The 57,671-nt window shown below is 59.2% G+C and carries 47 protein-coding genes and 1 tRNA gene (2 of these 48 cut by a window edge); 18 read left to right on the forward strand and 30 right to left on the reverse strand.

Annotated elements, in window-relative coordinates:
* Positions 1-7 carry the 5' portion of a ComF family protein gene (locus D882_RS0130250; RefSeq protein WP_027926692.1) on the reverse strand. Its footprint begins 734 nt before the window's first position, so the window shows 7 of its 741 coding nt (coding positions 1-7); its start codon is at positions 5-7; its stop codon lies beyond the left edge, outside the window.
* Positions 8-99: 92 nt separating this feature from the next.
* Here D882_RS0130250 and bioB point away from each other — a divergent pair, with 92 nt between their 5' ends.
* The 11 genes from bioB to D882_RS0130305 all read left to right on the forward strand — a co-directional run bounded on the left by bioB (position 100) and on the right by D882_RS0130305 (position 15,110).
* A complete protein-coding gene (gene bioB / locus D882_RS0130255) occupies positions 100-1,155 on the forward strand; it encodes a biotin synthase BioB (protein ID WP_027926693.1) in 1,056 nt (351 codons plus the stop codon).
* 174 nt (positions 1,156-1,329) lie between these two features.
* Positions 1,330-2,508, forward strand: a complete 1,179-nt coding sequence (gene bioF / locus D882_RS0130260) for an 8-amino-7-oxononanoate synthase (RefSeq protein ID WP_027926694.1) — start codon at positions 1,330-1,332, stop codon at positions 2,506-2,508.
* A complete protein-coding gene (locus D882_RS0130265; RefSeq protein WP_027926695.1) occupies positions 2,501-3,232 on the forward strand; it encodes an alpha/beta fold hydrolase in 732 nt (243 codons plus the stop codon). The genes bioF and D882_RS0130265 overlap by 8 nt, the downstream gene beginning before the upstream one ends.
* Positions 3,225-4,037: a malonyl-ACP O-methyltransferase BioC gene (gene bioC, locus D882_RS0130270; protein ID WP_027926696.1), complete on the forward strand. Its 813-nt coding sequence runs from the start codon at positions 3,225-3,227 to the stop codon at positions 4,035-4,037. Before D882_RS0130265 ends, bioC begins: the two co-directional genes overlap by 8 nt.
* Positions 4,034-4,714 carry a dethiobiotin synthase gene (bioD, locus tag D882_RS0130275; protein WP_027926697.1) on the forward strand — a complete coding sequence of 227 codons (681 nt, stop codon included), beginning with the start codon at positions 4,034-4,036 and terminating at the stop codon, positions 4,712-4,714. The genes bioC and bioD overlap by 4 nt, the downstream gene beginning before the upstream one ends.
* Before the next feature lie 107 nt (positions 4,715-4,821).
* Positions 4,822-5,118: a hypothetical protein gene (locus tag D882_RS0130280; RefSeq protein WP_027926698.1), complete on the forward strand. Its 297-nt coding sequence runs from the start codon at positions 4,822-4,824 to the stop codon at positions 5,116-5,118.
* A 278-nt stretch (positions 5,119-5,396) separates the two neighbouring features.
* Positions 5,397-7,202 carry a phenylacyl-CoA dehydrogenase gene (locus tag D882_RS0130285; protein WP_027926699.1) on the forward strand — a complete coding sequence of 602 codons (1,806 nt, stop codon included), beginning with the start codon at positions 5,397-5,399 and terminating at the stop codon, positions 7,200-7,202.
* A 470-nt stretch (positions 7,203-7,672) separates the two neighbouring features.
* Positions 7,673-9,814: a cytochrome c peroxidase gene (locus D882_RS0130290; protein WP_081744034.1), complete on the forward strand. Its 2,142-nt coding sequence runs from the start codon at positions 7,673-7,675 to the stop codon at positions 9,812-9,814.
* A 146-nt stretch (positions 9,815-9,960) separates the two neighbouring features.
* The gene (locus tag D882_RS0130295; RefSeq protein WP_027926701.1) at positions 9,961-11,250 is read left to right on the forward strand and encodes a GGDEF domain-containing protein; all 1,290 of its coding nucleotides are present in this window, start codon (positions 9,961-9,963) and stop codon (positions 11,248-11,250) included.
* A gap of 90 nt (positions 11,251-11,340) precedes the next feature.
* A complete protein-coding gene (locus tag D882_RS0130300) occupies positions 11,341-13,137 on the forward strand; it encodes an acyl-CoA dehydrogenase C-terminal domain-containing protein (protein WP_027926702.1) in 1,797 nt (598 codons plus the stop codon).
* A 188-nt stretch (positions 13,138-13,325) separates the two neighbouring features.
* Complete coding sequence (locus tag D882_RS0130305; RefSeq protein WP_027926703.1) at positions 13,326-15,110, forward strand: acyl-CoA dehydrogenase C-terminal domain-containing protein; 1,785 nt, start codon at positions 13,326-13,328, stop codon at positions 15,108-15,110.
* Positions 15,111-15,338: 228 nt separating this feature from the next.
* Here the strand turns inward: D882_RS0130305 and D882_RS0130310 are convergent, their stop codons facing one another.
* Entirely contained in the window at positions 15,339-16,268 is a 930-nt protein-coding gene (locus D882_RS0130310; RefSeq protein ID WP_027926704.1) for a LysR family transcriptional regulator, read from the reverse strand.
* Between the two features lie 169 nt (positions 16,269-16,437).
* Here D882_RS0130310 and D882_RS0130315 point away from each other — a divergent pair, with 169 nt between their 5' ends.
* Positions 16,438-17,673, forward strand: a complete 1,236-nt coding sequence (locus D882_RS0130315; protein WP_027926705.1) for an aspartate aminotransferase family protein — start codon at positions 16,438-16,440, stop codon at positions 17,671-17,673.
* A gap of 205 nt (positions 17,674-17,878) precedes the next feature.
* Positions 17,879-18,037 carry a YqaE/Pmp3 family membrane protein gene (locus D882_RS1000000132515; RefSeq protein WP_007904205.1) on the forward strand — a complete coding sequence of 53 codons (159 nt, stop codon included), beginning with the start codon at positions 17,879-17,881 and terminating at the stop codon, positions 18,035-18,037.
* Between the two features lie 104 nt (positions 18,038-18,141).
* On the opposite strand, the gene D882_RS0130325 is transcribed toward D882_RS1000000132515, so the two are convergent.
* The 16 genes from D882_RS0130325 to rpsU form a co-directional block, all read right to left on the reverse strand.
* Positions 18,142-19,974 carry a S9 family peptidase gene (locus tag D882_RS0130325; RefSeq protein ID WP_027926706.1) on the reverse strand — a complete coding sequence of 611 codons (1,833 nt, stop codon included), beginning with the start codon at positions 19,972-19,974 and terminating at the stop codon, positions 18,142-18,144.
* Positions 19,940-21,094, reverse strand: a complete 1,155-nt coding sequence (gene pqqE, locus D882_RS0130330) for a pyrroloquinoline quinone biosynthesis protein PqqE (protein WP_177327636.1) — start codon at positions 21,092-21,094, stop codon at positions 19,940-19,942. Before pqqE ends, D882_RS0130325 begins: the two co-directional genes overlap by 35 nt.
* A complete protein-coding gene (pqqD, locus tag D882_RS0130335; RefSeq protein ID WP_027926708.1) occupies positions 21,087-21,362 on the reverse strand; it encodes a pyrroloquinoline quinone biosynthesis peptide chaperone PqqD in 276 nt (91 codons plus the stop codon). The genes pqqE and pqqD overlap by 8 nt, the downstream gene beginning before the upstream one ends.
* The gene (gene pqqC, locus D882_RS0130340) at positions 21,359-22,111 is read right to left on the reverse strand and encodes a pyrroloquinoline-quinone synthase PqqC (protein WP_027926709.1); all 753 of its coding nucleotides are present in this window, start codon (positions 22,109-22,111) and stop codon (positions 21,359-21,361) included. Before pqqC ends, pqqD begins: the two co-directional genes overlap by 4 nt.
* A 136-nt stretch (positions 22,112-22,247) precedes the next feature.
* Entirely contained in the window at positions 22,248-23,159 is a 912-nt protein-coding gene (gene pqqB / locus D882_RS0130345) for a pyrroloquinoline quinone biosynthesis protein PqqB (RefSeq protein WP_027926710.1), read from the reverse strand.
* A 76-nt stretch (positions 23,160-23,235) separates the two neighbouring features.
* Positions 23,236-23,310 (reverse strand): pyrroloquinoline quinone precursor peptide PqqA, encoded by a 75-nt coding sequence (gene pqqA / locus D882_RS1000000132520; protein WP_009045898.1) that lies wholly within the window; start codon positions 23,308-23,310, stop codon positions 23,236-23,238.
* Positions 23,311-23,465: 155 nt separating this feature from the next.
* Positions 23,466-25,889, reverse strand: a complete 2,424-nt coding sequence (gene pqqF, locus D882_RS0130350; protein ID WP_027926711.1) for a pyrroloquinoline quinone biosynthesis protein PqqF — start codon at positions 25,887-25,889, stop codon at positions 23,466-23,468.
* Between the two features lie 48 nt (positions 25,890-25,937).
* A complete protein-coding gene (locus tag D882_RS0130355) occupies positions 25,938-26,732 on the reverse strand; it encodes a carbon-nitrogen hydrolase family protein (RefSeq protein WP_027926712.1) in 795 nt (264 codons plus the stop codon).
* A 12-nt stretch (positions 26,733-26,744) separates the two neighbouring features.
* A complete protein-coding gene (locus tag D882_RS0130360; protein WP_027926713.1) occupies positions 26,745-28,427 on the reverse strand; it encodes an NAD(P)/FAD-dependent oxidoreductase in 1,683 nt (560 codons plus the stop codon).
* A gap of 221 nt (positions 28,428-28,648) precedes the next feature.
* Positions 28,649-29,110: an Lrp/AsnC family transcriptional regulator gene (locus tag D882_RS0130365; protein ID WP_027926714.1), complete on the reverse strand. Its 462-nt coding sequence runs from the start codon at positions 29,108-29,110 to the stop codon at positions 28,649-28,651.
* A gap of 176 nt (positions 29,111-29,286) precedes the next feature.
* Positions 29,287-29,955, reverse strand: coding sequence for a hypothetical protein (locus D882_RS0130370; protein WP_027926715.1), 669 nt, complete (start codon positions 29,953-29,955; stop codon positions 29,287-29,289).
* A gap of 546 nt (positions 29,956-30,501) precedes the next feature.
* Positions 30,502-30,578: transfer RNA gene (locus D882_RS0130375), tRNA-Ile, on the reverse strand.
* 15 nt (positions 30,579-30,593) lie between these two features.
* The gene (locus D882_RS0130380; RefSeq protein ID WP_027926716.1) at positions 30,594-34,340 is read right to left on the reverse strand and encodes a bifunctional diguanylate cyclase/phosphodiesterase; all 3,747 of its coding nucleotides are present in this window, start codon (positions 34,338-34,340) and stop codon (positions 30,594-30,596) included.
* 122 nt (positions 34,341-34,462) lie between these two features.
* Complete coding sequence (rpoD, locus tag D882_RS0130385) at positions 34,463-36,310, reverse strand: RNA polymerase sigma factor RpoD (RefSeq protein WP_027926717.1); 1,848 nt, start codon at positions 36,308-36,310, stop codon at positions 34,463-34,465.
* A gap of 67 nt (positions 36,311-36,377) precedes the next feature.
* Positions 36,378-38,354 (reverse strand): DNA primase, encoded by a 1,977-nt coding sequence (gene dnaG / locus D882_RS0130390; protein WP_027926718.1) that lies wholly within the window; start codon positions 38,352-38,354, stop codon positions 36,378-36,380.
* A 482-nt stretch (positions 38,355-38,836) separates the two neighbouring features.
* The gene (gene rpsU / locus D882_RS1000000132525) at positions 38,837-39,052 is read right to left on the reverse strand and encodes a 30S ribosomal protein S21 (RefSeq protein ID WP_002551877.1); all 216 of its coding nucleotides are present in this window, start codon (positions 39,050-39,052) and stop codon (positions 38,837-38,839) included.
* Positions 39,053-39,251: 199 nt separating this feature from the next.
* Here rpsU and tsaD point away from each other — a divergent pair, with 199 nt between their 5' ends.
* Positions 39,252-40,277, forward strand: a complete 1,026-nt coding sequence (gene tsaD / locus D882_RS0130400) for a tRNA (adenosine(37)-N6)-threonylcarbamoyltransferase complex transferase subunit TsaD (protein WP_027926719.1) — start codon at positions 39,252-39,254, stop codon at positions 40,275-40,277.
* Positions 40,278-40,300: 23 nt separating this feature from the next.
* Here tsaD and plsY read toward each other — a convergent pair whose 3' ends face one another.
* Complete coding sequence (plsY, locus tag D882_RS0130405) at positions 40,301-40,870, reverse strand: glycerol-3-phosphate 1-O-acyltransferase PlsY (protein WP_027926720.1); 570 nt, start codon at positions 40,868-40,870, stop codon at positions 40,301-40,303.
* Between the two features lie 74 nt (positions 40,871-40,944).
* Here plsY and folB point away from each other — a divergent pair, with 74 nt between their 5' ends.
* Complete coding sequence (gene folB, locus D882_RS0130410) at positions 40,945-41,301, forward strand: dihydroneopterin aldolase (RefSeq protein ID WP_027926721.1); 357 nt, start codon at positions 40,945-40,947, stop codon at positions 41,299-41,301.
* Positions 41,292-41,810, forward strand: a complete 519-nt coding sequence (gene folK, locus D882_RS0130415) for a 2-amino-4-hydroxy-6-hydroxymethyldihydropteridine diphosphokinase (RefSeq protein WP_027926722.1) — start codon at positions 41,292-41,294, stop codon at positions 41,808-41,810. The genes folB and folK overlap by 10 nt, the downstream gene beginning before the upstream one ends.
* A gap of 83 nt (positions 41,811-41,893) precedes the next feature.
* Here folK and D882_RS0130420 read toward each other — a convergent pair whose 3' ends face one another.
* From D882_RS0130420 to D882_RS0130470, 11 genes are all read right to left on the reverse strand, one after another.
* A complete protein-coding gene (locus D882_RS0130420) occupies positions 41,894-43,123 on the reverse strand; it encodes a multifunctional CCA addition/repair protein (protein ID WP_027926723.1) in 1,230 nt (409 codons plus the stop codon).
* Positions 43,124-43,186: 63 nt separating this feature from the next.
* Positions 43,187-44,749: a SpoVR family protein gene (locus D882_RS0130425; protein ID WP_027926724.1), complete on the reverse strand. Its 1,563-nt coding sequence runs from the start codon at positions 44,747-44,749 to the stop codon at positions 43,187-43,189.
* On the reverse strand, positions 44,746-46,017 hold the full coding sequence (locus D882_RS0130430) for a YeaH/YhbH family protein (protein ID WP_007947798.1): 1,272 nt from the start codon (positions 46,015-46,017) through the stop codon (positions 44,746-44,748). Before D882_RS0130430 ends, D882_RS0130425 begins: the two co-directional genes overlap by 4 nt.
* A gap of 114 nt (positions 46,018-46,131) precedes the next feature.
* Positions 46,132-48,054, reverse strand: coding sequence for a PrkA family serine protein kinase (locus D882_RS0130435; protein ID WP_010467160.1), 1,923 nt, complete (start codon positions 48,052-48,054; stop codon positions 46,132-46,134).
* A gap of 297 nt (positions 48,055-48,351) precedes the next feature.
* Positions 48,352-48,681: a thiosulfate sulfurtransferase GlpE gene (gene glpE, locus D882_RS0130440; RefSeq protein WP_027926725.1), complete on the reverse strand. Its 330-nt coding sequence runs from the start codon at positions 48,679-48,681 to the stop codon at positions 48,352-48,354.
* 33 nt (positions 48,682-48,714) lie between these two features.
* On the reverse strand, positions 48,715-49,596 hold the full coding sequence (locus tag D882_RS0130445) for a symmetrical bis(5'-nucleosyl)-tetraphosphatase (RefSeq protein WP_027926726.1): 882 nt from the start codon (positions 49,594-49,596) through the stop codon (positions 48,715-48,717).
* The gene (gene apaG / locus D882_RS0130450; RefSeq protein ID WP_027926727.1) at positions 49,596-49,976 is read right to left on the reverse strand and encodes a Co2+/Mg2+ efflux protein ApaG; all 381 of its coding nucleotides are present in this window, start codon (positions 49,974-49,976) and stop codon (positions 49,596-49,598) included. The genes D882_RS0130445 and apaG overlap by 1 nt, the downstream gene beginning before the upstream one ends.
* 123 nt (positions 49,977-50,099) lie before the next feature.
* Positions 50,100-50,918 (reverse strand): 16S rRNA (adenine(1518)-N(6)/adenine(1519)-N(6))-dimethyltransferase RsmA, encoded by an 819-nt coding sequence (rsmA, locus tag D882_RS0130455; RefSeq protein WP_027926728.1) that lies wholly within the window; start codon positions 50,916-50,918, stop codon positions 50,100-50,102.
* Positions 50,915-51,904, reverse strand: a complete 990-nt coding sequence (gene pdxA, locus D882_RS0130460) for a 4-hydroxythreonine-4-phosphate dehydrogenase PdxA (protein ID WP_027926729.1) — start codon at positions 51,902-51,904, stop codon at positions 50,915-50,917. Before pdxA ends, rsmA begins: the two co-directional genes overlap by 4 nt.
* Positions 51,901-53,223, reverse strand: a complete 1,323-nt coding sequence (gene surA, locus D882_RS0130465; protein ID WP_027926730.1) for a peptidylprolyl isomerase SurA — start codon at positions 53,221-53,223, stop codon at positions 51,901-51,903. The genes pdxA and surA overlap by 4 nt, the downstream gene beginning before the upstream one ends.
* Entirely contained in the window at positions 53,198-56,008 is a 2,811-nt protein-coding gene (locus tag D882_RS0130470) for an LPS-assembly protein LptD (protein ID WP_027926731.1), read from the reverse strand. Before D882_RS0130470 ends, surA begins: the two co-directional genes overlap by 26 nt.
* A gap of 130 nt (positions 56,009-56,138) precedes the next feature.
* Here D882_RS0130470 and D882_RS0130475 point away from each other — a divergent pair, with 130 nt between their 5' ends.
* Both D882_RS0130475 and murU read left to right on the forward strand, forming a co-directional pair.
* A complete protein-coding gene (locus tag D882_RS0130475; protein WP_027926732.1) occupies positions 56,139-57,158 on the forward strand; it encodes an aminoglycoside phosphotransferase family protein in 1,020 nt (339 codons plus the stop codon).
* A protein-coding gene (gene murU / locus D882_RS0130480; protein ID WP_027926733.1) for an N-acetylmuramate alpha-1-phosphate uridylyltransferase MurU crosses the window boundary here: on the forward strand, positions 57,155-57,671 show its 5' portion. Its footprint extends 155 nt past the window's final position; 517 of the gene's 672 nt are visible here — the first part of the coding sequence; it begins with the start codon at positions 57,155-57,157; the stop codon falls past the right edge of the window. Before D882_RS0130475 ends, murU begins: the two co-directional genes overlap by 4 nt.

Genomic DNA, 57,671 nt, shown 5'->3' on the forward strand with positions numbered 1-57,671 from the left:
AGCGCATGAGTCTTCCTTAAATATGCCGAACATCCGTGTCGCGTCTGTGGGTATTCCATCCCCCAGCCGCTTGCCAAGCATAAAACAAAGGAAACGCCCATGAGCGCCAGCACCTCTGCAACCCTGCGTCATGACTGGTCTTTGGCCGAAGTCAAAGCACTCTTCGTTCAGCCATTCAACGACCTGTTGTTCCAGGCACAGACGGTGCACCGCGCGCATTTCGACGCCAATCGCGTCCAGGTTTCCACGCTGCTCTCGATCAAGACCGGCGCCTGCCCGGAAGATTGCAAATATTGCCCACAGTCCGGTCACTACAACACCGGCCTGGAAAAAGAAAAACTGATGGAAGTGCAGAAAGTCCTCGAAGAGGCTGCTCGCGCCAAGGCCATCGGCTCGACCCGTTTCTGCATGGGCGCGGCGTGGAAACACCCGTCGGCCAAAGACATGCCGTACGTGCTGGAAATGGTCAAAGGCGTGAAGGCCATGGGCCTGGAAACCTGCATGACCCTTGGTCGCCTGGATCAGGACCAGACCGTTGCGCTGGCCGGCGCCGGCCTCGACTACTACAACCACAACCTCGATACGTCGCCTGAGTTCTACGGCAGCATCATCACCACCCGCACCTACAGCGAGCGCCTGCAAACCCTGGCTTACGTGCGTGAATCGGGGATGAAGATCTGCTCCGGCGGCATCCTCGGCATGGGCGAGTCCCTCGATGACCGCGCCAACCTGCTGATCCAGTTGGCCAACCTGCCGGAGCATCCGGAATCGGTGCCGATCAACATGCTGGTGAAAGTTGCTGGCACGCCGCTGGAAAATGCCGAAGACATCGATCCGTTCGACTTCATCCGCATGCTCGCCGTTGCCCGCATCCTGATGCCGCAATCCCACGTACGCCTGTCCGCCGGCCGCGAAGCGATGAACGAACAGATGCAGGCCCTGGCGTTCTTCGCTGGCGCGAATTCGATTTTCTACGGCGAAAAACTGCTGACCACCGCCAACCCGCAGGCTGACAAGGACATGCAACTGTTCTCGCGCCTGGGGATTCTGCCGGAAGCGCGCGAAGAGCACGCGGACGAGGTGCATCAGGCTGCGATTGAGCAGGCGCTGGTTGAGCAGAAGAGCAGCGAGCAGTTCTATAACGCGGCTGTTTGAAGCCTCCACCGATTCCTCTGAAGGAATGCAAAACACTGTGGGAGCGAGCTTGCTCGCAATGGCGCCAGGTCAGTCGACATCAATGTTGAATGCGGCACCGCAATTGCGAGCAAGCTTGCTCCCACAGGGACCGCATTCACTTTTATACATGTGAACTGACCGCCCGAGGCCTGCATGTCTTTCGATCTCGCCGCACGCCTTGCTGCCCGTCGTGCCGAAAATCTCTACCGCCAGCGCCCGCTGCTCGACAGCCCTCAAGGCCCTGAAGTGGTGGTCGATGGCCAACCATTGCTCGCGTTCTGCAACAACGATTACCTGGGCCTGGCCAATCACCCGCAAGTGATCGAAGCCTGGCGCGCCGGTGCGGCTCGCTGGGGTGTGGGTGGCGGGGCGTCGCACTTGGTCATCGGTCACAGCACCCCGCACCATGAACTGGAAGAAGCCCTGGCTGATCTGACCGGACGCCCGCGTGCGTTGCTGTTCACCACCGGTTACATGGCCAATCTCGGCGCGGTCACCGCGCTGGTCGGGCAGGGCGATACGGTGCTCGAAGACCGGCTCAATCATGCTTCGTTACTGGATGCCGGTCTGCTGTCCGGCGCGCGCTTCAACCGCTACCTGCACAACGACGCGGACAGCCTGGCCAAACGCCTGGAGAAAGCCACCGGCAATACGCTGGTGGTCACCGACGGCGTGTTCAGCATGGACGGCGACATTGCCGACCTGCCGGCACTGGCGCGCGAAGCCAAGGCCAAAGGCGCCTGGCTGATGGTCGATGACGCTCACGGGTTTGGTCCGTTGGGTGCCAATGGCGGAGGGATCGTCGAGCATTTCGGTCTCAGTCAGGAAGACGTACCGGTGTTGGTCGGTACGCTGGGCAAGGCGTTCGGTACCGCTGGGGCTTTTGTCGCGGGCAGCGAAGAGTTGATCGAAAGCCTGATCCAGTTCGCCCGACCCTACATTTACACCACCAGCCAGCCACCGGCGCTGGCTTGCGCGACACTGAAAAGCCTCGAACTGCTGCGCACCGAACATTGGCGACGTGAGCATCTGAAGACGTTGATCCGCCAGTTCCGCCAAGGCGCCGAGCAAATCGGCCTGGAGCTGATGGACAGTTTCACGCCGATCCAGCCGATCATGATCGGCGATGCCGGGCGTGCGGTTCGACTGTCGCAGATGTTGCGTGAGCGCGGCTTGATGGTGACCGCGATCCGTCCGCCGACCGTGCCCACCGGCAGCGCCCGCTTGCGGGTGACGCTGACCGCCGCGCATAGCGAAGACCAGGTGCAACTATTGTTAGATGGACTGGCCGATTGTTTTGCCCAGCTGAAACCGGAGCCAAGCCATGCGTGATCGATTGATTCTGTTGCCCGGTTGGGGCCTCGGGATTTCGCCATTGGAACCGTTGGCGGCGGCCTTGCAGGGGTTGGATGAACACCTGCGCGTCGAGATCGAGCCGCTGCCGGAACTGGAGTCGAGCGATCTGGAAGAGTGGCTCGATGAACTCGATGCGACAGTGCCCCAGGATGCCTGGCTCGGCGGCTGGTCCTTGGGCGGCATGCTGGCGGCCGAATTGGCGGCACGTCGTGGTGATCGTTGCTGCGGCTTGCTGACCCTGGCGAGTAATCCTTCGTTTGTCGCCCATGAGCAATGGCCGAGCGCGATGCCCGGCGAGACGTTCGATGCCTTCCTGGCTGGCTGCAAGGCTGATCCGCGCATGACGTTGAAACGGTTTTCGTTGCTGTGCGCACAAGGCGCCGAAGACTCGCGTGGCCTGTCGCGGTTATTGCTCGCTGGCGCGCCAAACGCTTCTGCATCGATATTGATGAGGGGGCTGGAAGTCCTCGCACAACTGGATACCCGTCAAGCTTTGCAGGCGTTTCGCGGCCCTCAACTGCACTTGTTCGCCGGCCTCGACGGCCTGGTCCCGGCCGAAGCGGCGGGGGACTTGCTGGCGCTGCTGCCGGATGTCGAAATCGGTCTGATTGAACAGGCCGGCCACGCGTTTCTTCTGGAAGACCCTCACGGTGTGGCGGGGGCGATTCAGGCCTTTTTGCATGAGTCCGGTGATGACTGATTTATCCCTTCACAACCTGTCCGGCGGATTGCCCGACAAGCGCCAGGTGGCGGCCTCTTTTTCCCGTGCCGCGGCGAGTTATGACAGCGTGGCCGAGTTGCAACGTGATGTCGGCAGCCAGTTGTTGAGTCGCTTGCCCGCGGATTTTGTCCCGGGTCGCTGGCTCGACCTGGGCTGCGGCACCGGCTATTTCAGTCGGGCGCTGGGTGAGCGTTTTCCGGCCAGTCACGGCGTCGCACTCGACATCGCCGAAGGCATGCTCAATCACGCCCGGCCGTTGGGGGGGGCCTCCCACTTCATCGCAGGTGATGCGGAACGCTTGCCGCTGCAGGATTCGACCTGTGACCTGATCTTCTCCAGTCTTGCCGTGCAGTGGTGCGCGGACTTCGGCTCGGTGCTGAGCGAAGCGCAGCGTGTGCTGAAACCGGGCGGGATTTTCGCGTTTGCTAGTCTTTGTGTAGGGACGTTGTTTGAGCTGCGTGACAGTTGGCGTCAGGTCGATGGCATGGTCCACGTCAATCGGTTCCGCGAGTTGGGTGTTTATCAGCAACTGTGTGCGGCCAGCGGCTTGAAAACCGTCAGCCTGCAAACCCGTCCTCATGTGTTGCATTACCCGGATGTGCGCAGCCTGACCCATGAACTCAAGGCATTGGGTGCGCACAACCTGAACCCTGGGCGGCCGGGTGGTTTGACTGGCCGGGCGCGGATCCTCGGTTTGATCGAGGCGTATGAGCAGTTTCGTCAGGCCGAAGGTTTGCCGGCGACTTATCAGGTGGTCTATGCCGTGTTGGAGAAGCCTTTATGAGCGCAGCCTATTTCATCACCGGCACTGACACCGATGTCGGCAAGACCACCGTGGCCGCCGGCTTGTTGCATGCCGCACGGTCGGCAGGCTTGAGCACGGCGGCTGGCAAGCCGGTTGCCTCGGGCTGCGACGTGACGTCCAAGGGGTTACGCAACGCCGATGCGCTGGCGCTGTTGGCCGAGTGCTCGTTGCCGTTGACGTATGCACAGGTCAACCCGGTGGCGTTCGAGCCAGCCATCGCGCCGCACCTGGCCGCGCGCGAAGCTGGCGTGGCGCTGACGGTGCAATCGCTGTTGACGCCCATGCGCGCGATTCTCGACATGCAGGCGGATTTCACCCTGATTGAAGGGGCGGGCGGCTGGCGTGTGCCGTTGGCGGATCAGGACAATTTGTCTGACCTGGCGATGGCGCTGGGTTTGCCGGTCATTCTGGTGGTCGGTGTGCGCCTGGGTTGCATCAATCATGCGCTGTTGACGGCCGAGGCGATTGCCCAGGATGGATTGCAGCTGGCGGGTTGGGTGGCCAATATCATTGATCCCAAAACCTCGCGGCTGGAGGAGAACCTCGCGACACTCGCCGAGCGAATCCCCGCGCCGTGCCTTGGGCGGGTGCCGAAACTCAAGGCGGTCACCGCTGAATCCGTGGCGGAGCATTTGCAACTGGATTTGCTGGACTAGGTTTTAGCTATCACAAGGCACAGTGCTATTAGTGTTTTTGTCGGGCGTTTTGCCATCATGTCTGATTCAATGCCCGCTATAGATCCTCTTGCCGGACGAGTTCTCCCATGCAGATTTCAGGTAACACTGCTTTTTATGCGGGTCTGAGCACCATTCAGACAGGGCAGAACCGCGTCGATCAAGCGGCCGGACAGATCGCCAGCAATACCATCGAACGGTCGGTGACCAGCCAGTCTTCCGACGTTCAGGTGGATCGCCTGCGTTCGGTTGATCGCAGTCAGCGATCCGACCTGACCAGTAATGTCGTCGAGATGACCCAAGGCAAATTTCAGGTGGAAGCGGGCGCTAAAGTCGCCAAGGCTTCAGACGAAATGCTCGGAACGTTGATCGATACATTCGCGTGATCCCTCGCTGAATCCGCTTTCTGAACGCCGCGATTTTTCGCGGCGTTTTTCTGCGTAAGTCCTTCTCCCTCAACTAATCTTTTCTACACGGCACCTTTGCTTGAGCATCGGTGGTGCGCTGCTGCGTGTCCGGCAGATCGATGAGTCGATGACAAACGGCCAAAGATCGACGCTTGACAAGATTTGGGCGTAAACGTATGTTTCAAACAACTGTTTGACCGCCACAACAAATCAACGCGGTCGTTCATTCCCGGTTACATCAGCAGAGGTTTATCGCTATGCCTGACTACAAGGCCCCCTTGCGTGATATTCGCTTCGTTCGTGACGAACTGCTCGGCTACGAAGCGCACTATCAGAGCCTTCCGGCTTGTGCGGACGCAACTCCGGACATGGTTGACGCCATTCTCGAGGAAGGCGCCAAGTTTTGTGAGCAGGTACTGGCTCCGCTGAACCGCGTGGGTGACACCGAAGGCTGCACCTGGAGCGAGTCCGGCGTTAAAACCCCGACAGGTTTCAAAGAAGCCTACAAGCAATTCGTCGAAGGCGGCTGGCCTAGTCTGGCGCACGATGTAGAGCACGGTGGCCAAGGCCTGCCGGAGTCTCTGGGTCTGGCTGTCAGCGAAATGGTTGGCGAGGCCAACTGGTCGTGGGGCATGTACCCTGGCCTGTCCCATGGCGCAATGAACACCATTTCCGAACACGGCACGCCTGAGCAACAAGACGCGTACCTGACCAAACTGGTATCCGGCGAGTGGACCGGCACCATGTGCCTGACCGAACCGCACTGCGGCACCGACCTGGGCATGCTGCGCACCAAGGCCGAACCTCAGGCCGACGGTTCCTACAAAGTCTCCGGCACCAAGATCTTCATCTCGGCCGGTGAACACGACATGGCCGATAACATCGTCCACATCGTACTGGCCCGCCTGCCGGACGCACCGGCTGGCACCAAAGGCATTTCGCTGTTCATCGTGCCGAAGTTCATGCCGAACGCAGACGGTTCGATCGGCGCACGCAATGCGGTGAGCTGTGGTTCCCTGGAACACAAAATGGGCATCCACGGTAACGCGACTTGCGTGATGAACTTCGACGCGGCCACCGGTTTCCTGATCGGCCCGGCGAACAAAGGCCTGAACTGCATGTTCACCTTTATGAACACCGCACGTCTGGGCACCGCGCTGCAAGGTCTGGCTCACGCCGAGATCGGCTTCCAGGGCGGCCTGAAATACGCGCGTGATCGCCTGCAAATGCGTTCGCTGACTGGCCCGAAAGCGCCGGAAAAGGCCGCCGACCCGATCATCGTTCACCCAGACGTACGTCGCATGCTGTTGACCATGAAGGCATTCGCCGAAGGCAACCGTGCAATGGTTTACTTCACCGCCAAGCAAGTCGACATCGTCAAGTACGGCGTGGATGAAGAAGAGAAGAAGAAAGCCGACGCACTGCTGGCCTTCATGACGCCAATCGCCAAAGCCTTCATGACTGAAGTCGGTTTCGAATCGGCCAACCACGGCGTACAAATCTACGGCGGCCACGGCTTCATCGCCGAGTGGGGCATGGAGCAGAACGTTCGTGACAGCCGCATTTCGATGCTGTACGAAGGCACCACCGGTATCCAGGCCCTCGACCTGCTGGGCCGTAAAGTGCTGATGACCCAAGGCGAGGCCCTGAAAGGCTTCACCAAGATCGTCCACAAGTTCTGCCAGACCAACGAAGGCAACGAAGCCGTTCAGGAATTCGTCGCACCGCTGGCTGCACTGAACAAAGAATGGGGCGAGCTGACCATGAAGGTCGGTATGGCTGCCATGAAGGATCGCGAAGAAGTGGGCGCGGCCTCCGTGGACTACCTGATGTACTCCGGTTACGCCTGCCTGGCCTACTTCTGGGCTGACATGGCGCGTCTGGCTGCCGAGAAACTGGCTACCGGCACTTCCGAAGAGGCGTTCTACACCGCCAAGCTGCAGACTGCGCGCTTCTACTTCCAGCGCATCCTGCCGCGTACCCGCACTCACGTTGCAACCATGCTGTCGGGCGCCAACAACCTGATGGACATGAAAGAAGAGAACTTCGACCTGGGCTACTAAGCCTTAACGCAGTTGCTTCAAAAAAAACCGCTGCTCCTTCGGGAGTGGCGGTTTTTTTTTGCGTTGTGTAAACAGTAGGCGCTCGCGAGTAGTGCAACTAAACCTTTGTGTCTAGTTAACTAACTGGGTGCAATTGTTTTCGGTGTCAAATAAGTAAAATAACTTTGTTTGCAATTACGGGGCCAAGGTTCAAGGTCTCGCAGGTACGTGGGCTTTGGCGGTGAGGCCCACTGTGGCTGGGGGATTGCCCCCCGGTAATGGGGGATTTTCACCAAAGTTGAGGCTTGTATAAAAGCTCAGAATTAATTCGTGTTTTTGCTGTTGAAATCTTTTGTAACAGCTACAGTTCGATTAAGCGCCTGCTACGGTGCCTCCCATAGCGTTTCAACTTCGGCGACGACAAAGTCTAACTTTGCCAGTTGAGTGACGCCTCATGCCCGGCAACTCCATCACTGAATCGGGGTGTCATCATGGTGAACTTGAGTCTTTTTGTTCGAACTGTCCGTCTGCCCTGCGTGATCGTCTGCGGGCTGCTCGTTATCAGTCTGTCCGCCAAAAATGCTTTCGCGGCGACGGCGGCGGAAGTTGATCTGCCCGTGCCGGAAGTCCCTTCCCTGCAGACGCTGCACGGCATGACACCCCCTGACCCTTCCGGCACCGAAGGCGGGCGCAAAGTCGACCTCATGACTGATTACGTGCTCAATCGCTCGGCGGCGATTCTCCTGGGCAAGGCGCTGTTCTGGGACATGGAGATCGGCAGTGACGGTTCGACGGCGTGTGCCTCCTGCCACTTTCATGCGGGTGTCGATCACCGGATCACCAATCAGATCAACCCAGGCCAGGCCAGCACCCATGCCAACGTTTCGTCGATCTTCAACAAACCGTTTGTAGCCTCCGATATTCCTGGCGACGTCCCTTCTTATGCGACCCTGTCCGCCGGCAAGGGCGGCCCGAACTACACGCTGAAAAAAACCGACTTTCCGACCCACGTGCTGGCCGATCCGCTGGATCGCAACTCGCCGATTGTCTATTCGACCGACGATGTGGTCGGCTCGCAAGGGGTGTTCGACGCCAACTTCGTCAAGCCGAATCAACCGCGCTTCGACAAATGCACACAGCAACCGGACGGCGTGTTCCAGGTCGGCGGTATCAATGTGCGGCGCAGCACCGGACGCAATGCCCCGACGGTGATCAACGCCGCGTTCAACGTGCGCAACTTCTGGGACGGTCGGGCTAACAACGTGTTCAACGGCTTTTCGCCGTTCGGTAATCGCGACCCTGATGCCGGGATTTTCGTCACCAGCGATCGCAGCGGGGTGGCCACCAAAGTTCGGCTGGCCCTCAACGATGCCTCTGCCGCCTCGCAGGCTGTCGGCCCACCGGGTAGCCCTGTGGAGATGTCCTGCGGCGGGCGCACCTTCGCCGACATTGGCCGACGCATGCTCGACACGCTGATGCTCAAGCAGCAGCGGATTTCATCCGCCGACTCTGTGCTCGGCCCGGTTTCCGGTGCCCGCCGCCCGACCTACAGAGAATTGATCAAGGCCGCTTTCCAGCCTCGGCTGTGGAACGCCACACAACAGGTTTCGCTCGGCGGCGCGCCGTACACTCAGATGGAGGCCAACTTCCCGCTGTTCTTCGGACTGGCGATTCAGATGTACGAATCCACCCTGATCTCCGACCAGGCTCCCGTGGATGCTTATTTGCAAGGCAATCAGCAGGCGATGAATGCGCAGCAGGTCGAGGGCATGAACCTGTTCCTTGGCAAAGGCAAGTGCGTCAATTGTCACGGCGGTGCAGAGCTGACCAACGCTGCCAGCCGCTTGCTGTTCCATCCCCGTGAGCGGATCGAACGGATGCTGATGGCTGACAACCTCACCGCGCTGTACGACAACGGCTTCTACAACACCGGTGTGCGCCCGACGTCGGAAGACCTGGGGCTCGGCGGATCTGATGCATGGGGCAACCCGCTGTCGTTTACTCGCGAATACAACACCCAGTTGCAGGGCATCCATGTGCCGGATCCACTGGACGTGGATGTGTGCACCTTCGAAGCGCTACTGAGCACGGGATTACCCTGCGATTCGACGCTCAAACCTAATGTCGGCTTCCACGATGCGGTGGATGGCGCCTTCAAAACCCCGACGCTGCGCAACATCGCGCTGACCGGGCCGTACTTCCACAACGGCAGCCGCTCGACGCTCAAGCAGGTCGTCGAGTTCTACAACCGCGGTGGCGACCGGCGCGGCTCGGAAGCGAACAACACCAGCGGCTTTGATCATCCGAGTGTGAATCAGCACAACACCTCCAACCTTGATCCGGACATGACCGCCCTGAACCTGACGCCTGATGAAGTGGATGCACTGGTCAAGTTCATGGAAGTCGGGCTGACCGATCCGCGCGTGGCGTGGGAACAGGCGCCTTTCGATCATCCGTCGCTGGTCATTCCACAAGGCCATATTGGTGATGAAAACGCCGTGACGTTGAAGCCCGTCAGTCCAAAAATCACTACCCGACAAGCGGCAGATGCGCTGATTACACTCAAACCGGTCGGTGCGGAAGGGCGCCCGGCTACGGAAGGGCCACTGTTGCCGTTCTACAACGACCTCTGATGGACTGAGGTGACTGGCCGCGCTGTTCGCGGCCAGTCATGCACCCGCTAAAAAAACCTGACATTTCGCTCAGTAAGTCGACGTTTCTGCCGTTACAGTAGGTGGGCACAATGCCATCTATTGTCGTGACGGTCGGAGCTTTACCCTTGCCGCGTTCTTCCGCTGTGCGTTTCAGCCATTTCCTACCGTCGTTACTGCTTTTACTTGCGGGGCTTGCGGCTGCCTACATCAAGGAACTGAACGTATTCTTCACCTCGCTGTTCAACGTCCTGCCGACGTTGGTGCTGTTGCTCGGTGGTGCGTATTGCGCGGTTTACCGACGTCAGCGCGAGCTGTTTCTGATGGTCACGGTGTACATCGCCTACTTTTTGCTCGATACCCAGACCGACTATTACCGCGACAACGGCAAAGTCCGTGAAGACGCCGCCGTGGTTTTCCATCTGTGTTGCCTGTTGCTGCCGCTGTTGTTCGGGGTGTTCGGGGCCTGGCAGGAACGCACGCATTTGTTTCAGGACATGGTGGCGCGCTTCGCGGTATTGCTGGCCGTCGGCAGTGTCGCGTTGGGGCTGGAGCAAAGTTACCCACAGGCCTTGCTGATGTGGCTGTCGGAAATCCGCTGGCCAGCGCTGCATGGCGCCTGGATGAGCCTGATCCAGCTGTCTTATCCGGTGTTCCTCGCGTCGTTCCTGTTGCTGAGCTGGCAATACTGGCGCAACCCGCGACCGTTGCATGCCGCTCAACTGGTGGGTTTGCTCGGGTTGTTCTGGGCGCTGCCGAAAACCTTCATTCTTCCGTTTACCCTCAACATCATGTGCAGTCAGGTGATGCTGATGATTGCCGCGGCGGTCGCCCATGAGGCCTACCAAATGGCCTTCCGCGACGAACTCACCGGTCTGCCGGGCCGGCGAGCCTTGAACGAGCGGATGCAGCGCCTGGGGCGTAATTACGTGCTGGCCATGAGCGACGTCGATCACTTCAAGAAATTCAACGACACTCACGGTCACGATGTCGGCGACCAAGTGCTGCGACTGGTCGCCAGCAAACTGTCGAAAATCGGCGGCGGCGGTAGGGCCTATCGTTACGGCGGTGAGGAATTTGCGCTGGTGTTCGCAGGCAAGACGCTCGAAGAGTGCATGCCGCACCTGGAAGTCATCCGCGAATCCATCGCGACCTACAATATTCAGCTGCGCAATCAGGACAACCGGCCTCAGGACGACCAGCAAGGTCGTCAGCGTCGCTCGGGTCCTGGGGCTTCAAGTGTGTCGGTCACGGTCAGCATCGGTGTCGCCGAACGCGTCGAGCAGCGCACCCCTGAAAAGGTGCTCAAGTCGGCGGACGAAGCGCTCTACAGCGCCAAGGGCGCCGGACGAAACTGCGTGGTGGCGTTCGGTCAGACCCGTCGTGGCGCCGTGCGAATGGACGCCGCCGCGGGTTGAGTGATGATGGCGCATTCAGCGTCTGGACTGTGATTGTGAGGCGTGGTGGCCGGCAGTAGGTTTGAAGCCTCTGCTGACGGAGAAACGACCATGCCTGAGTACAAAGCTCCCCTGCGCGACATGCGCTTTCTGATCGACCACGTCTTCGACTTCCACAGCAACTACGCTGCGCTGGGCGCCTCCGAGGCCAGCCCGGACATGATCAACGCCATCCTCGAAGAGGGCGCGAAGTTCTGTGAGAACGTTCTGGCCCCATTGAATCGCAGCGGTGACGAAGAGGGCTGCCATTTCGACAATGGCGTGGTGACAACGCCTACAGGCTTCAAGCAGGCTTTCGCACAATACGTCGAGGGCGGCTGGCATGGTCTGGCGGCGGACCCGGCATACGGCGGCCAGGGCTTGCCGAGTTCGTTGGGTCTGGTGATCAGCGAAATGGTCGGTTCCAGCAACACCTCGTGGGGCATGTACCCGGGCCTGACCCACGGCGCGATGTCGGCGATCCACGCCCACGGCACCGAAGACCAGAAAAACACCTACCTGAGCAAACTCACCGCGGGCCAATGGACCGGTACCATGTGCCTGACCGAAGCCCATTGCGGCACCGACCTGGGCATTATCAAGACCCGCGCCGTGCCTTCAGCCGATGGCAGCTACGCGATCTCCGGCAGCAAGATTTTCATCTCCGCCGGCGAGCACGACATGAGCGACAACATCATTCACCTGGTGCTGGCGAAACTGCCGGACGCGCCGGCGGGCACCCGCGGCATCTCGCTGTTTATCGTGCCTAAATTCCTGCCCGATGCCGAGGGTGAGGCGGGCGAGCGCAATGGCGTTTCCTGCGGTTCGATCGAACACAAGATGGGCATCAAGGCTTCGGCGACGTGCGTCCTGAACTTCGATGGCGCCAAGGGTTTCTTGATCGGGGAGCCGAATAAAGGCCTGAACTGCATGTTCACCATGATGAACCACGCGCGCCTCGGCACCGGGATGCAGGGTTTGTGTCTGGGCGAAGCGAGCTTCCAGGGCGCGATCAAATACGCCAACGACCGCCTGCAAATGCGCTCCCTGACCGGCCCGAAAGCACCGGAGAAAGCCGCCGACCCAATCATCGTCCACCCGGACGTGCGTCGGATGTTGCTCACCATGAAAGCCTTCAACGAGGGCAACCGAGCACTGACTTACTTCACCGCGCAGTTGCTGGACGTGGCGCACCTGAGCGCGGATGAAAGCGCTCGCCAGGACGCCGAAGACCTGCTGGCCTTCCTGACGCCGATCTGCAAGGCCTTCATGACTGATACCGGGCTGGAAGTGACCAACCATGGCATGCAGGTGTTTGGCGGGCACGGGTTCATTCGTGAATGGGGCATGGAACAGTTGGTCCGCGACTGCCGGATTGCGCCGATCTACGAAGGCACCAACGGTATCCAGGCGCTGGATTTGCTTGGGCGCAAGGTGCTCGGCAGTCAGGGAAAACTGCTGCGTGGCTTCACCAAAATCGTCCATAAGTTCTGTGCGGCGAACGCTGAACACCCGCAGCTTGGCAGCTATGTGGCGCAACTCAACACGCTGAATCAGCAGTGGGGCGAGCTGACCACCCAGGTCGGCATGGCTGCGATGAAGAATGCGGACGAAGTCGGCGCGGCATCCGTGGACTACTTGATGTACAGCGGTTACATCATCCTCGGCTACCTGTGGCTGCGCATGGCGCTGGTGGCTCAGACGCAACTCGATGCGGGGAGCGGTGATGCCGATTATTGCCAGGGCAAACTCGCGACCAACGAGTTTTACTTCAAGCGATTGCTGCCACGCACAGCCGCTCATCGGGCCGCCATCGAAGCGGGCAGTGATTGCCTGATGAAATTGCCGGCGGAGTTGTTTGCACTTTAGCCTTTTAGATGAGCAACAAAGAAAGCTCGCGTAACCGCGGGCTTTTTTTATGACCCGATAGTCAATGACCAATCATTACAAAACGGTCATGGGCTGACCCTATGTGTCGTAAAAGTTGTTGGGTTACACTCGGACCCAACGAATGCACCACCCTACGAATCACCTGTTTAGATCTTGCGAGGTTTGCCATGGCTGACTACAAAGCGCCGCTGCGCGATATGCGCTTCGTTCTCAATGAAGTTTTCGAGGTCACCAAACTGTGGGCCGAACTGCCCGCGCTGGCCGAGACCGTTGATGCGGAAACCGTCGAAGCCATTCTTGAAGAAGCCGGCAAAGTCACCAGCAAAAGCATCGCGCCCCTGAGCCGTGCAGCTGACGAAGAAGGTTGCCATTGGGCGGACGGTGCCGTCACCACGCCGGCAGGTTTCCCACAGGCTTATCAGACTTACGCTGAAGGCGGTTGGGTTGGCGTCGGCGGTGATCCGACCTACGGCGGCATGGGCATGCCCAAGGCTGTTTCGGCTCAGGTCGAAGAAATGGTCAACTCCGCCAGCCTGTCGTTCGGTCTGTACCCGATGCTGACGGCCGGCGCCTGCCTGTCGATCAACGCCCACGCCAGTGACGAGCTGAAAGCCGCGTACCTGCCGAACATGTACGCCGGCATCTGGGCCGGTTCCATGTGCCTGACCGAGCCACACGCCGGTACTGACCTGGGGATCATCCGCACCAAGGCTGAACCTCAGGCCGACGGTTCCTACAAAGTCAGCGGCACCAAGATCTTCATCACCGGTGGCGAGCACGACCTGACCGAAAACATCATTCACCTGGTGCTGGCCAAACTGCCGGACGCACCGGCTGGTCCGAAAGGCATTTCGCTGTTCCTGGTGCCGAAGTACAGGGTCAATGCCGACGGCAGCCTGGGCGCACGCAACCCGGCGAACTGCGGTTCGATCGAACACAAGATGGGCATCCAGGCGTCCGCGACTTGCGTGATGAACTTCGACGAAGCTGTGGGTTATCTGGTCGGCGAGCCGAACAAAGGCCTGGCGGCGATGTTCACCATGATGAACTACGAGCGTCTGGGTGTCGGTATCCAGGGCCTGGCCACCGGTGAGCGCTCGTACCAGAACGCCGTTGAATACGCTCGCGATCGTCTGCAAAGCCGTTCGCCAACCGGTGCGCAGAACAAAGACAAAGTCGCCGACCCGATCATCGTCCACCCGGACGTGCGTCGTATGCTGCTGACCATGAAAGCCTCGAACGAAGGCGGCCGTGCCTTCTCGACTTACGTCGCCATGCAACTGGACACCGCCAAGTTCAGTGAAGACGCGACCACCCGCAAGCGCGCTGAAGATCTGGTGGCGTTGCTGACCCCAGTGGCCAAGGCGTTCCTGACCGACCTCGGTCTGGAAACCACCGTCCACGGCCAGCAGGTGTTTGGCGGCCACGGTTACATCCGTGAGTGGGGCCAGGAACAATTGGTGCGCGACGTGCGCATCACCCAGATTTACGAAGGCACCAACGGCATCCAGGCGCTGGACCTGGTCGGGCGCAAGATTGTCGGTACCGGCGGGGCTTTCTATAACTTGTTCGCTGACGAGATCCGTCACTTCACCGCGACCGCGACCGCCAGCGCCGATCTGGCCGAGTTCACCAAGCCGCTGAACGACGCCGTGACCACCCTCGACGAGCTGACTGCGTGGTTGCTCGACCGCGCGAAAAACAATCCGAATGAAATCGGCGCGGCGTCGGTCGAGTACCTGCAAACCTTCGGTTACGTGGCGTACGCCTACATGTGGGCGTTGATGGCCAAAGCCGCGCAGGGTAAAGAAGAGCAGGACGATTTTTACGCCAGCAAGCTGGGCACGGCGCGCTTCTATTTCGCCCGTCTGTTGCCACGCATTCACTCGTTGAGCGCGTCGGTGAAGGCGGGTAGCGAGTCACTGTTTTTGCTGGATGCTGCGCAGTTCTGACAGATGTGACGTCATGTAAGCATTCTCTTACATGACGTGCTGCTGTTTTCCCATAGGCGTAGATTGGATCCACAGCTAATCTACTTCACATGGACGTCGCGCAGGAAGCGCAAAGCAACAACACGGACACGTAGGATTCTGCCAGGACGGCGGAGTGAAATGGATGTCAGGGAAACAGTCTGCAAAGCCCCGCTTCGGCGGGGTTTTCTTTTGCCCGCAGAAAAGTGTTCAGCTCAACTCGTCGAGGGTTTTCGAGCTGTTCAAGCGTTCCTCGGGCCCGTTCATCACGTCCTCCAGCAGCGTGCGTAACAAGGCCATCGAGGTCTGTTGCCGCTGTACATCCCGGCAGACCAATCCGACTTTCAGCGGCACCCGCGGCTCAGTCAGCGGTTTCCACAGCAGTTCGTTATTGCCGAGCGCCTTTTGCGAGCGCCCGGGCAGCACAGTCGCCAGCCGGGTATGTGGCAAGCTGTCGAGAATCCCCGCCATGTTGTTCAACTCAGCCTGCACCTGCGGGCGCCTGCCGAGGCTGGCCAGTTGCGTCTGCCAGATCTGTCGCACCTGGAACTCTTCTCCCAGCAACAGCATCGGTAATTCGGCGGCCTGACTCATGGAGACTTTCTTGAATTCGCGCAGCGGGTGATCGGCGGGGATGACCAGGGTCAGCTCATCTTCGTACAGCATCACGCCATGCAACCCTGGCTGACGCGGCGGCAGGTAACTGATGCCGATGTCCAGCGAACCATTAAGCAGTCGTCGCTCGATTTCCAGCCCGGTCAGTTCGTAGATCTGCACCACCAGGTGCGGTTGAGCCTTGCGCACGCGTTCGAGCATCTGCGGCACCAGGCTGGTGTGCACGGTTTGCAGTACACCGATGGCCAATGTGCGTAGCGCCTGTCCCTTGAAATTGCCCAATGCCTCGCGTGCCCGCTGCATGCCGTCGAGCAGTGGCACTGCGTGGTTATACAAGGTGTGAGCGGCCAGGGTGGGCAACAGGCGTTTGCTGCTGCGCTCAAACAGGCTCACATCGAGGTTCTGTTCCAGATGGCGAATCTGCTGGGACAACGCCGGCTGAGAGATTGAAAGCCGCTCGGCGGCCCGGCCGACGTGGCCTTCTTCGTAGACCGCGACGAAATAACGCAGTTGCTTGAAATCCATAAGGTGCGCTTATCGAAAATACTCGGAAATCGAAATGGCTCAAGGCCGTGCAAGCGCCTAGTCTAACCGCATTCACAAGGCTTACAGGGCCATAGAACGCGATGAATATCGTTTGCGCCGAAGGTGTTTGCATAGGTAAGGCAAAAAACCTCAATCGAGGTTTTTTTGGATGAATCTGTTCAATTTGCGGCGTCATCCGCCGAGTCTTGATGACCTGGCGGTGGACACTTTCCAGCCATCCCACCGCGACAATCTTTCCAGCGAGTACCTGATGCCCAGCGTCGAGCGGCCGAAACAGATTTTCGTGCGTGGTCAAGGCTCCTGGTTGTGGGACAGCGATGACCGCGCTTACCTGGATTTCACTCAAGGTGGGGGGGCCAACAGCCTGGGGCACAGTCCCTCGGCAGTGGTCCAGGCGATTTCGCAACAGGCTCAATCACTGATCAATCCCGGTTTTGCTGTGCACAATCGCGGCATGCTCAACCTTGCCGGGCGCCTCTGCAGCGCCACTGGCAGCGATCAGGCGTACCTGCTCAACAGTGGCCGCGAAGCGTGTGATGCGGCGATCAAACTGGCGTGTAAGTGGGGCCAACGCTATCGCGGTGGGGCTTCGCGCATCATCATGGTCGGCAACGGCTGCCCAGGCCGTGGTTTCGGAACGCTGGCGGATTTTCACCCCGTTCCCTTCAATGATCTGGCGGCAATGCATGCAGCGGTCGACGCCGGGACCGTAGCCATCATGCTTGAGCCGATCCAGAACGCGGCGGGAGTGATCCCGGCCACCGAGCATTACCTCAAGGGTGTGGAGCGCCTGTGTCGTGAGCTGGGGATTCTGCTGATTCTCGACGAAGTGCAAAGCGGTATCGGGCGTTGCGGCGCCTTACTCGCAGAACAGTCCTACGGCGTTCGGGCAGATATTGTCGTCCTCGGCGAAGGGCTGGGCGGTGGCGTGCCGCTCGCTGCGTTGCTGGCGCGAGGCAAGGCCTGCTGTTTCGAGATCGGCGAATTGAGCGGCACCCATCACGGCAATGCCCTGATGACAGCGGCCGGGCTGGCGGTACTCGACAGCGTGCAGGACAAGGGATTTCTTGAGCATGTCAGGGAAGCCGGGCAGCACCTGAGTGAAGGCCTCGGGCGTCTGGCTCATCGTTATGGCCACGGCGAATTGCGTGGGCAAGGGCTGCTTTGGGGGCTGACGCTGTCGGACGATTCGGCCGACGCCGTGGTCAATGCTGCGCTGTACGAAGGCCTGTTGCTCAGCGCCCCGCAACCCGACTGCCTGCGCTTCACCCCCGCACTGACGGTCAGCAACGCCAACATCGACGAAATGCTTCTGCGCCTGACTCGCGCCTTCTCCCGTGTACGCACCGCGCAATTGCAGTGCCGTAAAGGGATTGCGGTCTGATCAGAGCTGTCCCACGCACATTCCAGAACCGTCTCGCGGTAATAACGCATCGCCCCACGTTTGATTCTTTTCGCGTGGGGCGTTTTTTTGTCCGCAAAGCACGGCAAAGTTTTGGCTGAAGGGGGAAGTGACTGAACCCTGACGAACGGCACAGGTCGATTAACTGTAGGGCTCACACGAGCCACTTCCCATCAGGAGCTGCCCCATGGACTTTATTCGAATCATCATCGCCATACTATTGCCGCCATTGGGTGTGTTTCTGCAAGTCGGATTCGCCGGCGCGTTCTGGCTGAATATTCTGCTGACGTTGTGCGGTTATATCCCGGGGATCGTGCATGCGGTTTATATCATCGCCAAGCGCTGAGGTTTGCTGGGTCAGATAGGCCGCTATCGCGAGCTGGCTCACTCCAACATTGGATCTAAGGTGTACAGAAATCCCTGTGGGAGCGAGCTTGCTCGCGCTGCTAATCAGGCAGTGTCCCCAAGCTCCATCACCCGCCGATAAAACAACCACTCCTGCTCCAGCGCATGCGCCTGATTGCCCGCCTTGCGAAAGCCATGGCGTTCGTCTGCGTAGTAATGCGCTTCAACCAGAATGCCGTTGTCCCGCAGCGCAGTAACCATGTCTCGGGTCTGTTGCGGCACGACCACGGCGTCCAGTTCCCCTTGAAAGAAAATCACCGGCACGCTGATGTTGCTCGCATGCAGCAGCGGCGTGCGCGCGGCATAGCGCTCAGCATCCAGCACCGGATCGCCGATGAGCCAGTCCAGATAATCGCCTTCGAATTTGTGTGTGGCACGCCCCAATGCCACGGGATCGCTGACGCCGTACAAACTGGCGCCGGCGCGGAACACCTTCTGAAACGCCAGCGCACAAAGAGTGGTGTAGCCGCCAGCACTGCCGCCGCGAATGAACGCCTTTCCACCGTCGACCAATCCACGTTCGGCGAGATGGGCGACCACCGCACAGGCGTCTTCAACATCGACGTCGCCCCAACTCAAATGCAGTGCCTGGCGATAAGCCCGACCATAGCCGCTGCTGCCTCGGTAGTTGAGATCGGCCACGGCAAAACCGCGTTGCGCCCAGTATTGAATGCGCGGATCGAGCATCGGGTAGCACGCCGATGTTGGGCCGCCGTGAATGAACACCACCAGCGGCGGCGTTGCATCCCCGTTCATTGCTGGATAGTAGAAACCGTGGGCTTCACCTGAACCGCTCGGGTAGCACAGGGTTTGCGGGACGCTGATCAGCTCGGCGGGTAACGGGGCAATCCCGCCGGCCAGTACCTTGACCTGTCGGCTGTGGCGGTCGATGGCGATCACCGCCGATGAACTGATTGGCGATGCAGCGATGCAATAAATGAACTGCTCATCCAGTGCCAGATGGCGGAAGCGACTGTAGTCACTGGTGAACTCTTCGGTGGTTTCACCGCAAAGACCCAGGCGGCCGAAACCCTGTTCGGTCCAACTGGCCAGGTAGTTGTCTTCACCCAAAGGCAGCCAGGTGCAACCACCGAGTTGCCAGGGCGCCGGCCCATGATCCGCTGCGGCACAGGGCAATGGGCTCAAACCGTCTGCAGACTCCACCCATGGCTGCCAGAAACCGCCACGGTCCGTCAGACAAAGCAGTCGACCACTGTTATCGAATCGAGGCTGTTGCAGTGATTCCTGAACACCCTCGCCAGCCACGCAGCGTGGCGATGCAAACCCGCCATCGCTCTGACGTTCGGCAACCATCAGCCGCGTCGCGGTCCAGGGCTGATCCGGCCGGCTCCACTCGATCCACGCGAGGCGTTGCGAGTCTGGGCTCAGGGTTGGCGCTGCATAGAAGTCGGCACCTTCTGCCAACAGGTGACGCGTGCCGTCCTTCACATCAATCGCCACCAATCGATGCCGGTCGTGGTTCTCTTCAACCGCTAAAACCTGTCCGTTGGCGAATTGCAGGTCACCGAAACGGCATCCGCCTGAGGTCAGCCCTTCGGGCGTTTCACCCTTCAGCGATTGCCGATACAACTGCTGGTCCGCCTCGTTGACGAACACTATCCCGTCATCGGTCAGGCAAAACGCGCCACCGCCATATTCGTACACCCGACTGCGTACGCTGAAACCCGCGGGGGTCAGGCAATGTGCCTGGCCATCGCGCCAATGCCAGATCCGGCAGGCGGCGTCTTCAGGCCGGTATTCGTTCCAGAGCAAGCCATTGCGGCCGACCTGCAACTCGGCAAAATCGACACCGGCAGCGACAGCTTTAGCCGCGCTGAAGGGCTCAGCTTTTTGCGATGAGGCGTGAGTTTCGTTCATTGCGAAAGGCCAGTTGTTCAATGGTCTGGGTCGCGTGCTCGGCTTCTTCGCGGGCCTTGAGGATCACGCCGTGATGTTCGGATTTGCTGCACACCGGGTCGGCATTGCTCGCATCACCCGTGAGCATGAACGCCTGGCAGCGGCAGCCGCCGAAGTCCTTTTCTTTCTCGTCACAGGAACGGCAAGGTTCGGGCATCCAGTCGTAACCGCGAAAGCGATTGAAGCCAAACGAGTCGTACCAGATGTGCTGCATGCTGTGGTCGCGCACGTTGGGAAACTGCACCGGCATCTGCCGGGCACCATGGCAGGGCAGGGCGGTGCCGTCCGGCGTGACCGTCAGAAAGATGCTGCCCCAACCGTTCATGCAGGCTTTCGGCCGCTCTTCGTAATAGTCCGGCGTGACGAAAATCAACTTGCACGGATGCCCTTCGGCTTCGAGCTTGGCGCGATATTCATTGGTGATGCGTTCGGCTCGGACCAGTTGTTCCTTGGTCGGTAAAAGGCCGACCCGGTTGAGCTGCGCCCAACCGTAAAACTGGCAGGTGGCGAGCTCGACGAAGTCCGCCTCAAGGGCGATGCACAGCTCGATGATGCGGTCGATCTTGTCGATGTTGTGCCGATGGGTGACGAAATTCAGCACCATCGGATAGCCATGGGCTTTCACCGCGCGGGCCATTTCCAGCTTCTGCGCAAAGGCTTTTTTCGAGCCGGCCAGCAGGTTGTTCACCTGCTCATCGCTGGCCTGAAAGCTGATCTGGATATGGTCCAGGCCGGCCTTCTTGAAGTCGCTGATTTTCTGTTCGGTCAGGCCGATGCCAGAGGTGATCAGGTTGGTGTAGAAACCCAGCTTGCGCGCCTCGGCAATCAACTCGGCGAGGTCCTGGCGCACCAGCGGTTCACCACCGGAAAAGCCCAACTGCGCCGCGCCCATCTCCCGCGCTTCGCGGAACACCTTGATCCACTGCTCTGTGCTCAGTTCTTTGCCTTGCTCGGCGAAGTCCAGCGGATTGGAGCAGTACGGGCATTGCAGCGGGCAGCGGTAGGTCAGCTCGGCCAGCAACCACAGCGGCAGGCCGATTTCCGGTTTGGGCGGTAACGTGCCTGACGCGGAATCAGGCAAGTTCGATCCAGTGCTGAGCACGGGCGACCTCCATGAATTGCTCGATGTCTTCACCGAGCTCGGGCACGCCGGGGAACTGCTTGTCCAGTTCGGCAATGATCGCAGCGACATCGCGTTCGCCGTCGATCAAGCCGCCGATCAGCGCGGCGCTTTCATTGAGTTTGATCATGCCTTCCGGGTACAGCAGCACATGGCCTTTCTGCGCCGGTTCGTACTGGAAACGGTAGCCGGTACGCCAGGTCGGGGTCTTGCTGCGGTCGAAACTCATAAGGTGATTCCTTTGTGCCAGACCCGTTGTTCGGTCACGCTGTGATACGGCGGGCGTTTCAGTTCGTAGGCCATGCTCATGGCATCGAGCATGCTCCAAAGAATGTCCAGTTTGAACTGGAGAATTTCCAGCATGCGCTCCTGGCCTTCCCGCGTCGTGTAGTGCTGCAATGTGATCGCCAGACCGTGTTCCACATCGCGACGCGCCTGGCCCAGGCGAGTGCGGAAATACTCGTAGCCGGCCGGGTCGATCCACGGGTAATGCTGTGGCCAACTGTCCAGGCGCGATTGGTGGATCTGCGGTGCGAACAGTTCGGTCAGCGAACTGCTGGCGGCTTCCTGCCAACTGGCCCGGCGGGCGAAGTTGACGTAGGCATCCACGGCGAAACGCACGCCGGGCAGGACCAGTTCCTGGGAGCGCAACTGATCCGGGTCGAGGCCGACGGCCTGGCCCAGACGCAGCCAGGCTTCGATGCCGCCGTCTTCGCCGGGGGCGCCGTCGTGGTCGAGCAGGCGTTGAATCCACTCGCGACGGATCTCGCGGTCCGGGCAGTTGGCGAGGATCGCGGCGTCTTTCAGGGGAATGTTCACCTGATAGTAGAACCGGTTGGCGACCCAGCCCTGGATCTGCTCACGGGTCGCCCGACCGTCATACATCGCCACGTGGTAGGGGTGATGGATGTGGTAATAGGCGCCTTTGGCGCGCAGGGCGGCTTCGAATTCGGCGGGGGACATTGGGGTGTTGGTCATTGCGGTTCTCCGGGTATGACCGTAGGTGTGTAGCGCTTGTGCCGGCCTCATCGCGAGCAAGCTCGCTCCCACTGGGTTATGCGGTCACCTGTGGGAGCGAGCTTGCTCGCGATAGACCGCAAAGCGGTCTCGACTCTTAAAGCACAATACTCATGCCGTCATACGCCACTTCAACACCCCGCCGAACCAGCTCGGCACGCTCCGGCGAATCCTCATCCAGAATCGGATTGGTGTTGTTGATGTGGATAAGCACCTTGCGTTGCTTGGGCAATTGCTCCAGCACTTCCAGCATGCCGCCGGGGCCGTTCTGTGCCAGATGGCCCATTTCCCGACCGGTGCGAGTGCCGACGCCACGGCGCTGCATTTCGTCGTCGTCCCACATTGTGCCGTCCACCAGCAGGCAATCGCTGCCGGCCATGATCTCGAGCAGCGGCGCGTCGACCTTGCCCAGCCCCGGTGCGTAGAACAGCTTGCCGCCAGTGCTCAGGTCTTCAACGATCAGGCCGATGTTGTCGCCGGGGTGCGGATCGAAACGGTGTGGTGAATAGGGCGGGGCGGCGCTGCGCAGCGGCAGCGGGGTGAAACGCAGGTTCGGGCAGGCCGCAATGCTGAAACTGCGGTCAAGCTCGATCCGGTTCCAGTCCAGCCCACCGTTCCAGTGGGTCAGCATGGTGAACAGCGGAAAACCGGTGCTCAAATCTTCATGGACCATGTCGGTGCACCAGACCTGATGCGGACACCCTTCGCGCAGGCTGAGCAGGCCGGTGGTGTGGTCGATCTGGCTGTCCATCAGGATGATCGCGCTAATGCCGGTGTCGCGCAGGGCCCGGCCCGGTTGCATCGGGGCGAAACTCTGGAGTTGGGCGCGAATGTCCGGCGAAGCGTTGCACAGCACCCAGTTCACGCCATCATCGGAAATGGCGATGGACGATTGGGTCCGCGCCTTGGCGTTCAGGCTGCCATCGCGAAAACCGGCGCAGTTCACGCAGTTGCAGTTCCACTGGGGGAAACCGCCGCCGGCGGCGGAACCTAGAATCTGGACAAACATGGCCGCTCCATCATTCGAAAACTGAAAATAAAAACGCCTCGGCGAGCCGAGGCGTTGGCACTGCGATACAAAAAGATTAGCGGCTTGCGAAGTACATGGTGACTTCAAAGCCGATACGCAGGTCGGTGTAAGCGGGTTTGGACCAGGACATGGGAGCGCTCCTTCAGGTGATGGGACAGTTGAGGTCTATACATATAGTCCACCTCCAGTCGGAGATGTTCAGATAGTTAGGTTGCTATGTTACTCAAAATTACAGCGTGGTTGCCCGTGAAACTTTGAGAAAGCTAATTGCAGCGCCTGTAATGATCATTTTGTCGCTTGCCAAACCGCGCTCGGGCTTGGGCCGCTGGCCAGGCAGCGCCATCCGCCGAGCACTTGATTCAATCGCTTTGCCGCGCCCAGTAATGCGTCGCGATCGATCAGCAAAATGGTTTCAGGCAAACGCTCCAGATAATCCGACGAGTGGCCAGCCAGTTTGCCCTGCCAGAGCAGTTCTGCGGCCTGAGGGACAGGCAGAGTGTTCAGGTCTAATTGGTTTGCCAGGGATTGACGTTGGGGGGTGAACGTCGCCTCGTCCATGCCTTCGATCATGCCTGGCAAGTCGCTTAGAAAGTGTTCGATGTGTTCCAGCAACCCAGCCGGTGCAACGCTCGGTGATTGCACGCCGAACAGAAGCCCGGTCTGCCCATGGATCTGGCGCAAGGCGCTGAACACGGCATAGCCCAGTTGCAAGTCCACCCGCAGGCGCTGATAGAACGGTGTCTGGCACAGGTGCGCGAGCAGGCGCCAGGCGGCTTCGTCGGCGATGTCCTGCGTGGCGGTCGGACAGAACAGCAACAGCGCGTGTTCGCTGGAGTCAGCGTCGACAGTTGTCCACAGACGCTGCGCGTTGATCGAGGGCGGCGCCGATGGTTGATCCGCAACACCGGGCACGCGGCTCAGGGCCAAACCCATCGCCGCTTGGGTCTGTGCCGACAGGCCAACGGCCAGACCTTCCCAACGTGCGTTCGACCAAAGCTGCTGCAAATCCCCTGAGTCAGCCGCGGGTTCAAGGCAAAGACCAGGCAGCGCCTTCAGCAGTTGCTTGATCGGCATCAATGGGGTGTTTGGCGGTTCATTCTGTGAGAAATCTGCTGTTGGCGTGGTCAGCACTTTCAATGCGTGTTCGAGGACAGTTGGCATCGGTGCCTGTAGCCCGGTCATCTTCAGCAGCCATTCATTGCCTGATGCGCTGAAGGAAAAGTCGACACCGGCCTGATGCGCATCTTCGCGCAAAGGTTTCAACTGGTTCTCCAATGTCGACTGAAGACTGGCAAGAGGTGTGAAGTCGAGTCGCCAGCGCAGATAAATCGCGCCTTCATCGGTGTTATCTGGCAGCGCCGAACTGAACTGCATCGGGGAGTTTTCACGACGACTGCGTGAGCGGTCCTGGGCAAACGTGCGCAGACCACGGTGTTTGCTGGTCTGGCCGCGAATCAGCCCGGCATTGGCCGCGGGCGTTTCGCTGCGTAAAAACGGATTAGGCGTCGGCAGTTGCCATTCGCCGCTGAAGTTATCCACAGCACCGATTTTCTTCAGGACGTCTTTCAGAGCAAGAACGCCCTGCGCGGATAACCCGGTCTCCAGTTGCTCACTGTCCCGTTGGGCCAACTGCAAGGCACCGCTGACTTGCTGCTGGCGTTGCAGCATGGCCGCGTATTCTTCGCGCAAGCCGGGCCAGTCTTGATGGGAGGAAAAAAAGCCCAGCCAGTCGAGAAGTGTTTGGCGAATCACGCTTTCCGATTGAGCGTTTTTGAATTCAATGTGCAGCAAGGCTTGCCCGTCGAATTGATACAGCGGCGCAACGTTCAGGCTGTCGGCCAGACCCTGTTCTCGCAGTGTCGCCACCAGCCCACCGGGTTTCTTGGCGTTCAGCCAATGACACAGAAATGCCAGTGCCTCAGGCGATGACTCAGGTAACGCTTCGAACGCGAACAGAAGATCCAGCCGGCGCTCGCCAGCCTGGTGATAAGTTGTTTGCGAAGCGTTCATCAGCGCGTCAGGTGCTTGTTGCGGGACTCGTTGCCCGACTGGAATCCCGGTGCCGAAACGCTGAGCCATCTCACGCAGCTCATCGAGAGTCTGCGGTCCGGCCAGGCTCAGTGTCATCTGTCCGGTGAGGTAGAACCGCTGATGGAAATCCTGCAACGCTTGCTGAAACTCAGGCTGTGGCACCGGCAGGCTATCGCGGTTGCCGGCATGAAAGCCGCGCAAAGGATGCGTCGAAGAAAGCCCATCGAACAACGCCAATTGCTGTTGCGCCACCGCATCCTGCGACCAGGCGAGGAACTCGGCGTGCAGCACTTCCCGTTCCCGCAACTGATCGTCCGCATTCATACGCGGATGAGCGAGCATGTCTGACAGACGCTCCAGCCCACCGGCAAACGCCTGAGTCGGCAACTCGACAAAGAAGTCGGTTGTGCGCTCATTGGTTCGTGCGTTGACCTGACCGCCATGTCCCTGAACGTAGGCCATTAATCCCTGGCCTGCAGGAAAGCGCTCGGTGCCGAGAAACAGCAAATGCTCCAGAAAGTGCGCCAGACCGGGCCACGCCAGTGGCACATCGTGACTGCCCGCCGCGACGCGCAGCACCGCCGCACAGCGCTTCAAATTCGGGGCATGACGCAGCGTCACCCGCAAGCCGTTAGCCAGGGTTTCAGTGTGGGGGCGAGGGTGATTCAGCGCAGGCATGAGCACTTCCAGTACAGAGAAGCGCTAATGCTAGCGGATTACAGGGGATCAGCGCTTGTTAAGGTCGCCATAAAGCTCGGGACGACGATCAATCAAGTAGCGATTGGCCGCGCGTGAATCGGCCATCAATTGACGATCCAGTTCGCCGACAATCAGCGCTTCATCCAGGCCGGCCTGAGCGATGCGACTGCCATCCGGTGCGGCGATGCTGCTCTGGCCGCAGTAGTGGATCTCGCCTTCATGGCCGCAGTAGTTGGCGTAGGCCACGTAGCACTGATTCTCGAAAGCGCGGGCGCGGACGGTGACGTCGGCGACGAAGTCGAAGGGAATCATGTTCGCCGTCGGCACCACGATCAGCTCGGCACCGGCCAGGGCCAGGCGCCGGGCGTTTTCCGGGAACTCCATGTCGTAGCAAATCAGGAAGCCAAGCTTCCAGCCGTTGAGCTCCACCAGCGGAAAATCATCCTGCCCGGCGCTGAACATCGAGTGGTCGAGGTCGCCGAACAAGTGCGTCTTGCGGTAGTTGCACAACCGCTCACCGTGGGCGTCGATCAACTGCACGGCGTTGTAGATCTGCCCGTCCTCGGTGCGCTCCGGGTAGCCATACAAGATGGCAATCCCGGCGGTCTTGGCAATGCGCGCAATTTGCTGCGCCGACTCACCGTTGTGCACCTCGGCGAGGATGCTGACCGCATCGACGCCGATGTTGTAGCCGGTCAGGAACATCTCCGGCACCACCAACAGGTCGGCACCTTTGGCCTCCAGCGCCAGTTGATGCAGGCGTTGCAGATTGCCGGCGACGTCCAGAGGCAGCGGTGGACATTGGTAAAGGGCTACGCGCATTTCGGATTCCTCTTACTCGGGCAGGGCGATCGGACCGATCTCGTTGAACACATCTCCTGGACCCGGGTTCTCGGCGTGAGTTTCACCGCCGAAGTGTTTCATGATGCCCCACACCGCGTTGAGCGAGGTCTGCACCGCGCCTTCAACCCAGGCCGGCGTCCATGAAACGTCGTCGCCGGCGATGAAAATCCCGCGTTGCTCGGCCGGCATGTCGTCCTGCATGAAGTGTGCGTACATCCGTTGGTTGTAGCGGTAGTGGCCGGGCAGGGCGCCTTTGAAGGCCCCAAGGAAATGCGGGTCGGCTTCCCACGACACGGTGATCGGATCGCCGATGATACGCGCGGCGATGTCGACTTTCGGGTAGATCTTCTTCAACGCGTCCAACGCCAGTTTCACGCGTTTTTCCACCGGATGCGGGAGCATCTTCAGCGCGTCGCTCATCCACGAGTACGACAGGCAAATCACGCCGGGCTTGTCGTCACCGTTGTCGAACAGGTAGGTGCCACGGGTCAGGCGGTCGGTGAGGGTCATACTCATCAGGTCGCGTCCGGTTTCCGGATCCTTGTCCTTCCAGAACGGGCGGTCGACCATCACGAAAGTCTTCGACGACTGCATGTAGCGGGTGCGGTCGAGGGCCATCCACATCTTTTGCGAGAACAGGGTTTCGTCGCATTCGATCTGAGTGGTCAGCAGCCAGCTCTGGCACGTGGTCAGTACAGCGGCGTATTCGCGGGTGTCGCCGTTGTTGTCGGTGACCGCGAAACGACCGTCAGCGGCGTGGGCGATTTTTTTAACCCCGGAGCGCGGCGCGCCTCGGTGCAAAGACTTGAGACTGGTGCCTTCTGGCCAGTGCACGCAGCGTTCTGGCACATGGCGCCAGATGCCTTGCGGGACTTGTTCGACGCCGCCGACGACCAGGTGCTGGTGATCATCGCAGTTGGTCATCACCACCCGGAAAATTTCCAGCATCGAGTTCGGGAAGTCAGAGTCCCAGCCGCCGGTGCCGAAGCCGACCTGACCGAACACTTCGCGGTGATGGAACGAGAGTTTGGCGAAGGCTTTTGAGGTCGCGACGAAGTCGTAGAAGGTGCGGTCGTCCCACAGCGGAACCAGGGTGTTCCACAATTCTTTGAGGCGCGGCACGTCACGGTCACGGATCGCTTGCTGGATATCGGCGAACTGTGAACCGGCTTCCAGTGCATCCGCCCACGCGTCAGCCACTTCCTGGAACAGTGCAGGAAGATCCGCCAGTTTCTGTGCGTAATGGGTTTTGCCTTCGATGTCGATCACCGTGCTGCCCGACGCGGGCGTCAGCGGGTTCGGAAAAGGCTTGGTCTGCAGGCCGAGTTTGTCGACGTAGTGATAGAACGCGGTAGACGATACCGGGAAGCGCATCCCGCCCAATTCGGCGATGATTCCATCGGTCCCGTTGAACGCCTGGGAGCGCAGACGACCGCCCATCTTCGAGGCTTCGTAGACGACGGGTTTCAAGCCCAGCTTCATCAACTCGTAGGCCGCCACCAAACCGGCGATGCCCGCGCCGACAATCGCTACTTCGGCACCGTGGTTGTGCGCAGGAATGCTGCCCAGGCCAGCCGGGTGTTCGATCCAGTCGTCGAAGGCGAAAGGAAAATCCGGACCGAAAATGGTGACTGGTTTCTTACCGTCTGCAGGATGGCGATTGTTCTTGTTCATGGCTGACCTTGCTGGCGACCCGACGCGGGATGCGCGTCTGAGTATAGGAAAAGATGGCAGCCATTCTAGTGAGCGTAGAACACGTTAATAAGACGCAATGTGTCGTCGTTTTGATAATTGTTTGATCAGAATGACGACTGAATGCTACACACCGTCAATGTGGGAGCGGAGCTCGCTCGCGATGAGGCCCTTCCAGACACCAAACAGCTATCGGCAAACACTCAAACCGGCTGCCCCCGATCAATCTTGCTACTCAAAATAATCGACGTCGTCGTCTTCTCCACCCCATCCACACTGCCGATCTGATCCAGCAACTGATCGAGCTGCTCTGGCGAGTCAGTCCGCAGCCACGCCACATAATCAAATTCGCCACTCACGGCACACAACTGCTGAACCTGCGCCATCGCACTGAGCCGACGCAGCACTTCCTTGCCCGAGCGCGGTTGCACGGTAATCCCGACGTACGCCTGCAATCCGCCATCCACCACGCGCTGACCGAGGCGCACCCCATAACCGGTGATGACCCGGGTCTTTTCCAGTCGCGCCAATCGTGAGGTGACGGTCGTGCGAGCGATACCCAATTGCCGGGCCAGCATGGCCACGCTCTCGCGGGCGTTGATCTGCAGGGCGGCGATCAACTGGCGGTCGATCTCGTCAAGAACCGGTGGGCGTGTGTCAGGCAAGGGGCGTCTCCAGTGGCGTGGAACAATGGTTGAACATGTTACAGGCTCGTTTGGCGCGACGCTTGTGGGCGATATTCGAACTTGGGCTATGTGATTGCATAGACATTGCCCAAGTGACGGCTGAATCACGGGCATGAAAAAGCCGCGCATTTGCGCGGCTTTTCTGATTGGCCAATTCAGCAGCCAGGAGTCGGCAGTTCAGTACCGATGGTAATCGCAGTGACTTGCACAGCGGAAAAGCTTTGCTGTGCCTGCGCGTCGAAATCTCTCTCACAGTTGAAGCGGGTGTCTGTTACAAAATCTTCGCCCTTGACCTTGGTCATGCTGGCCTGCCACTGGTTAGAGGCCTTTAGCGCCTGATCGCTGACCAGCACAACTTCCAGCAACACCTGACGAAAGTCCACTGCTCGCGGGCCGTCCCATTTTGCAAAAACCGACGGATCGGCAGCGTTGCCGCACATGGTCAGGCAGTCCGCGTAGAAATTCAGGTCCCCAGCCGCTTGCTGGAAGTTACCGAAGGTCAGGGGCTTGTTGGCAGCCGGAGCGAACGATTCACCAATGAAGGACTTCAAATCGGCTTGGCAGGTCGGCGAAAGCTCCATGCGCAGTTCACTGATCGTGCCGCCACCGGCAGTCGCCGTGATTTGGCAGCCTTGAATCTCATAAGAGTGATGATCGCCCAAGCTCTCACGTGCGACGCCGGCAACCGATTCAAAGTGACGCAGATTGGTGCCCAACATTTTTCCATTAAAAACATCGGCGACACTGGCTTTTGCTTGGGCAATCGCAGGGCTGGCTACAACAATCAATGCTGTAAACAGGCTGGAAGAAATGGCTTTGTTCATCTGCAAATTCCTTTTGTCTCGATTGAGTCGAACGTCATCCTTCGACGATGAGACGCGACCATACACAACGTTGATGGTGATTGGCCAGCGGTGAGCGCCATGTCGCCTATCGGAGGGTGAGTCGCGACACATCGTGACGATGAACTGACGGCCCCGAATGATCGAGGCACCATCCTGTTGAGTGCTGTTGCTCGGATTCCGTCGCGGTCCGCGCAGGTCGCGGCGAAAGCACCGTCACCACATCGTCAATCAACGCCTTACCCAAGCAAGCCCGAGAAGCTGACCATGTTCACGCTGAAACGAGATAACGGCGAGTTGGCCAGGTCGTTAACGGGTTTGCCCCTTTATGCGCTTAAGCGTTTCGAGGGTGAGTGTCTGCAGCCTGGGCGTTAGCGGCGTTTCAGCTTCAAGTTGTTCGGTGATGCCTCGCAGGAAGTCCTGCTGCCAATCGTTGAGCTTCAGGCGTTCGGCTTCGCCAAGTACTTACAAAATCATCGGAAACAAAAAAGGCCAACCGCAATGGTTGGCCTAACTTGTTGACTCATATGGTGGGCCCACACGGACTTGAACCGTGGACCAAAGGATTATGAGTCCTCTGCTCTAACCAACTGAGCTATAGGCCCTCAGTAGGCCGCGGATTATAGCGACGGTTTCTCGGCTGTGCTATCCGAAAAATCCGATACGGCCATACGAAGAAACGTCGCGGCGAATTCGTCGGCGGGAAGAGGCGGACTCACGATGTAACCCTGGATCTGTTCGCAGCCTTCGGCGGCGAGGAATTCCTGTTGGGCCAGGGTCTCCACACCCTCGGCGATGACGGTAAATTGCATGCTGCGGCCCAGGGCGATGATCGCGCGAACGATGGCTGCATCATGCGGATCGTCAGGCAGGCCGCGGACGAACGATTGATCGATCTTGAGAATATCCAGCGGCAGGCGCTTGAGGTAGCTCAAGGATGAATAGCCCGTACCGAAGTCGTCGATGGCCAGTTGCACGCCCAGCTGTTTGAGTTGGTGCAACACCTCGAGCGCTTCTTCGGCCTGGCTCATGATGAAGTTTTCGGTAATCTCCAGTTGCAGAAAACCGGGCTGCAGATGGCTGTCCTTGAGCAGTTGCTCGATCCGTCCCAGCAGGTTGGGTTGACGCAATTGGGCGCCTGCGAGGTTGACCGAGAGCGGGCCGAGGCATTCATACACTTGATTCCACTCGTTCATTTGCCGGCAGGCGGTTTCGAGCACCCAGTCGCCGATTTGCAGAATCATGCCGTTTTCTTCGGCCAGGGGAATGAAGTGTTCTGGCGGCACCATGCCGAAGGTCGGGTGATGCCAGCGAATCAGCGCTTCGGCGCCGACCAGTCGATGGTCGTCGAGGCTGATTTTCGGTTGGTAGTGCAAGAACAGTTCGTTGCGCTCGATGGCGCGGCGTAATTCATGTTCCAGGGCCACGCGTTCGCTGGCCTGTGCGGTGAGGTCGCGCGTGTAGCTTTCGACCCGGTTTCGTCCCTTGGCCTTGGAGCGGTACATCGCGGCGTCGGCGTTCTTGACCAGGGTGGCGACGTCGCAGCCGTCCTTGGGGTACAGGCTGGTGCCAATACTGGCGCTGATGAAAAACTCGTGTTCACCGGCCTGGAACGGCGCCCCGAAGCAATTGAGCAACTTCGTCGCGATGTTGTCGGCATCACTGTTCTGTTGAAGGCCCGGCAGCAAGATGATGAATTCGTCACCGCCCAGGCGCGCGACGGTATCGATATCGCGTAACTGCTCCTTGAGGCGCACCGCGATGCCTTTGAGCAGCAGGTCGCCGACCGGGTGGCCGAGGCTGTCGTTGATGTGTTTGAAGCGGTCCAGGTCGAGGAACAGCACGGCGCCCTGGCCACCATTTTCCTGTTGGGTGTTTAGGGCGGTCTGCAGTCGGCTCTCGAACAGTGTGCGGTTTGGCAGGCCGGTCAACGGGTCGTGATGCGCCTGGTAATCGAGTTTGGCCTGAGCGTGTTTGAGGCTGGAAATGTCGGCGAACACCGCTACAAAGTGGGTGATGAACTTGTCCCGGTTGCGCACGGCGCTGATGGTCAGCCAGCTCGGGTAAAGCTCGCCATTCTTGCGGCGGTTGGAGATTTCGCCTTGCCAGTGGCCTTCTGCAGTCAGTTGGTGCCACATCGCCGCATAAAACGCGCTGTCGTGAAGGCCCGAGGCAAGCAGGCGAGGGGTGTGGCCCAGTGCTTCGCTCTCGCTGTAGCCGGTAATCTCGGTAAACGCGCGATTGACGGCGCTGATGTGCTGTTGAGTGTCGGTGATCAGCACACCCTCGGCCGTGCTTTCGAACACGGTGGCGGCCTGTTGCAGCTTTTCCTGCATCAGGTGCCGCTCGGTGATGTCCCGGGCAATGGTCAACATGCAGTCTTCATCGCCAATAGGCAAAGGACGGCTCGACACTTCGCAGAGACGAATTTGCCCGTCGCTGCGGCGGATGTGGCAACTGAAATCGCGGACGAAGCCATCCCGGTGCAACAGGTCGAGCATCTGTTTGCGTTCGTTGAGGTTGACCCATATCCCGAGGTCCAGGGCTGATCGATCAACGGACATTGCACTGTTGAAGCCGGTGATGCGGCTAAAACCTTCATTGACCTCCAGCAGCAACCCGTCGCTCTGGCGCGACAACAACAATCCGTCCGGGGAGGCGTGGAAGGCCTTGGCAAATTTCTCTTCGGAGGTTTGCAGTTGTTGCTGGGTTTCCTTGAGCTGACTGATATCGCGCACCACCACCACCAGGGCTGGGGTGGTGTCGAGATCGAAAGGCTCGGCGGAAATCAGGCCGGTGAACACGTGGCCGTTACTGCGGCGAAAAGGCATCTCCAGGTTGCGGATGCTGCCGGCCTGCAATCGCTGCAACAGACCCGGCCCTACGCCGGGAATGCCCCAGATGTTGAGGTCGGTGGCGGTCTGGCCGATGACGTCTTCGGCCCTGAGGCCGATTTGCTCTTCGAACGCTTTGTTCACTTCCAGCAGGCAGCCGTCGGACAGTCGGGCGATCACCAGAATGTCCGGGCATTGCTGGAAGACCGAAGCAAATTTTTGCTCGGACAGACTCAACGCTTCTTCTGTGCGCTTGGCATCACTGATATCGATCATCAGCCCGCGCATGATCGGTTCATGGCCGTGCTCGATCAGGCTGACGATATCGCGCACCCACAGGCAGCGACCATCAGCGGTAATGACCCGGTAATCGACGCTGTGATCGCGCCCGGCCAGTACTTCGTGATCGCAGAAAGCCTGCGCCCGGGTCAGGTCCGCGGGGTGGATGATGTTGCGCCAGAAGCCCGGAATCAGCCAGTGAGACAGGGGATAACCGAGGAGCTCTTCGGCATGGGGTGAGACGTAGCTGTAGGTGAAATCACTGATCCGTGCTTCCCAGGCGATGGCCGACAAACTCTCTACCAGCCCGCGATAGTGGTACTCGCTGCTGCGCAGTTCCTGTTCGAGGTCGACCCGGCGCGCAATTTCAGAGCTCAGTCGACGGTTGATCCGGATGACCACGGCCAGCATGACCGTCAGAAACAGCAGCCCCGGCAAGCCGTAGACCAGTAAATCCGACCAGAAGGTTCGATGATCCAGGACGTTGCCCACCCAATGTTCCTGGATGGCGCTGATTTCACTCGGGCTCATGTCCGCCAGCACTTTGTCCAGAATGCCGACCAACACCTTGTTGCCGGGAGGCACGGCCATTGCCAGTTGATAGCGGTAGGGGGTTTCGCCGCTGACATAAAGTCCTTCGAGTTTGAGCTGGCGAAGGCTCCAGACGCTGGACGCAAGATCGCCCACCACCGCGTCCACTTCATCGGTGGCCAATGCTTGCAACGCCGAGCTCACATTGTGCATCGGCACCAGATTCAGGTCGGGGTGGTGGGTGCGCAACAGCTCATGGGGCGCATAGTTTTCCACCACGGCGATCTTCAGCCCGTAAAGGTCTTCGAGTTTGTGCGGTTGCGCGCCGCCGACATGGGCCAGGATGACAATGGGGAAGTCGAGATAGGGGCGAGTAAACGACAGGTACGACTGGCGCTCCGGGGTCGACATGATGCCCGGTAAAATATCCAGTTTGCCTTGCTTGGCCTGTTCCAGCACAACTGTCCAGCTGACCGGTTCGATGGGCGTGAGATTGATGGCCAAGCGTTGGCGGATCACATTGATGTAGTCCGCCGCCAGGCCCTGATAGCGGCCCTGTTCATCGCGGAACTCAAATGGCGGCCACGACGCGTCCACGCCCAGGCGCAAATCCGGGTGTGCGGTCAGCCAGCTACGTTCGTCATCAGTCAGAGTCAGCGCGCCAGCCGTTGCGGTCCAGGTCATCAGCGACAGCAAAAAAAGCACGGTCGGCAGTCTGGGCATAACGGTCTCGTTATGGCTCGGGGGAATGCTTCGAGTGTAGACGGGCTAGGCGGCAGGGGGGAGGTGCGAGGGATTTAATCTGCATAAAGCAAAACCCCCGGCCTGGGCCGGGGGTTCTGTTATTACTCGTCGAGGAAGGAGCGCAAATGCTCGCTTCTCGTCGGGTGGCGCAGCTTGCGCAGTGCCTTGGCTTCGATCTGACGAATCCGTTCACGGGTCACGTCGAACTGTTTACCAACCTCCTCAAGGGTGTGGTCGGTATTCATGTCGATACCGAAGCGCATGCGCAGAACCTTGGCTTCACGGGCAGTGAGGCCGGACAGGACTTCGCGAGTCGCTTCTTTAAGGCTCTCAACGGTGGCGACATCGATTGGCGACTGCATGGTCGAGTCTTCGATGAAGTCACCCAGATGGGAGTCTTCGTCATCACCGATCGGGGTTTCCATGGAGATCGGCTCTTTAGCGATCTTCAATACCTTGCGGATCTTGTCCTCAGGCATTTCCATGCGTTCGCCCAGCTCTTCCGGGGTCGGTTCGCGACCCATTTCCTGCAACATCTGCCGGGAAATACGGTTGAGCTTGTTGATCGTCTCGATCATATGCACCGGAATACGGATGGTGCGGGCCTGGTCGGCGATCGAGCGAGTGATCGCCTGACGGATCCACCAGGTGGCATAAGTCGAGAATTTGTAGCCGCGGCGGTATTCGAACTTGTCTACCGCTTTCATCAAACCGATGTTGCCTTCCTGGATCAGATCGAGGAATTGCAGACCACGGTTGGTGTACTTCTTGGCGATGGAGATCACCAGACGCAAGTTCGCTTCAACCATCTCTTTCTTCGCGCGGCGGGCCTTGGCCTCACCGATCGACATGCGACGGTTGATGTCCTTGATCTCGGCGATCGTCAAACCGGTTTCGGTTTCCAGCGCGGTCAGCTTCTGCTGGCAACGAATGATGTCCGGCTGCAGGCGACCAATGGCTTCAGCGTATTTGCTTTTGCCTTTGGCCAGTGCATCGGTCCAGCTTTCGTCAACTTCATTGCCCGGGAACTGGCGCAGGAAGTCGGCACGCGGCATGCGGGCATCACGAACGCAAAGTTGCATGATCGCGCGCTCTTGCTGACGCAGGCGATCCAGGGCACTGCGAACACGCTCGACCAGGCCTTCGAATTGCTTCGGAACCAGTTTGATCGGCATGAACAGCTCAGCCAGGATCAACAGCTCGGCGATTGCCAGCTTATTGCCACGACCGTGCTTTTTCAGCGCCTTGCGGGTGATTTCCATCTGATCGGAGACAGCACCAAAACGCTGGGCTGCGATGACCGGATCCGGACCGCTTTCGGCTTCTTCTTCGTCATCCGTTGCTTCGGCGTCATCGTCGTCGGTGTCGTCGTCCGCTTTCACGGCTTTCGGATCGATCGGCGGTGGCACTTCTGCAGCAGGCGGCGCAATGCCGTCGTCCGGGTCGATATAACCGCTCAGGACGTCGGACAGGCGGCCACCTTCGGTGGTGACGCGAGTGTACTCGGAGAGAATATGATCAACCGTGCCAGGGAAGTGCGCAATTGCGCCCATCACTTCACGGATGCCCTCTTCAATACGTTTGGCGATTTCGATTTCGCCTTCACGTGTGAGGAGCTCTACCGTACCCATTTCACGCATGTACATGCGCACTGGGTCGGTGGTGCGACCAATGTCGGTCTCGACCGCTGCCAACGCTGCTGCTGCCTCTTCGGCCGCGGCTTCGTCAGTATCGGCGTCGGCCAGCATAAGGGAATCCTTATCTGGCGCAACCTCGAATACGTTGATCCCCATGTCATTGATCATGCGGATGATGTCTTCCACCTGTTCCGGATCTGAAATATCCTCCGGCAGGTGGTCGTTGACCTCCGCGTAAGTCAGGTAACCCTGCTCACGACCAAGTGTGATCAACTCTTTGATACGAGACTGCTGTTGCGCTTTTCCGGACATAACACCCTATCCACTGAAGGTCTTGGCGGGCAAAAAACAAGCCGAGGATTATACCTGAGCTATGACCTCACGCGCCAGTTGAGGTCGGGTTTGATACAGCCATATTGCGTTTTAATAGGTCGCGCATCTGATTTGCGATCTGATTTGCTTCCTCCGGGGTCAATCCCGGCTGTCTGGCTTTCCTGATAAGTACTTCCAGGCTATCCGTGTGTTGAGCGGCCGATAACCTAGTAATGGTGTCTAAAAACTGTTGTTCAAGGTTATCACCTGCAATCAGCCATTCCTTTTCTGCCAATGCTTTGAGTAATCGTCCCTGTTCGGTCCCGTGCCAGCGTGCCATTAGCTGAATTGAGTTTAGCTTAGGATTTTTTTGCACCGCCTCGATCAGGGCCACGAGCAGTTGTGCGTAGGTATTGCTCTCATTGGCAAAATGGTTGGCGGTTTCTACCCGGCCAGCCAGGTCCGGATGATGAATGAGGGTGCGCAGCGCGATCAGCGTGGGCGCTTCGACAGCAATCGGTGTGCGCGGGGTGCTTGGTTGGTCACGATCTGCGCGCTTGCCGTTCTTGTCCCACGGTTTCTTGTCCCATTTCTTGCCGCTGGCGCCGGGTTTCTTCGGCGTCCACTCCTGCTGCGGCACATACATATCTTGTGACTGCGGCTGATGGTAGTCGCTGTAGTCCGGCATGGCGTCGTAATCCATGCCCGGATCGTATGCCGGTGGCGCATCCTGAGGGGCACTTTGCACCAGTTGGCTCACCGCTTCGCCGCTGAGGCCGGTAATTTCGGTCAGGCGCTGACGCATCAGGATGCGCAGATTCGCGCCCGGGACTTTGTCGATCAGCGGCGCGGCAAGGGTGGCCATGTGGGCTTTGCCCTCCAGCGAGCGTGGGTCCGACTCTTCGGTCAACTGCTGGAAGAAATAATCTGCCAAAGGCTGCGCGTGCTGGTTGATTCGCGCACGGAACGCATCCGTGCCTTCGGAGCGGACCAGCGTATCCGGGTCTTCGCCTTCCGGCAGGAACAGGAAGCGTGCGCGCCGCCCGTCTTGCAGGCAGGGCAGTGTCGCTTCCAGTGCGCGCCAGGCAGCATTGCGGCCGGCCTGGTCGCCGTCAAAACAGAACAGCACGTTAGGCACGACGCGAAACAGTCGCTTCAAATGCTCTTCGCTGGTGGCGGTGCCCAGGGTCGCCACGGCATTGCGCAAGCCTTGCTGGGCGAGGGCGATGACGTCCATATAGCCTTCGACGACGATGATTTCGTCGAGGTTGCGGTTGTTCTTGCGCGCTTCATAAAGGCCGTAGAGTTCCTGGCCTTTATGGAATACCGGGGTTTCCGGTGAGTTCAGGTATTTCGGCTTGTCGTCGCCCAGTACCCGGCCTCCGAAAGCGATGATGCGCCCGCGGCTGTCACGAATCGGGAACATCACGCGATCGCGGAAGCGGTCATAGCGTTTGCCGGTTTCGGCGTTCTCGATCAGCAGGCCGGCGTCGACCATGGCTTTTTGTTGCAGGGTATCGCTGCTCAAGTGTTTGAACAGGTTGTCCCAGCCTGGCGGAGCAAAGCCGAGGCCGAAGTCGCGAGCGATCTCTCCCGTCAGTCCACGGCCCTTCAGGTAATCCACTGCAGCTTTGCGTGATGGATGGCTTTTCAGTGCCTGACGGTAAAAATCGGCAGCGGCAGTGAGCAGCGGATACAGCGGCGAATCGGTTGGTTGTCGCGGTTTGTGCGGCCGGCCACTTTCTTCGCGGGGGATTTCCATGCCGGCGGCTTTGGCCAGTTCCTCAACGGCCTGGACGAAATCCAGGTTGTCGTGGTCCATCATGAAGCCGAGGGCGTTTCCGCCAGCGCCGCAACCGAAGCAGTAATAGAACTGTTTGTCAGGGCTGACGCTGAAAGACGGGGTTTTCTCTTTGTGGAACGGGCAGCAAGCGGTGTAGTTCTTGCCGGCCTTTTTCATTTGCAGGCGCGAGCTGACCACATCGACGATGTCGGTGCGGTTCAGAAGGTCGTCAATGAAGCTCTGGGGAATTAGCCCGGCCATGGCGTTCTCGTCATCTGCGCTGAAAGGGACCTATAACGAAGGGCGGCCGAACGTGGGTCGTTGCTTGAGGCGCGCAAAAGATGCGGCTCGACCGGTGTCGTCTGCGTAATCGCTATCGGGGAGTGTATCTGCCGAAAATCCACTGACGTTAATACCAATCAGTAATCGACTGTTTGAAAGTGTTGCGCTGAGTCCGCTGCGGCCTGTCGATGGCCTCGGATAGCTCAATAAGCGGGCACGCAAGCAGGTGCCTTGGGCTGATCGTCGTGAGAGGAATCAGTGGGTGTGCTCGTCAGTAGCCTTGGAAGGCTCGTCAGAAAAGACGTGCACCGCTGGCAAAAGAGCCAGGTCTGACGCTGTGAAGCAGATTTGTCTCGGTCGCATCTGCGGCTTCGACGGTGAAGCATCAAGCGTTTTACGCAAATGCCATTAGCCCGGCTTGGAGCCGGGCTTGGCAGAAGCTTGCTACGATCGTCTGTGTATTAGTACAGACGAACGGCGCGGCGCTGTTCGCGCTGAACTTTCTTCGCGTGACGCTTAACAGCGGCTGCTGCTTTGCGCTTACGCTCAGAAGTTGGCTTCTCGTAAAATTCGCGGCTACGAACTTCAGCCAGTACACCGGCTTTTTCGCAGGAGCGCTTGAAACGACGCAGAGCTACGTCGAAGGGTTCGTTCTCTTTTACTTTGACGGCTGGCATCCAGAGCTACCTTCATTCATTACCGGGGTCAACATCCTCGCGGCAAAAGAGCACTTGAAGACGTCGGTTTTTAAGGGTTGCGGATGTTAACCCCTCATCGCTTGGAATGCAAAGCCTCTGATCGAAAACCGCTGGTCGGGGCATCACGTGGCGACTATTATGCGCGCCTTCGAATTCAGCCTAAATAAGGCGCAAACCCATGCTAGTACTGGGATTAGAAACCTCCTGCGACGAAACCGGTGTCGCATTATATGACAGTGAACGCGGGCTGTTGGCCGACGCACTGTTCAGCCAGATCGACCTGCACCGCGCCTATGGCGGTGTGGTGCCGGAGCTGGCCTCGCGCGACCACGTCAAACGCATGCTGCCCTTGATTCGTCAGGTGTTGGCCGAAGCTGACTGCGTGCCGACCGAGATCGACGCCATCGCTTACACCGCGGGTCCTGGCCTGGTCGGTGCGTTGCTGGTGGGCGCGTCCTGTGCCCAGGCGCTGGCCTTTGCCTGGGGTATTCCGGCCTTGGGCGTGCATCACATGGAAGGCCACTTGCTGGCGCCGATGCTGGAGACGCAACCGCCAGAATTCCCGTTCGTCGCTTTGTTGGTGTCCGGTGGCCATACGCAGCTGGTTCAGGTCGACGGAATCGGCCAGTACACGCTGTTGGGCGAGACATTGGACGATGCCGCCGGTGAGGCTTTCGACAAGACCGCGAAGATGATGGGGCTCAATTACCCGGGCGGCCCGGAAATCGCGCGCCTTGCCGAGCAAGGCGTTGCGGGGCGGTTCACGTTTCCGCGTCCGATGTGCGATCGCCCGGGCCTGGCGTTCAGCTTCAGCGGCTTGAAAACCTTCGCGTTGAACACCTGGCAGCAAAGCGTCAGTGCCGGGGACGACAGCGAGCAAGCCCGTTGCGACATCTCTCTGGCGTTCCAGCAGGCCGTGGTGGAGACTTTGACCATCAAGTGCAAGCGAGCCCTTAAACAAGCGGGCATGAAGCGCCTGGTCATCGCAGGGGGCGTCAGCGCGAACAAGGCGCTGCGCACCTCGCTGGAAAAAATGCTCGGCGACATGAAGGGCGATGTGTTTTACGCCCGTCCGGAGTTCTGCACCGACAATGGCGCAATGATCGCGTTTGCCGGATGCCAGCGCTTGCAGGCCGGCCAGCATGAAAGCCTGGCCATTAGCGTTCAGGCTCGTTGGCCGATGGAGCAATTGTCGGCGCTGTGATGAGCCGCGCTCGCGTCCGGTATTTAAAAATGCCGTTCGCGCCCGGCAAACAGGTCGCGTAGATTGCCGCGATGACGCCAGACAATCAGCCCGGTGAGCACGCTCATGGGCAGCAAGGCCGCCGGTTCCTGCCAGGCAAGCAACGGCAGGGTCAGCGGTGTGGCAATCAGTGCAGCGAGTGAGCTGGTGCGGGTCAGGTAGAACGTCAGCAGCCAGGCGCAGACCGCCAGCAGTGCCGCAGGCGGGTAAAGCCCCAGCAGCATGCCGGCAGCGGTGGCGACACCTTTGCCGCCGCGAAAGCGGAAGTACACTGGAAACAGATGGCCGATGACGGCGCAGATGCCAATCCAGGCCTGTTCTTGCAGCGAAAGGCCTGCAAGGCCGGCGATCAGCACGGGCAGCAAGCCTTTGCAGAGGTCGCCAAGCAAGGTCAGGACGGCAAGTTTTTTGCCGGCCAGGCGCAACATGTTGGTGGCGCCGGCATTGCCCGAGCCACTCATTCGCGGATCGGGATTCCCGGTCAGGCGGCTGAGCAAAATGGCGAAGGACAGAGAGCCGAGCAGGTAGGCGAGGATCGCCAGTAACCAAAACATGCTAACTATTCCGGGCGAGGACGCCCTGATTCTAACGGCGCATTGCGCCCTTGTCGTGCAGCGGAGAAAAGTGCTTGGACAGAGTGTTTATCGAGGGCCTGGAAGTCGACACCGTAATTGGTGCCTACGACTGGGAGCGAGGCATCCGACAGTGCCTGCGTCTTGATCTGAGCTTCGCCTGGGACAATCGCCCAGCCGCCGCCGGTGATGACCTGACCCTGGCGCTCGATTACGCGAGCGTTTCGTCGCGCATCCAGGCGTTTGCCGAGCAGGCGCAGTATCAACTGGTCGAGACCTTCGCCGAGCGTCTGGTCGAAGTGCTGATGAGTGAATTCAAGATCACCTGGGTGCGTCTCAAGCTGACCAAGCCTGGCGCTGTCCCGGCTGCCAAGGGCGGTGTGGGCGTGGAGATCGAGCGCGGATGTCGCTGACTCAGGTGTACCTCGGGCTCGGTAGCAATATCGAGCGTGAAACCCATTTGCAGGCGGGGCTGGACGCCTTGGCGGCGTTTTTGGTGGATGTCCGCTGCTCGGCTGTCTTCGAAAGCCAGCCAGTGGGCATCAAGAGCGGGCCGTTCTTCAATTTCGTGGTGTCGGCGTATACCGATCTGCCGCTGATGGAGCTGGACCGCCGATTGAAGTTCATCGAGGCGGACAATGGTCGTTATGCGCCGGACCGCAAGGGTTTGCCGCTGGACATCGACGTCCTGTTGTTTGGTGATCTGGTGGGCAATTTCGATGGATTGATCCTGCCGCGGGCAGAAATTCTGAAGAACGCTTTTGTGTTGTGGCCGTTATCGCTGATTGCGCCGGATCGTGTGCATCCGGGCGTAGGCAAAAGCTTTGCGACCTTGTGGAGTGAAGCGCACATTGATCAGGTGTTGGCGCCGGTGGCTTTTGAATGGCGCGGCGAGCCGTTGACCCCTTCGAATTTGTTGTGAGGCGGATAACGCCGTCGCGAGCAAGCTCGGCTCCTACAGGGGTCACCTAAATCCTGTGGGAGCCGGGCTTGCCCGCGATGCTTTCAGGTAGACGCCTCCTCCTTGTAGGCTTTCAACGCTTTAAGCCGTTCACGCTTGATCGCCTCACCCAGCTCCGGCCCCTTGAATCCTTTCTCCAGCAGCGGCTGAACCGCCACACTCCGAGCTGCCGTCGCCGCCCCGCGCAAATAATCCGCCTGTGGATAACTTCTCAGCTCCAGCCCTTTGCGCCCGCGCGCGTCCATCTCGCACGCGCTGATGAACTCTTCGAACCGCTGCGGCCGGCGGTAAACGTCAAAGCTTTGCAGCAACTCCAGCAAGGTCGAAGGTTTCAGCTCCAGGGCGCGATGGCCGTGGGTGTGATATTGGCCGACCAGTAATGCCAGTTCCTGACAGTCTTTCGGCGCCTTGAAGCGTTCGTTGACCGTTTTGATCAGCTTCAGGCCTGTGTGTTCATGAGCAATATGGCGTGGCCATTCTTCCTCGGGGGTCAGCCCTTTACCGAGGTCGTGCAGCAGGCAGGCCCAACGCACGGTCAGCGGTTGTTTGTGTAGTGCCGATTGCTCAAGCACGCTCAACGTGTGCACGCCCGTGTCGATTTCCGGGTGGTGAGCTTTGGGCTGTGGAACGCCAAACAGCGCGTCGACTTCAGGCATCAACACTTTCAATGCACCGCATTCGCGTAGCACTTCAATGAACACCTGCGGCTGATCTTCCATCAATGCCCGGGAGATTTCTTTCCAGCTGCGTTCCGCAGTCAGGGCTTCCAGTTCACCGGATTCGCTGAGTTCGCGCATCAACCCAAGTGTCTCGGGAGCAACCGTGAAACCCAGCGCCGCATAACGCGCGGCAAAGCGAGCAACACGCAGGACACGGAGTGGATCTTCGGCGAACGCGGGGGAAACGTGACGGAGCAGGCGCGCTTCAAGATCACGCTGGCCATGGTAAGGGTCGGTCAGGTTTTGCTGATCGTCTTCGGCCATCGCATTGATCGTCAGGTCCCGGCGAATCAGGTCTTCTTCGAGGGTGACTTCGGGGCTGGCGTGGAAGGTAAAGCCGCCATAACCGCGTCCGCTTTTGCGTTCGGTGCGGGCGAGGGCGTATTCCTCGCCGCTTTTCGGATGAAGAAATACCGGAAAGTCCGCACCCACCGGCCGAAAGCCATTGGCGAGCATTTCTTCGGCCGTGGCGCCCACCACCACCCAATCGATATCGGTGACAGGTTTGCCGAGCAGGCGATCACGTACTGCGCCACCGACTTTATAAATCTGCATAAAAAACCTCCGTTAGCTCGACAGAATAACCGTTGCGTCGAACTTGCGGAGGTTCAAACAGGCTCAAAGATGGATGACGGCCAGGTCCAGTCGGCCGTAATCCCCTTCGCTGTGCTCGCTTCTGGGGGGTACATGGTGGGTTTTCATCACCTGATCCCCTTGCAGCGTTTCCAGGTGAATATCGAAGCCCCACAACCGGTGCAGGTGCTTGAGCACCTCCTCGGTGGATTCGCCCAGCGGCTTGCGGTCGTGTTGCTGGTGACGCAGGGTCAGGGAGCGATCTCCACGCCGGTCGATGCTGTAAATCTGCACGTTGGGCTCGCGATTGCCCAGGTTGTACTGCGCCGCCAGGGTTTCACGGATGATGCGGTAGCCTTCTTCATCGTGGATCGCGGGTACGAGCAGGTCATCCTTTTGGTCGTCATCGAGAATGCTGAACAACTTCAGGTCGCGGATCACTTTCGGTGACAGGTACTGCAGGATAAAACTCTCATCCTTGAAGCTGCTCATGGCGAACTTGATGGTCGACAGCCAGTCGGTGCCGGCAATTTCCGGGAACCAGTGGCGATCTTCGTCGGTGGGGTTCTCGCACATGCGCCGGATATCCCGGTACATGGCGAACCCCAGGGTGTAAGGGTTTATTCCGTTGTAGTAAGGGCTGTCAAAACCGGGTTGAAACACCACGCTGGTGTGGGATGTCAGGAACTCCATCATGAACCCGTCGGTGACCAGGCCTTCGTCGTACAGGTCGTTCATCAACGTGTAGTGCCAGAACGTGGCCCAGCCTTCGTTCATCACCTGGGTCTGACGCTGTGGATAAAAATATTGCGCGATCTTGCGCACGATCCGCACGATTTCCCGCTGCCACGGTTCCAGTAGCGGCGCGTGTTTTTCGATGAAGTACAGGATGTTTTCCTGAGGTTCAGCGGGGAAGCGTGCATTGTCCTTGTCGCTGTACTTGTCCGCGCCTTTGGGAATGGTGCGCCACAGGTCGTTGATCTGTTTCTGCAGATGCTCTTCCCGATCCTTTTGCCGACGCCGTTCTTCTTCCGCGGAAATCGGATAAGGGCGTTTGTAGCGGTCGACGCCGTAGTTCATCAACGCGTGGCAGGAGTCGAGCAAGTCCTCCACGGCGTCGATGCCGTGGCGTTCCTCGCACTGCATGATGTACTGCTTGGCGAACACCAGGTAATCGATGATCGAACTGGCGTCAGTCCAGGTGCGGAACAGGTAATTGCCTTTGAAAAAGCTGTTGTGCCCATAGCAGGCATGCGCCACGACCAATGCCTGCATGCAGATGGTGTTTTCTTCCATCAGGTAAGCAATACACGGATCGGAGTTGATCACGATCTCGTAGGCCAGCCCCATCTGCCCACGGCTGTAGGATTTTTCGGTGCTGAGGAAGTGCTTGCCGTAGGACCAATGGTGATAGCCCAACGGCATCCCGACAGAAGCGTAGGCGTCCATCATCTGTTCAGCGGTGATCACTTCGATCTGGTTAGGGTAAGTATCGAGGGCATACCGAGCCGCCAGGCGACTGATTTCCTTGTCGTAGGCCTGGATCAGCTCGAACGTCCATTCGGAGCCGGTGGAAATGGGTTGGCGCTTCTGCTCTTTGGCGGTCATGTCACTAACCTGCGCTGGAAGAGTTCACGGAAGACCGGGTAGATATCCCCGGCCGAGACCAGTTGCTGCTGGGCAAAAGTGTCAGAGAAGGCTTCGGCGATGCGTTCGTACTCGAACCACAGGGCCTGATGTTCGCGCGGGGTGATCTCAACGTAAGTGTAGTACTGCACGAACGGCATGATCTGGTTGATCAGAATGTCGCGGCAGATCGGTGAATCGTCGTTCCAGTTATCGCCGTCGGACGCCTGGGCGGCGTAGATATTCCATTCATTGCTCGGATAGCGCTCGGCCATGATCTCCTGCATCAGCTTCAAGGCACTGGAGACGATGGTGCCGCCGGTTTCGCGTGAATAGAAGAACTCTTCTTCATCCACTTCCCGGGCGCTGGTGTGGTGGCGGATGAACACGACGTCGATCTTGTCGTAGTTACGCTTGAGAAACAGGTACAGCAGGATGAAAAAGCGCTTGGCGATGTCCTTCGTCGCCTGGGTCATGGAGCCGGACACGTCCATCAGGCAGAACATCACGGCCTTCGAGCTGGGGTTGGGCTGCTTGATCAACAGGTTGTACTTGAGGTCGAACGTATCAAGAAACGGCACGCGATGAATCCGTGCGCTGAGTTTTTCGATTTCGGCTTCGATTTTCTGGATATCGCCGAAATTGTCCGGTTCTTCCTGCTTGAGTCGCAGCAGTTCCTCTTTGGCTTCACGCAGCTTGGCGCGGCTGCTGCCTGACAGGGCAATGCGCCGTGCATGGGCCGAGCGCAAGGTGCGAATGATGTTGATGCGCGATGGGTTGCCTTCGTTGCTGATCCCTGCGCGTACCGTTTTGAAGGTGTCGGTACCGGTCAGGTTGCGTTTGACCAGGTTCGGCAGCTCGAGGTCCTCGAACATGAATTCGAGGAATTCCTCCTGGGTGATCTGGAAGACAAACTCGTCCATCCCTTCGCCCGAGTTGCCTGCCTTGCCGGGGCCTCTGCCACCGCCCCCTCCGGGCGGGCGGGCTATGTGCTCGCCGCTGGTGAATTCCTTGTTGCCGGGGTGCACGACGGTTTGCTTGCCGCCACGGCCGTGGTGAAGCACCGGCTCGTCGATATCGCGGCCAGGAATGCTGATCTGTTCGCCGTGTTCCATGTCGGTAATGGAGCGCCGGCTGACCGCCTCTTCGACAGCCTTTTTGATGTGATCACGGTAACGTCGCAGAAACCGCTGACGGTTCACCGTGCTCTTGTTCTTGCCATTGAGACGTCGGTCGATCACATAGCTCATAGGGCCCTCCGGGCGGCTTCAAGTTGTGAGCTACAAGCTGCAAGTAGAAGCTGCCCGGATGTCAGGGCTTACGCGCTTTTTCTTGCCGCTTGTAGCTTATGGCTTGCCGCTGCGTCATTGCGATTTCCGGACCCGTAGGTACCATTCGGAAAGAAGCCGTACCTGTTTGTCGGTGTAGCCGCGCTCGACCATCCGTGTGACGAAGTCGTTGTGCTTCTGCTGGTCCTCTTTGCTGGCCTTGGCGTTGAAGCTGATGACCGGCAGCAGGTCCTCGGTGTTCGAGAACATTTTCTTCTCGATAACCACCCGCAGTTTTTCGTAACTGAGCCAGGTCGGGTTCTTGCCGTTGTTGTTGGCCCGGGCGCGCAGGACGAAGTTGACGATTTCGTTGCGGAAATCCTTCGGATTGCTGATGCCGGCCGGTTTTTCGATTTTCTCCAGTTCTTCGTTCAGGGCCACTCGGTTGAGGATTTCGCCGGTTTCCGGGTCGCGGTATTCCTGGTCCTGGATCCAGAAGTCGGCGTACAGCACGTAGCGATCGAAGATGTTCTGGCCGTATTCGCTGTACGACTCGAGGTAGGCGGTCTGGATCTCCTTGCCGATGAACTCGATGTAGCGCGGTGCCAGGTATTCCTTGAGGAAGCGCAGGTAGCGTTCGCGGGTTTCGGCCTGGAACTGTTCCTGTTCGATCTGTTGTTCCAGCACGTACAGCAAGTGCACCGGGTTGGCGGCGATTTCGTGCGGATCGAAGTTGAAGACCTTCGACAGGATCTTGAACGCGAATCGGGTCGAGAGACCGTTCATGCCTTCGTCGACACCGGCGTTGTCGCGGTATTCCTGGATCGACTTGGCCTTCGGATCAGTGTCCTTGAGGTTTTCACCGTCATACACGCGCATTTTCGAGTAGATGTTCGAGTTTTCCGGCTCCTTGAGGCGAGAGAGCACGGTGAACTGGGCGAGCATCTTCAAGGTATCGGGCGCGCAATGGGCCTTGGCCAGGGAACTGTTGAACAGCAGTTTGTCGTAGATCTTCACTTCGTCGCTGACCCGCAGGCAGTACGGTACTTTGACGATGTAGATCCGGTCGATGAACGCTTCGTTGTTCTTGTTGTTGCGGAAGGTGTGCCATTCCGATTCGTTGGAGTGGGCCAGCAGGATCCCGGTAAACGGAATCGCGCCGAGGCCTTCGGTACTGTTGTAGTTGCCTTCCTGGGTAGCCGTCAGCAATGGGTGCAGCACCTTGATCGGCGCCTTGAACATTTCGACGAATTCCATCAGGCCCTGGTTGGCCCGGCACAGTGCGCCCGAGTAGCTATAAGCGTCGGCGTCGTTCTGTGGGTATTCCTCCAGTTTGCGGATATCGACCTTGCCCACCAGTGCCGAGATGTCCTGGTTGTTCTCGTCTCCCGGCTCGGTTTTGGCCACGGCGATCTGATTGAGAATCGACGGATAGAGTTTCACTACGCGGAACTGGCTGATATCGCCGCCGAACTCGGCCAGGCGCTTGGTGGCCCATGGCGACATGATGGTGTTGAGGTAGCGCCGCGGAATGCCGAAATCTTCTTCGAGGATCGCGCCATCTTCAGTGGCGTTGAACAGACCGAGGGGCGACTCGAATACCGGTGAGCCCTTGATCGCGTAGAAGGGCACTTTCTCGATCAGTTGTTTCAGCTTCTCGGCCAGGGACGATTTACCGCCACCGACGGGGCCGAGCAGATAGAGGATTTGTTTCTTCTCTTCCAGGCCCTGAGCCGCATGGCGGAAATACGACACGATCTGGTCGATGCATTCTTCCATCCCGTGGAAGTCTTCAAAGGCCGGATAGCGGCGGATCACCTTGTTGGAAAAGATTCGCGACAGTCTCGAGTTGGTCGAGGTGTCGAGCAGCTCCGGTTCTCCGATGGCCAGCAATAGACGCTCGGCTGCGGAGGCGTAGGCGCTGCGGTCCTGTTTGCACAGCTCAAGATACTCTTGCAGCGAGAGTTCTTCCTGGCGTGTGGACTCGAAGCGTTGTTGGAAGTGGCTAAAGATACTCATGACGTCACCTCGCTCGATACGTGGAGCCGACGCCGGATCACTCAGTCGATGCTGGCAGCAACCGAACAGGCGGTCGCTGTTTACCCCCCAGAACTCTAACGGAGCTGACTACTCCGAAAGCTACTCCCGATGACCCGCGCGCCGGTGTACCGGCTCTCCCCTGTTTTGGATGGCCTGCGCTTAAGGATAGTTGCTAATTCGGGAGGTAAAGGCGAGATACGCAATTAGTTGTGGCACACCGTTCGTCTGCCACCGCGCGAGCCCACGGGGGGCGGGGGCTCGCAGGTTACAAAAAAATTATTCGGAGGTACCTTGCGCGGTTTCCGCAGGATACGTCGTACGCCACAGCTCAAAACCGCCGTCCATGCTGTAGACGTCGGAGAAGCCCTGGCTGATGAGGTAGGCGGCGGCACCCTGGCTGGAATTGCCGTGGTAGCAGACCACTACGGTCGGCGCGTCCAGGTCTGCACCCTGAATAAAGGCATGCAGGGAATGATTGTCCAGATGCTTCGAGCCGCTGATGTGCAGCGCGGCATAGGTTTGCGGATCGCGGACGTCGACCACCACTGCGCCTTGTTCGCGCAGGGCTTGTGCCTGTTCCGGGGGGATACGTTTGAATTCGCTCATGGCGGGCTCCTGTGGCTCGGCTGATAGCGCAGCCTAGCGCGGGGCGCTGGCTGGGGTTTGTTCGGTAAGGGGGGGAGTGACGGCGGGTTCACTGTGGCCCTGATCGTTGCATTGGCACTGCAGGCGTTCGAAGGTGTCGACGTTCATCAGGGTCATGGCTCCACCCCAGACACAACCGGTGTCGAGCGCGAAGATCCCCGGTTCGTCACAGTTGCCTTCGAGGGCCGCCCAGTGGCCGAAGATGATCTTCAGGCCCTTGGTCTTGCGTTCCTTGTACGTGAACCATGGCTTGTAGCCTGGTAGCGCTGTGCCGACGCCTTCCTTGCTCTTGAGGTCGAGTTTGCCCTCGCTGGTGCAGAAACGCATGCGGGTGAAGTAGTTGGTGATGACGCGCAGGCGGGTCACGCCCTTGAGGTCGCTATCCCATTTCACCGGTTCGTTGCCGTACATGCCGTCGAGGTACGGGGCGATGCGGTTGTCGTCGCGCAGGGCCTCTTCAACTTCGGCGGCGCACTTCAAGGCTTTGCGCAATGACCACTGCGGTGGAATGCCGGCGTGCACCAGTGCGATATCGCGCTGTTCGTCGTAGTGCATGAGCTTTTGCTGGCGCAGCCACTCCAGCAGCTCCGCGCAATCTGGCGCTTCGAGGATCTCGCGCAGGGTGTCGGCTTTCTTCAGGCGTTCAATGTTGTACCCGGCGGCCAGCAGGTGCAGGTCATGGTTGCCCAGTACGCACACCAGCGATTCACGAATGCCATAGAGAAAGCGCAAGGTTGCCAGCGACTGCGGGCCGCGGTTGACCAGGTCGCCCACCAGCCAGAGACGATCCTTGGCCGGATCGAAAGCGACTTGCTCAAGCAGGCATTGCAGGGGCTCGAGGCAGCCCTGCAAGTCACCAACGACGTACGTTGCCATTAGTGCAAGGCTCCGGGCACCGCCAGGCGGAATGGAGCGATGACGGCGTCGAAATGCTTACCGTCGCCGGCAATCATCTGATAGGTGCCTTGCATGGTGCCGACCTTGGTGGTCATGACCGTGCCGCTGCTGTAGGTGTGGTTTTCGCCGACCAGGATCAGCGGCTGCAAGCCTACGACGCCCGCACCCTTGACCTCCTCGACATGCCCGTCACCGTCGGTGATGACCCAGTGCCGCGACAACAGTGTGGCCGGTAGCTTGCCGTTGTTGTGCACGGTAATGGTGTACGCAAAAGCAAAGCGGTTTTGCTCGGGTTGCGATTGTTCTGCCAGATAGCGGGTGACGACGCTGACGTCGACCTGATAAAGAGGATCGGACATGCAAGAGGCCTTAAAAACGAAGCGGGACGCGGGGCGTAGCTGATGGAGTTCAGTCTAGGCCAAGTACCGGGTAGTAAACCAGACATCGCGTCTGGCGTCCTACCCGATAACGCTTGTCACCTGTCAGTCGGCGGCGGGCGGGTTCAGGGCTTGCTCGCTGAGCTTGTCGGCCAGGCGCACGAAGGCGGCCAGGTCGAGTTGCTCGGGACGCAGGCTGCCATCGACGCCGGCGGCTTCGATCTCGGCATTGCTCAGCAGCAACTTGAGGGTGTTGCGCAGGGTCTTGCGGCGCTGGTTGAAGGCTTCGCGAACGACGCGCTCCAGCAATTTGTGGTCTTTGGCCGGATGCGGCAGTACCGCGTGAGGCACCAGGCGCACGATGGCCGAATCAACCTTGGGCGGCGGGTTGAACGCGCCCGGGCCGACGTTGAACAGATGTTCGACCCGGCAGTGGTACTGAACCATGATCGACAGGCGGCCCCAGTCACCGCCGCCAGGACCCGCCGCCATGCGCTCGACCACTTCTTTTTGCAGCATGAAGTGCATGTCGCGGATCAGGCTGGCGTTATGCAGCAGGTGAAAAATCAGCGGTGTAGAGATGTTGTACGGCAGGTTACCGACCACGCGCAGGCTGCCCGGCGCAGCATTCAGGCTGGTGAAGTCGAACTTCAGCGCATCACCCTGATGCAGGCTGAAGTTGCTTCGACTGGCGAACTGCTGATTGAGGATCGGGACCAGGTCCTTGTCCAGCTCCACCACGTCCAGTTGTGCGCCGCTGTTGAGCAGGCCTTGAGTCAGGGCACCCTGGCCCGGGCCGATTTCCAGTACGCGGTCTTCGGCCTTGGCATGGATGGAGCGCAGGATTCGGTCGATAACACCTGCATCGTGCAGGAAGTTCTGGCCAAAGCGTTTGCGCGCCTTGTGTTGGTAATGCTCGGTCATAAACGGGTCTCGGCCATCTGGTAGGCGGTTTCCAGGGCGACTTGCAGGCTGCCGGTGTCGATTTTTCCGCTGCCGGCCAGGTCCAGGGCGGTGCCGTGGTCGACCGAGGTGCGGATGATCGGCAAGCCGAGGGTCACATTGACTGCCGCGCCGAAGCCTTTGTATTTCAGCACGGGCAGGCCCTGGTCGTGGTACATCGCCAGCACTGCGTCGCAGTGCTCCAGATATTTGGGGGTAAACAGAGTGTCGGCGGGCAGGGGGCCACGAAGGTCCATGCCTTCACCGCGCAGGCGCTCTAATGTAGGTTCGATGATGTCGATTTCTTCATGGCCCAGGTGTCCGCCTTCACCGGCGTGCGGGTTAAGCCCGCAGACCAGGATGCGTGGCTGGGCGATGCCGAATTTTTCTTGCAGGTCGGCGTACAGAATTCGTGTGACCCGCTCCAGGCGCTCCGGTGTGATCGCATCGGCAATCTCGCGAAGGGGCAGGTGCGTGGTGACCAGTGCTACCCGCAGTCCACGCGTGGCCAGCATCATCACCACTTGGGCTGTATGGGTCAGGTCAGCGAGGAATTCCGTGTGGCCGGAAAAGGCGATCCCGGATTCGTTGATCACACCCTTGTGCACGGGGGCGGTGATCATTCCGGCGAAGTGCCCGTCCAGGCAGCCCTGGCCGGCACGGGTCAGGGTTTCCAGGACGAAAGCGGCATTGGCCTTGTCCAGCTGGCCGGCGATGACCGGCGCATTGAGCGGTGTGTCCCAGACGTACAAACTGTTCGCAGGCGCAGGCACATCCGGCCAGCTGTCCGGCGTTACCGGCAGCAGATCGACAACCACACCCAGCTGCGCGGCCCGCTCAAGGAGCAGGTCGCGGCTGGTAATGGCAATCAGGGGATGTGGCTGGGCGTGCGAGGCGAGCAGCAGGCACAGGTCGGGACCTATGCCGGCCGGTTCGCCGGGTGTCAGCGCGAAACGCTTGGGTTTCACTGCGCTGCCTGGCTTGCACCAGGGAGTTTGATTTCTACGTACGCTTCGTCACGGATCTGACGCAGCCAGGTTTGCAGCTCTTCGTCGTATTTGCGGTTACGCAGTACGGTCATCGCCTGTTGCTCGCGAGCCTGGGCGGTGCTGTCGGTGGCGCGGCGGCCCAGCACTTCCAGAACATGCCAGCCGTATTGGGTTCTGAATGGCTTGGACAGCTGACCTTGCGGGGTCTTGGCCATCACTTCGCGGAACTCGGGCACCAGTGCGTTCGGGTCGATCCAGTTCAGGTCGCCGCCGTTGAGGGCAGAACCCGGATCTTCGGAGTAGCTTTTCGCCAGTTCGCTGAAGTCTTCACCGGCTTCGATACGGGAGTAGAGCGACTCGGCCAGGGCCTTGGTTTTCGCTTCGTCGCGAATCGGGCTTGGTTTGACCAGGATGTGGCGCACGTGCACCTCATCTCGCGTCTGGGTTGCACCGCCACGCTTGTCGAGAATCTTCAGGATGATGAAGCCACCCGGTGTGCGCATTGGCTGGGTAACTTCGCCCACCGACATGGTGCTCAACATGCGATCAAATGGAGGTGGCAATTGAGCGGCTTTACGCCAGCCCATGTCGCCGCCTTCCAGTGCAGTTTCGCTGGCAGACTTGGCGATGGCCAACTGACCGAAGTCAGCGCCTTGCTTGAGTTGCTGGTAAATCGCGTCAGCCTGTTTGGCAGCATTCTGAATCGCGTCGGAGTTGGCACTTTCCGGCGTAGGAATCAGGATGTTGGCCAGACGGAACTCCTCAGACAATTGCATCTTGCCAAGGTCGGAGGCGAGGAAGTTCTTCACTTCCTGTTCAGACACCTGGATGCGCTCGGCCACACGGCGTTGACGCACACGGCTGATGACCATTTCACGGCGAATCTGTTCACGGGCGTCGTCGTAAGACAGACCGTCGTGAGCCAGCGCGGCACGGAATTGATCGACCGACATGTTGTTACGCTGGGCAATGGTGCCCACCGCCTGGTTCAGTTCTTCATCGGTAATGCGGATGCCCGAACGTTCGCCGATCTGCAATTGCAGGTTTTCGACGATCAGACGCTCAAGCACCTGCTGCTCCAGCACGCTGGCTGGCGGCACGGCGGAGCCACGCTTGGCAATGGTTGCCTGAACTTCATGAACGCGTTGGTCCAGTTGGCTCTGCATGACCACGTCGTTGTCGACGATAGCCACCACTTTATCGATGGACTGTACGGCGGCATTAGCCGCGGTACCCAGGAACAGCGCGCCCAGCAGCAGCGGGCGCAGACAATCAGAAAGCTTGGTCTTCACGTTCACGATAACCTTGGATGCCTTTGTCGAGGAAGCTCTCTACTTTGGCGCCGGTGAGGCCGCCGAGACCTTTCAGAACGATTTGTAGGAAGACGCCATGGTCGCCTTTTTCGTTTTCCGGAGCTTGTTGGCTGAACTCGTCGTAATCAACGAAGTAACGGTTGATCACGCGCAGCTTCCAGCAGCAGTTGTCGTACTCGAAACCACCGAAGGCTTCCAGGGTCCGGTCGCGGTTGTAGTCATACTGCCAGCGGCTGATGAGGTTCCATTGCGGTACGATCGGCCAGATCACGGAGAAGTCGTGCTGCTGGATTTTGTAGTAATCCTTCACGTAGTTAGGCGTGCCAGGGGTGCCGTAGTCGCCGCCAAACTGCCATTGACCGGTGTTCTGGTTGTAGATCACCTGATCGTTACGATAGCGATAGCCGGCGTTGATGACCTTGTTCGGGTTGTCTTCAGGCTGGTAGTGGAACATCGCGCTACCCGAGCGAGGGCTGCGGCTGTCCGGGTCCCAGTTGTAGTCGGCTGTGGTGCGCCAGTCGCGGTTCCAGCGGTATTCGTATTCCAGTGCATATGGTGAAACATTGGCTTGTGCATCGGCGCGGGTTTTTGGATTGATACCCGGCAACTGGACTTCGCGGTCCTTGAAGTACATGGCCTGACCAATGCTGATGCGTTGGCGTTCGAAGCCGTCGTCTTCGATCCAGCGGTTAGTGATGCCCAGCGACAGTTTGTTCTCATCGCCGACACGGTCGGTGCCAGAGAAGCGGTTGTCACGGAACAGCGACGCATAGTTGAAGGTGTATTCGCTGGTATCGAATACCGGAATATCTTCCTGGTTCTCCTCGGGGACGTAGAGATAGAACAGGCGCGGTTCAAGGGTCTGGCGATAATTTTTGCCGAACCATTGGGTATTACGATCGAAGTACAGGCCGCTATCGATGCTGGCAATCGGCACGCCCATATTTTGGTTGCTGCCGAAGTTGCCATTGAAATTTTTGGTCCCGGCGGCAGCTGCGGCTTGATCCTGAGCGACGATTTGACCTTTGCCAATACTGTCCAGATCCAGTTGGTACTGGGTGTATTGATACTTGAGCGACGGTTTCAGGAAGCCATAAGTCCAGTTCAGCGGCAGGCTGACAACCGGCGCCAGGTTGAGGCGATCACCGGTGGCACGGGCCAGGCCTTGAATATTAGTGTCCAGGCGCGGGGACACATTGCCGTCCTGGTCAGTGTACGTGCCGTTTTTCAAGTCCCGATCAAACCGCACGACTTCGGTCTTATACGAAAAATCCAGCCCGCCCGGGTGATACGGCAGAGAGCCATTGAAGTTGATCTGCGGCAAGCGGTCGTATGGCGTAATGTTCGACACGGACGCCAGCTGATAAGCGTAAGCGCTCAACGATGCCGTGTAGTTATCGCCGCGATACACCGCTGCGCCCGACTGGTTAACGTAATCAGTGTGTTTCACACCAATCTGGTCTGTCTGCAGATCCTGGAAGTAGTAAGGGTCACTGATCTTGGTGTAATCGACCTGCGTGTAAACGCGAGAATCCAGACCGCCCTTGTGCTGCCAGTTATACATGTAGCGTTCTTTCTGGAAGTCAGTCTGCTTGTCGCGCTCATCGCTTTCGTCGTTGAGGTACGCCCCACCGAACTGACCTTCGCTGGACTTGGTCAGGTAGCGGAATTCGCCTTCCATCAACAAGCCATGCTTTTCCATGTAACGCGGGTACAACGTGGCATCGTAGTTCGGTGCCAGGTTGAAGTAATACGGGGTGACCAGCATGAAGCCGGTATCGCTGCCGGTGCCGATGGTCGGCGGCAGGAAGCCCGACTGGCGACGGTCGTCGATCGGGAAGTAGATGTACGGCGTGTACAGGACAGGAATGTCCTTGACCCGCAGTGTCACGTTGGTCGCGGTGCCGAAGCCGGTCGCCGGGTTCAGGGTGATGTTGTTACCCTTGAGCTGCCAGGCGTTGCTGTTCGGTTCGCACGTGGTGTACGTACCATCCTTGAGGCGGATGATCGCGTTTTCGGCACGCTTGGCGTACAGCGCGTTACCGCGGATACGGGATTTGTGCATCACGTATTCGGCGTTGTCGACCTTGGCTTCACCGGTGTCGAGCTGCACGTCGGCGTGGTCGCCGACGATCAGTGCGCCGTTGTCGCGGATGCGTACGTCGCCAGTGAGTTCGGCGCGGCTTTCGGCCTGATACAGGCTGGCCTCGTCGGACTCGACCTGCATGCTGCCCTGACGCAATACGACGTCACCGGCCAGTGTGCCGATCTGATCTTCGGTGTTGTAGCGCGAGGCCTTGGCGCCGATAAAGGTCGGTGCGTCACTTTTATTCGTCTTGTCATTCATGCCAGGACGAATCGGTTCGATATAGGAACCAGAGCAATAAGGACCGGTTTCGGCCAGTTGCGCGGCAGTGAGGTTCTCGCGTGGAACCCAGTCGAGGTGACTGTAGTCTGCACTACGCGACTTCATGCCGCGGCCCTTGGACTCGGTAACGAGTACAGGCTTGGCTTCGGTGCTTTCGCTGGAACCGCTCTCAGCTGCCGCTTCGCCAGTGGCGGAGACGGCGCTGCCCTCATGGACAGGGCGCGGTGGCAATGCCGCCGCGGGCGATTTTGGCGCACAGTTCCAGGCACCCGAAGCAGAGACTGAGCAGTCATACTGTTCCGCAGCGACCACGAATGAAGTGGCTAGGGGTTGCAGGGCCAGCAGACTGCCGGTAACCAACAACGGAAATTTTTTACGAAACGCGGGGGATTTCAATGCCATCTTATTAGTCCGGGCTTCCTGCGTGCCATCTGCCCGCGGTGTGGGCCGCACGCCTCTCGATGGTCTGAAAAAGATGCTGGATAATAAAGCATGACCCGCTTGACGGCTAGCGCCGTCGGAGACCCTTGCAATGCCTGACCAAGATGTACGTTTGCAACACCTGAAAGTTTGGCTCGATGAGCAGTTGGCGATTCTCTTTGCAGAACAGGGCTGGGGCGCCGTACCCCCGGCCACGTTGACCGCGGCCAGTAGCGACGCGAGTTTTCGGCGCTATTTCCGCTGGGAAGGCGAGGGCAAAAGTTTCATTGTGATGGACGCGCCACCGCCCCAGGAAAACTGCAAACCCTTCGTGGATATCGCTTTTTTGCTGGCGAAATCCGGAATAAATGTGCCGAAAATTTATGCCGAAGACCTCGAGCGCGGTTTTCTTTTGCTCAATGACCTGGGCAACAAGACTTATCTCGACGTGATCGACAGCGAAAATGCCGACGATTTGTTCAACGATGCCCTGCAAGCACTGCTGGCTTTTCAGCAGTTGCCGATGGTTGCGCCATTGCCGAGTTATGACGTCGCACTGTTGCGTCGCGAGCTGGAACTGTTCCCGGACTGGTACGTGAAACACGCGTTGGGCATCGAGTTCGACGCGGCGCAGAAAATGCTTTGGCAAAACGTCACCGATCTGTTGATCGACAGCGCCCTGGCCCAGCCCAAAGTCTTGGTGCATCGCGACTACATGCCACGCAACCTGATGCTCAGCGAACCGAATCCGGGCGTACTGGATTTCCAGGACGCGGTGTACGGTCCTGTGACCTACGACGTGACCTGCCTGTTCAAGGACGCCTTCCTCAGCTGGCCTGAAGAGCGTGTGCGTGGCTGGCTCGAAACTTACTGGCAGCAAGCCGGCGCCCTCGATATTCCGGTTCAGCCGGACTTCGAAGAGTTCCTGCGAGCCAGCGACCTGATGGGCGTGCAGCGTCATCTGAAAGTCATCGGCATCTTCGCCCGCATCTGCCATCGCGACGGCAAGCCGCGCTACCTCGCCGACGTGCCGCGCTTCTTTGCCTATATAGATGCCGTGATCGCCCGCCGTCCTGAACTGGCCGAGCTGGATGTGTTGCTGCTGAGTCTGCGTGCCGGAGCGAATGCATGAAGGCAATGATTCTGGCGGCCGGCAAGGGCGAGCGCATGCGCCCGTTGACCCTGACCACCCCCAAACCGCTGGTTCGCGCCGGCGGCGTGCCATTGATCGAGTACCACCTGCGCGCCCTCGCGGCGGCCGGGTTCACCGAGATCGTGATCAACCACGCCTGGCTCGGTCAGCAGATCGAAGATTATCTGGGCGACGGTTCGCGCTATGGCGTCAGCATTCAGTACTCGCCGGAAGGCGAGCCCCTGGAAACCGGCGGCGGGATTTTCCGCGCATTGCCGTTGCTGGGGGACGAGGCCTTTGTGGTGGTCAATGGTGACATCTGGACCGACTACGACTTCAGCGTGCTGCATCAGCCCATCAACGGGCTGGCTCACCTGGTGCTGGCGGATAACCCGGCCCATCACCCGACGGGCGATTTCACGTTGCTCGACGGGCATGTGCACGACGGTCGCCCGGAGACAACGACCCTGACGTACAGCGGCATCGCAGTGCTGCATCCGCACCTGTTCGACG

It is taken from the genome of Pseudomonas sp. URMO17WK12:I12 (genome assembly GCF_000514395.1).
GTDB classification, from domain to species: Bacteria; Pseudomonadota; Gammaproteobacteria; order Pseudomonadales; family Pseudomonadaceae; genus Aquipseudomonas; species Aquipseudomonas mucoides.

What these genes read in the sequence shown, in the direction of transcription:
- bioB (WP_027926693.1), top strand. Translation starts at nt 100, where the DNA reads ATGAGCGCCAGCACCTCTGCAACCCTGCGTCATGACTGGTCTTTGGCC.
- bioF (WP_027926694.1), top strand. Translation starts at nt 1,330, where the DNA reads ATGTCTTTCGATCTCGCCGCACGCCTTGCTGCCCGTCGTGCCGAAAAT.
- D882_RS0130265 (WP_027926695.1), top strand. Translation starts at nt 2,501, where the DNA reads ATGCGTGATCGATTGATTCTGTTGCCCGGTTGGGGCCTCGGGATTTCG.
- bioC (WP_027926696.1), top strand. Translation starts at nt 3,225, where the DNA reads ATGACTGATTTATCCCTTCACAACCTGTCCGGCGGATTGCCCGACAAG.
- bioD (WP_027926697.1), top strand. Translation starts at nt 4,034, where the DNA reads ATGAGCGCAGCCTATTTCATCACCGGCACTGACACCGATGTCGGCAAG.
- D882_RS0130280 (WP_027926698.1), top strand. Translation starts at nt 4,822, where the DNA reads ATGCAGATTTCAGGTAACACTGCTTTTTATGCGGGTCTGAGCACCATT.
- D882_RS0130285 (WP_027926699.1), top strand. Translation starts at nt 5,397, where the DNA reads ATGCCTGACTACAAGGCCCCCTTGCGTGATATTCGCTTCGTTCGTGAC.
- D882_RS0130290 (WP_081744034.1), top strand. Translation starts at nt 7,673, where the DNA reads ATGGTGAACTTGAGTCTTTTTGTTCGAACTGTCCGTCTGCCCTGCGTG.
- D882_RS0130300 (WP_027926702.1), top strand. Translation starts at nt 11,341, where the DNA reads ATGCCTGAGTACAAAGCTCCCCTGCGCGACATGCGCTTTCTGATCGAC.
- D882_RS0130305 (WP_027926703.1), top strand. Translation starts at nt 13,326, where the DNA reads ATGGCTGACTACAAAGCGCCGCTGCGCGATATGCGCTTCGTTCTCAAT.
- D882_RS0130310 (WP_027926704.1), bottom strand. Translation starts at nt 16,268, where the DNA reads ATGGATTTCAAGCAACTGCGTTATTTCGTCGCGGTCTACGAAGAAGGC.
- D882_RS0130315 (WP_027926705.1), top strand. Translation starts at nt 16,438, where the DNA reads ATGAATCTGTTCAATTTGCGGCGTCATCCGCCGAGTCTTGATGACCTG.
- D882_RS1000000132515 (WP_007904205.1), top strand. Translation starts at nt 17,879, where the DNA reads ATGGACTTTATTCGAATCATCATCGCCATACTATTGCCGCCATTGGGT.
- D882_RS0130325 (WP_027926706.1), bottom strand. Translation starts at nt 19,974, where the DNA reads ATGAACGAAACTCACGCCTCATCGCAAAAAGCTGAGCCCTTCAGCGCG.
- pqqD (WP_027926708.1), bottom strand. Translation starts at nt 21,362, where the DNA reads ATGAGTTTCGACCGCAGCAAGACCCCGACCTGGCGTACCGGCTACCGT.
- pqqC (WP_027926709.1), bottom strand. Translation starts at nt 22,111, where the DNA reads ATGACCAACACCCCAATGTCCCCCGCCGAATTCGAAGCCGCCCTGCGC.
- pqqB (WP_027926710.1), bottom strand. Translation starts at nt 23,159, where the DNA reads ATGTTTGTCCAGATTCTAGGTTCCGCCGCCGGCGGCGGTTTCCCCCAG.
- pqqF (WP_027926711.1), bottom strand. Translation starts at nt 25,889, where the DNA reads ATGCCTGCGCTGAATCACCCTCGCCCCCACACTGAAACCCTGGCTAAC.
- D882_RS0130355 (WP_027926712.1), bottom strand. Translation starts at nt 26,732, where the DNA reads ATGCGCGTAGCCCTTTACCAATGTCCACCGCTGCCTCTGGACGTCGCC.
- D882_RS0130360 (WP_027926713.1), bottom strand. Translation starts at nt 28,427, where the DNA reads ATGAACAAGAACAATCGCCATCCTGCAGACGGTAAGAAACCAGTCACC.
- D882_RS0130370 (WP_027926715.1), bottom strand. Translation starts at nt 29,955, where the DNA reads ATGAACAAAGCCATTTCTTCCAGCCTGTTTACAGCATTGATTGTTGTA.
- D882_RS0130380 (WP_027926716.1), bottom strand. Translation starts at nt 34,340, where the DNA reads ATGCCCAGACTGCCGACCGTGCTTTTTTTGCTGTCGCTGATGACCTGG.
- rpoD (WP_027926717.1), bottom strand. Translation starts at nt 36,310, where the DNA reads ATGTCCGGAAAAGCGCAACAGCAGTCTCGTATCAAAGAGTTGATCACA.
- dnaG (WP_027926718.1), bottom strand. Translation starts at nt 38,354, where the DNA reads ATGGCCGGGCTAATTCCCCAGAGCTTCATTGACGACCTTCTGAACCGC.
- rpsU (WP_002551877.1), bottom strand. Translation starts at nt 39,052, where the DNA reads ATGCCAGCCGTCAAAGTAAAAGAGAACGAACCCTTCGACGTAGCTCTG.
- tsaD (WP_027926719.1), top strand. Translation starts at nt 39,252, where the DNA reads ATGCTAGTACTGGGATTAGAAACCTCCTGCGACGAAACCGGTGTCGCA.
- plsY (WP_027926720.1), bottom strand. Translation starts at nt 40,870, where the DNA reads ATGTTTTGGTTACTGGCGATCCTCGCCTACCTGCTCGGCTCTCTGTCC.
- folK (WP_027926722.1), top strand. Translation starts at nt 41,292, where the DNA reads ATGTCGCTGACTCAGGTGTACCTCGGGCTCGGTAGCAATATCGAGCGT.
- D882_RS0130420 (WP_027926723.1), bottom strand. Translation starts at nt 43,123, where the DNA reads ATGCAGATTTATAAAGTCGGTGGCGCAGTACGTGATCGCCTGCTCGGC.
- D882_RS0130425 (WP_027926724.1), bottom strand. Translation starts at nt 44,749, where the DNA reads ATGACCGCCAAAGAGCAGAAGCGCCAACCCATTTCCACCGGCTCCGAA.
- D882_RS0130430 (WP_007947798.1), bottom strand. Translation starts at nt 46,017, where the DNA reads ATGAGCTATGTGATCGACCGACGTCTCAATGGCAAGAACAAGAGCACG.
- D882_RS0130435 (WP_010467160.1), bottom strand. Translation starts at nt 48,054, where the DNA reads ATGAGTATCTTTAGCCACTTCCAACAACGCTTCGAGTCCACACGCCAG.
- glpE (WP_027926725.1), bottom strand. Translation starts at nt 48,681, where the DNA reads ATGAGCGAATTCAAACGTATCCCCCCGGAACAGGCACAAGCCCTGCGC.
- D882_RS0130445 (WP_027926726.1), bottom strand. Translation starts at nt 49,596, where the DNA reads ATGGCAACGTACGTCGTTGGTGACTTGCAGGGCTGCCTCGAGCCCCTG.
- apaG (WP_027926727.1), bottom strand. Translation starts at nt 49,976, where the DNA reads ATGTCCGATCCTCTTTATCAGGTCGACGTCAGCGTCGTCACCCGCTAT.
- rsmA (WP_027926728.1), bottom strand. Translation starts at nt 50,918, where the DNA reads ATGACCGAGCATTACCAACACAAGGCGCGCAAACGCTTTGGCCAGAAC.
- D882_RS0130470 (WP_027926731.1), bottom strand. Translation starts at nt 56,008, where the DNA reads ATGGCATTGAAATCCCCCGCGTTTCGTAAAAAATTTCCGTTGTTGGTT.
- D882_RS0130475 (WP_027926732.1), top strand. Translation starts at nt 56,139, where the DNA reads ATGCCTGACCAAGATGTACGTTTGCAACACCTGAAAGTTTGGCTCGAT.